The organism is Streptacidiphilus sp. ASG 303 (assembly GCF_020991365.1).
Lineage (GTDB): Bacteria > Actinomycetota > Actinomycetes > Streptomycetales > Streptomycetaceae > Peterkaempfera.
Window position 1 is genome coordinate 1 of the sequence record NZ_JAJLRA010000038.1, and the last position, 42408, is coordinate 42408.

Annotated in this window: 37 protein-coding genes and 4 pseudogenes; 20 read left to right on the plus strand and 21 right to left on the minus strand. The window is 71.3% G+C overall.

Annotated features, from left to right (window positions below; translation table 11 throughout):
- On the minus strand, positions 1-101 hold a 101-nt coding region (locus LO771_RS31515), incomplete at its 3' end, for a transposase (RefSeq protein ID WP_374228235.1).
- A 147-nt stretch (positions 102-248) separates the two neighbouring features.
- Between LO771_RS31515 and LO771_RS27745 the strand changes: the two genes are divergently transcribed.
- On the plus strand, positions 249-1064 hold the full coding sequence (locus LO771_RS27745) for a phosphotransferase family protein (protein WP_230747554.1): 816 nt from the start codon (positions 249-251) through the stop codon (positions 1062-1064).
- A gap of 43 nt (positions 1065-1107) precedes the next feature.
- Here the strand turns inward: LO771_RS27745 and LO771_RS27750 are convergent, their stop codons facing one another.
- Entirely contained in the window at positions 1108-2229 is a 1122-nt protein-coding gene (locus LO771_RS27750; protein ID WP_308189024.1) for an IS630 family transposase, read from the minus strand.
- 75 nt (positions 2230-2304) lie between these two features.
- On the minus strand, positions 2305-2652 hold the full coding sequence (locus LO771_RS27755) for a hypothetical protein (RefSeq protein WP_230747557.1): 348 nt from the start codon (positions 2650-2652) through the stop codon (positions 2305-2307).
- A gap of 243 nt (positions 2653-2895) precedes the next feature.
- Here LO771_RS27755 and LO771_RS27760 point away from each other — a divergent pair, with 243 nt between their 5' ends.
- Positions 2896-3486 (plus strand): DUF6461 domain-containing protein, encoded by a 591-nt coding sequence (locus LO771_RS27760; protein ID WP_230747558.1) that lies wholly within the window; start codon positions 2896-2898, stop codon positions 3484-3486.
- Positions 3487-3529: 43 nt separating this feature from the next.
- Here the strand turns inward: LO771_RS27760 and LO771_RS27765 are convergent, their stop codons facing one another.
- A complete protein-coding gene (locus tag LO771_RS27765; protein WP_230747560.1) occupies positions 3530-4771 on the minus strand; it encodes an IS110 family transposase in 1242 nt (413 codons plus the stop codon).
- A gap of 399 nt (positions 4772-5170) precedes the next feature.
- Between LO771_RS27765 and LO771_RS27770 the strand changes: the two are divergent.
- A pseudogene (locus LO771_RS27770) lies at positions 5171-5623 on the plus strand (IS5 family transposase); the annotation flags it as partial.
- On the opposite strand, the gene LO771_RS27775 reads toward LO771_RS27770, so the two are convergent.
- Entirely contained in the window at positions 5615-6622 is a 1008-nt protein-coding gene (locus LO771_RS27775; protein WP_230747562.1) for a CehA/McbA family metallohydrolase, read from the minus strand. The pseudogene LO771_RS27770 and the gene LO771_RS27775 overlap by 9 nt on opposite strands.
- A gap of 91 nt (positions 6623-6713) precedes the next feature.
- On the opposite strand from LO771_RS27775, the pseudogene LO771_RS27780 reads away from it, so the two are divergent.
- From LO771_RS27780 to LO771_RS27790, 3 genes and pseudogenes are all read left to right on the plus strand, one after another.
- Positions 6714-7350, plus strand: a pseudogene (locus LO771_RS27780) (IS5 family transposase); the annotation flags it as partial.
- 52 nt (positions 7351-7402) lie between these two features.
- Positions 7403-7480: pseudogene (locus tag LO771_RS27785) on the plus strand (hypothetical protein); the annotation flags it as partial.
- Positions 7481-7547: 67 nt separating this feature from the next.
- Positions 7548-7733 (plus strand): hypothetical protein, encoded by a 186-nt coding sequence (locus LO771_RS27790; protein ID WP_230747610.1) that lies wholly within the window; start codon positions 7548-7550, stop codon positions 7731-7733.
- A gap of 208 nt (positions 7734-7941) precedes the next feature.
- Here LO771_RS27790 and LO771_RS27795 read toward each other — a convergent pair whose 3' ends face one another.
- Positions 7942-8499 carry an SMI1/KNR4 family protein gene (locus tag LO771_RS27795; protein WP_230747563.1) on the minus strand — a complete coding sequence of 186 codons (558 nt, stop codon included), beginning with the start codon at positions 8497-8499 and terminating at the stop codon, positions 7942-7944.
- A gap of 143 nt (positions 8500-8642) precedes the next feature.
- Here LO771_RS27795 and LO771_RS27800 point away from each other — a divergent pair, with 143 nt between their 5' ends.
- Positions 8643-9101 (plus strand): hypothetical protein, encoded by a 459-nt coding sequence (locus LO771_RS27800; protein ID WP_230747564.1) that lies wholly within the window; start codon positions 8643-8645, stop codon positions 9099-9101.
- A 201-nt stretch (positions 9102-9302) separates the two neighbouring features.
- On the opposite strand, the gene LO771_RS27805 is transcribed toward LO771_RS27800, so the two are convergent.
- On the minus strand, positions 9303-10325 hold the full coding sequence (locus tag LO771_RS27805; RefSeq protein WP_230747565.1) for a CU044_5270 family protein: 1023 nt from the start codon (positions 10323-10325) through the stop codon (positions 9303-9305).
- Entirely contained in the window at positions 10322-10963 is a 642-nt protein-coding gene (locus LO771_RS27810; protein ID WP_230747566.1) for an RNA polymerase sigma factor, read from the minus strand. Before LO771_RS27810 ends, LO771_RS27805 begins: the two co-directional genes overlap by 4 nt.
- Before the next feature lie 240 nt (positions 10964-11203).
- Between LO771_RS27810 and LO771_RS27815 the strand changes: the two genes are divergently transcribed.
- Together LO771_RS27815 and LO771_RS27820 are read left to right on the plus strand one after the other, a co-directional pair.
- A complete protein-coding gene (locus LO771_RS27815) occupies positions 11204-12007 on the plus strand; it encodes a hypothetical protein (protein WP_230747567.1) in 804 nt (267 codons plus the stop codon).
- A 739-nt stretch (positions 12008-12746) separates the two neighbouring features.
- Positions 12747-13106 (plus strand): hypothetical protein, encoded by a 360-nt coding sequence (locus LO771_RS27820; protein ID WP_230747568.1) that lies wholly within the window; start codon positions 12747-12749, stop codon positions 13104-13106.
- A 122-nt stretch (positions 13107-13228) separates the two neighbouring features.
- Here LO771_RS27820 and LO771_RS27825 read toward each other — a convergent pair whose 3' ends face one another.
- Together LO771_RS27825 and LO771_RS31520 are read right to left on the minus strand one after the other, a co-directional pair.
- Positions 13229-13411 carry a hypothetical protein gene (locus LO771_RS27825; RefSeq protein WP_230747569.1) on the minus strand — a complete coding sequence of 61 codons (183 nt, stop codon included), beginning with the start codon at positions 13409-13411 and terminating at the stop codon, positions 13229-13231.
- Between the two features lie 815 nt (positions 13412-14226).
- Positions 14227-15216: a hypothetical protein gene (locus LO771_RS31520; RefSeq protein ID WP_308189026.1), complete on the minus strand. Its 990-nt coding sequence runs from the start codon at positions 15214-15216 to the stop codon at positions 14227-14229.
- A 1010-nt stretch (positions 15217-16226) separates the two neighbouring features.
- Here LO771_RS31520 and LO771_RS27835 point away from each other — a divergent pair.
- Together LO771_RS27835 and LO771_RS27840 are read left to right on the plus strand one after the other, a co-directional pair.
- A complete protein-coding gene (locus LO771_RS27835; protein ID WP_230747572.1) occupies positions 16227-16592 on the plus strand; it encodes a DUF6247 family protein in 366 nt (121 codons plus the stop codon).
- Positions 16585-16848: a hypothetical protein gene (locus LO771_RS27840; RefSeq protein ID WP_230747575.1), complete on the plus strand. Its 264-nt coding sequence runs from the start codon at positions 16585-16587 to the stop codon at positions 16846-16848. Before LO771_RS27835 ends, LO771_RS27840 begins: the two co-directional genes overlap by 8 nt.
- Positions 16849-17083: 235 nt before the next feature.
- Here LO771_RS27840 and LO771_RS31525 read toward each other — a convergent pair whose 3' ends face one another.
- Positions 17084-20038, minus strand: coding sequence for an FG-GAP-like repeat-containing protein (locus LO771_RS31525; RefSeq protein ID WP_230747577.1), 2955 nt, complete (start codon positions 20036-20038; stop codon positions 17084-17086).
- A gap of 887 nt (positions 20039-20925) precedes the next feature.
- On the opposite strand from LO771_RS31525, the gene LO771_RS31185 reads away from it, so the two are divergent.
- The 5 genes from LO771_RS31185 (at position 20926) to LO771_RS27870 (ending at position 31345) form a co-directional block, all read left to right on the plus strand.
- Entirely contained in the window at positions 20926-28089 is a 7164-nt protein-coding gene (locus LO771_RS31185) for a ricin-type beta-trefoil lectin domain protein (RefSeq protein WP_304944875.1), read from the plus strand.
- Between the two features lie 606 nt (positions 28090-28695).
- Positions 28696-28845: a hypothetical protein gene (locus tag LO771_RS27855; RefSeq protein ID WP_230747579.1), complete on the plus strand. Its 150-nt coding sequence runs from the start codon at positions 28696-28698 to the stop codon at positions 28843-28845.
- Between the two features lie 274 nt (positions 28846-29119).
- Positions 29120-29491, plus strand: a complete 372-nt coding sequence (locus tag LO771_RS27860; protein ID WP_230747580.1) for a hypothetical protein — start codon at positions 29120-29122, stop codon at positions 29489-29491.
- Between the two features lie 4 nt (positions 29492-29495).
- Entirely contained in the window at positions 29496-30548 is a 1053-nt protein-coding gene (locus LO771_RS27865) for a tyrosine-type recombinase/integrase (RefSeq protein WP_230747581.1), read from the plus strand.
- A 101-nt stretch (positions 30549-30649) separates the two neighbouring features.
- Positions 30650-31345 carry a DUF4145 domain-containing protein gene (locus LO771_RS27870; protein WP_230747608.1) on the plus strand — a complete coding sequence of 232 codons (696 nt, stop codon included), beginning with the start codon at positions 30650-30652 and terminating at the stop codon, positions 31343-31345.
- A gap of 11 nt (positions 31346-31356) precedes the next feature.
- Here the strand turns inward: LO771_RS27870 and LO771_RS27875 are convergent, their stop codons facing one another.
- From LO771_RS27875 to LO771_RS27910, 9 genes are all read right to left on the minus strand, one after another.
- Positions 31357-31572 (minus strand): DUF6011 domain-containing protein, encoded by a 216-nt coding sequence (locus LO771_RS27875; protein ID WP_230747584.1) that lies wholly within the window; start codon positions 31570-31572, stop codon positions 31357-31359.
- Complete coding sequence (locus LO771_RS31765; protein WP_374228266.1) at positions 31569-31865, minus strand: DUF4326 domain-containing protein; 297 nt, start codon at positions 31863-31865, stop codon at positions 31569-31571. The genes LO771_RS27875 and LO771_RS31765 overlap by 4 nt, the downstream gene beginning before the upstream one ends.
- Before the next feature lie 400 nt (positions 31866-32265).
- Positions 32266-33738, minus strand: a complete 1473-nt coding sequence (locus LO771_RS27880; protein ID WP_304944876.1) for an IS1380 family transposase — start codon at positions 33736-33738, stop codon at positions 32266-32268.
- 105 nt (positions 33739-33843) lie between these two features.
- On the minus strand, positions 33844-34371 hold the full coding sequence (locus LO771_RS27885; RefSeq protein ID WP_230747588.1) for a hypothetical protein: 528 nt from the start codon (positions 34369-34371) through the stop codon (positions 33844-33846).
- 269 nt (positions 34372-34640) lie between these two features.
- A complete protein-coding gene (locus tag LO771_RS27890) occupies positions 34641-34976 on the minus strand; it encodes a hypothetical protein (RefSeq protein ID WP_230747590.1) in 336 nt (111 codons plus the stop codon).
- Positions 34977-35524: 548 nt separating this feature from the next.
- Positions 35525-37114: a hypothetical protein gene (locus LO771_RS27895; protein ID WP_230747592.1), complete on the minus strand. Its 1590-nt coding sequence runs from the start codon at positions 37112-37114 to the stop codon at positions 35525-35527.
- A complete protein-coding gene (locus LO771_RS27900; protein WP_230747593.1) occupies positions 37111-37716 on the minus strand; it encodes a hypothetical protein in 606 nt (201 codons plus the stop codon). Before LO771_RS27900 ends, LO771_RS27895 begins: the two co-directional genes overlap by 4 nt.
- Positions 37713-38093, minus strand: coding sequence for a C40 family peptidase (locus tag LO771_RS27905; RefSeq protein WP_230747595.1), 381 nt, complete (start codon positions 38091-38093; stop codon positions 37713-37715). The genes LO771_RS27900 and LO771_RS27905 overlap by 4 nt, the downstream gene beginning before the upstream one ends.
- An 81-nt stretch (positions 38094-38174) precedes the next feature.
- Complete coding sequence (locus LO771_RS27910; protein ID WP_230747596.1) at positions 38175-38687, minus strand: lytic transglycosylase domain-containing protein; 513 nt, start codon at positions 38685-38687, stop codon at positions 38175-38177.
- 291 nt (positions 38688-38978) lie between these two features.
- Here LO771_RS27910 and LO771_RS27915 point away from each other — a divergent pair, with 291 nt between their 5' ends.
- The 4 genes from LO771_RS27915 to LO771_RS27930 are packed head-to-tail and all read left to right on the plus strand — an operon-like array spanning position 38979 to position 42285.
- Positions 38979-39875: a DUF6668 family protein gene (locus tag LO771_RS27915; RefSeq protein WP_230747597.1), complete on the plus strand. Its 897-nt coding sequence runs from the start codon at positions 38979-38981 to the stop codon at positions 39873-39875.
- A complete protein-coding gene (locus tag LO771_RS27920) occupies positions 39872-40132 on the plus strand; it encodes a hypothetical protein (RefSeq protein ID WP_230747598.1) in 261 nt (86 codons plus the stop codon). The genes LO771_RS27915 and LO771_RS27920 overlap by 4 nt, the downstream gene beginning before the upstream one ends.
- A 12-nt stretch (positions 40133-40144) precedes the next feature.
- A complete protein-coding gene (locus LO771_RS27925; RefSeq protein ID WP_230747600.1) occupies positions 40145-40873 on the plus strand; it encodes a hypothetical protein in 729 nt (242 codons plus the stop codon).
- Complete coding sequence (locus LO771_RS27930; protein WP_230747602.1) at positions 40873-42285, plus strand: hypothetical protein; 1413 nt, start codon at positions 40873-40875, stop codon at positions 42283-42285. The genes LO771_RS27925 and LO771_RS27930 overlap by 1 nt, the downstream gene beginning before the upstream one ends.
- Positions 42286-42303: 18 nt before the next feature.
- Here LO771_RS27930 and LO771_RS27935 read toward each other — a convergent pair.
- Positions 42304-42408 (minus strand): annotated as a pseudogene (locus tag LO771_RS27935) (IS5/IS1182 family transposase); the annotation flags it as partial.

Consider the following 42408-nt stretch of genomic DNA (forward strand, 5'->3'; position numbering starts at 1 on the left):
TGCCGGTGATCCCGCCACGGACGACCCCGCCCGTCGGCACCCGGCAGCAGCGGCGCGATCCGCTCCCACGCCGCATCCGTCAACTCACCACGACCCACCACAAGATCAATTATCAGACACGGCCTAGTGCTTTGACCGTGAAGGTTCACCGGTTTGGTCAGGTCGCCGAACCGAGGCGGCGAGACCGTGGGTTCGATCGGTTGTCAGCGTCTCCTGCGACAGGCTGACGCCTGGCAAGATCACCTTCCATGAGTTCAGATCGATGGAGCACTCACGCGATCGAGATGGGGCCAACCAGTGTCATCAAGCGGTTCAGCGTGGGAGACCGCGAGCGGTGCGAGCGCGAGTTTCGTGCGCTGACACTGCTTGCCGCGTATGCTCCCGGCTTGGCCGCCAAGCCGCTTCTATCGGAGTTGGCTGCCCCGCAGCCGACCCTCGTGATGTCCCGGCTGAGCGGCTCGCCTCTGCGGGGAAGCTCTCTCGACCACCGGCAGCTGAAGGTCCTCGCGGATGCCGTCACCGCAATGCACAATGCGGTCCCGCCGTCAGTGCTCGCGGGAGTTCCGCTCAGGCCGGGACATCAAGGCGAGCTGATCACGCACCTGCGTACCTGGTCAGCTGTCGAGCGTCGTGACGACAGCAGCGTCGTAGCCCGCGGCAAGGTCGCTGGATTGGCGTGGCTGGCCCAGTCGGGTCTGGAGAACGGCGAGCCTGATGTCCCAGCGGCGTTCGGACCTGGAGACGGCAACCTCGCCAACTACCTCTGGGACGGAAACAAGGTCCAGGTCGTCGACTTCGAGGACTCCGGCCGCAGTGATCGAGCCTTCGAGTTGGCGGAGATCACCGAGCATGTGTCCAGTTGGATCGGACCGCCCCTCGATGTCTCCTCGTTCTTGGCACACGTCGACTTGACCGCAGCCGAGGCATCCCGGCTTCGCGACTGCCGGCGGCTCCTCGCCCTTGTCTGGCTGTTCCTGTTGTCGTTCGATGATCCAGACAGCCCCAGGAATCCACCCGGCACCGCAGAGCGGCAGGCCGACCGCCTGATGGAACTGCTGGGTTGAGATGGCGCTATTTCCCTTCTGACCGCGACGGTTCACCGGGTCGTCAGGCTGCCGTGTCGCGTGGGCGTCCGCCCCAGCGGATGCCCTTCTCGCTGCGGACACGGGCGCGCTCGCGGCGTTGGGCGGCGAGGACGTCGGGGTGGCGGGCGTTCGCGTTCCTCCAGCGGAGGTAGGCGTGCAGGGCCCAGGTCTGGACGGTGTGGTTGCGGTGGTGGGAGTTCGCGATCGTGAACTGCCGAAGCGGCCCGAAGTGGGCCTCGATCGGGTTGGCCCAGGACGCGTAGGTCGGGGTGAAGCAGAGTTCGACCCGGTTCTTCTTCGCCCAACGGCGGATCGTCTCGCCCTTGTGGGCGGAGAGGTTGTCCAGGATGACGTAGATCGGGGCGCCGTCCGGGCGGGCCGCGCGGATCGACCTGAGCGCGGCCAGCGTGTTGCCGGCGCCCTTCCTGCGTCGGTTGACGCCCCACAGCCTGTCGTCGCCGATCGAGTAGCAGCCGTGGAAGTAGCGGACGCCGTGTGTGCGGTGGTAGGTCGCGGGGTGCCGCTCGGGGTGACCGGCGGGTGCCCATCCGGAGCCGCCCGTGGGACGGATGCCGAGGGGCCCGAACTCGTCGAACGCGAAGACCCGGTCAGGGAAGCGGTCCAGGACGTGCTCGATGCGATCCAGCTTGGCGTCGCGGTCGGGATCGGGTGACTCCTTCCAGGTCTTGGTGCGCTGGAAGGTGATGCCGCGGCGGGCGAGCAGGCACCGTAACGCCTCGCGGCCGATCCGGATCACGCGGCCGTGGACTTTCCGCAGGTAGACGGCGAGTTTGCGGATCGACCATCGGGTGAAGGGCTGGCCGAACTTGGTCGGGCGGGTGGTGGCCGTCTGGACGACGAAGTCCTCGTCGTCATGACTGAGAAGGCGGGGACGGCCTCCCGCCCACCGAGGGTCCAAGCAGGCCAGCCTGATCTCGTTGAACCGGTGGATCACGTCGCGGACGGTGTCCTCGTCGGCCTGCACCAGCTGGGCGATCGCCGGGACCCGGTTCCCGCCAGCCGAGGCCAGCAGCATCATCGCCCGCCGGAACCGCACCGAACTGGTGCTACCCCGGCGCACGATCTGCTGCAGCTTCTGCCCCTCCTGGTCGGTCAACCTGCGCACACGGACAGGCTCGGCCACCACACCCCCCAAACGGTCGGACGGACGTCACCGCACATCCAACCGCCCGACCACCAACCCGGCGAACCAACCCGGTCAGAGCACTAGCGGTTCTCTGAGCAAGATGACGGGGACCGATTCCAGGCCAAGTCGAATGGCCACGGCAATCCGATGGTTTCCGTCGAGGGTCCCGAACTCCTCGTTGAACCCGAGGCGCAGCGGTGTCAGGATCCCGCGCTTTCTGATGTCCACGGTCAACGCATCCAGATGACTTGGTGTGTCGACGAGCGCGGAGCCGACGATCTCGCGATCGACCGCTCGGTATCGCGCGACAAGAGCAGTTGGTAGGTGGACCTGGGAGAGCGACATATGGGCATCCTCCACGATGGCCGGAGGCAGTTGCATCAGGTCCCAGCTGTTGCCGCACCGGTTCTGGAAGGCCACAACCGTGCCGAAGGCTCGTGCCGGACTGCCTCTTCGAAGACGACTACGGTCACCCGGATGCGTAAGGCCGGTCGAATGCCTCAGTCAGGGCGAGGGTCTGGGTGACGTCGTTGACGTTCGCGGCGGTGGTGATGACCTTCAGCGGGATGCCGCCGCCGTCGGTGATCAGACATCCGATGCAGTTGATCTGTCAAGCCACTGCGGTTGGCTGTGGTGTCAGTGGGGTGTGACAGCATCCGCCGAATGACGAGTGCACACGCAGGACGCGGCTTGGAGATGTTCCGGGTAGGCGACTTCCCCATCTACACGTTGACCTTCGTACGGGGGCTGAGCCCTGTCGAGTTGCTCACCCGCATGAGAGTTGACCAGGAAACCCTCGCCCTTCGCGACGGGATGGATCTGTCGGACGACTTCGGCGACGACCTTCTCGACGATGAGGAACCCGTCGTCACCACGGGCGTCGATGGAGCATGGACCTGGGCGTGGGAACAGGGTGGTGTGCACGGGCTCGAGGAGCAGATCTTGAGCGCCGTGTCTGTCGGCACCGAGGCCGTTGCGCTGCACTACAACGAGAAGCCGATGTACTGGTTCAAGTACGCGGTCGACGGCGACGTCATCGTCGACTTTCACACGCTCCAGGCGATTGAGCCGACCGGGCTGGACCCGGCACGACTTGATGAGTACATGCGGCCGTTGGGGCTCGTCCCTGGCGAGCGGCCCCTTCGCTATGGCGTCCTGTCGCTTGTTGAGAACGCTTTCGGTATCCGGCTGACGCATCCGGGAGAGGTGGACGATCCGCGTATGAGCGGCCGGTTGAGCCCTTTGCCGGAGTGACTCCTCATGTGACTGGGCGATCCCAGTTCGGTGGAGGGGGCTGTCAAGCAGCCACTGCAAGGGTGACGATCGGCGGGGCCGGGAAGGCGGTGGTCTCGTCGTAGGGGACATTATTGGTGAGGCAGTGGTGGAGGCAGCCGAGCATGCGGTTGAAGAGGTTGCGCTGGGCTGAGATGTGGCGGTCTCCGTCGGCACGGCGGCGGTCGTAGTGGGCTCTGGCCCCCGGTGAGGCGGTCAGTGAGGCGAAGGCCCAGACATACCCGACCGCGGCCAGGCGCTGGTTCTTGATGCGGCGGACCTTGACGGACACGCTCTTGCCCGACGCCCGGGTCACCGGAGCTGCGCCGGCGTATGCCTTGAGTGCTCTCGCGCTGGTGAAGCGGGATCGGTCATCGCCGATCTCAGCCAGCACCCGAGCGCCGGAGAGCGAGCCGAGTCCCGGAAAGCTGGTGATGATCTCGGCGTCCGGGTGCTTCTCGAACAACGCAGTGGTGGCTTCGGCGAGCTCCTCCGCGCTGCTGCAGGCTGCGTCGAGCTTGCGCAGCAGGGCCAGGGCCTGGCGGCCCATCGCGTCCTCGACCAGGGGCAGATGGCGCATCTGTGGGACACGCAGTGCTGTGTGCAGACGCTCGACTTCGGCCTCGATGCCGCGCTGGCGGCCGGCTTTCTTGAGCGCGGCCCTCAGCTGGGTGCGGGTGAGCCGAGCGATCTGGCCCGGTGTTGGTGCGGCGGCCAGCAGGCTGCGGGCCAGGGGCGAGCACAGGCCGCCGAGGAGCGGCTGGACGGCGGCCAGGTAGCCGGGGAAGTACTCGCGCAGGTGGGAGCGGAGTTTGTTGGCTGCCTGGGTGCGGTCCCAGACCGCGTCCTGCTGAGCGCGGGCCAGGACGGCGATGGCCTGCGCCAGCTCGCTGTCGGCGGGCAACTGCCGGTGGGCGGCCGCATCGGTGCGCAGGATGTGTGCCAGCATCGTGGCGTCGAAGTGGTCGGACTTCTTGCGCGCGACGGTGTGGCGTTCGCGATAGCGGGCGGCGGCCATCGGGTTGATCGCGTAGACGGGCCGCCCGGTGGCCCGCAGGCTGGCGACCAGCAGCCCTCGGGAGGTTTCGATGGCCACCGGTACCGGGGATTCGGCGGCGTCTTCGTATTCGGCCAGCAGGTTGAGGAGCTGCTGGAGACCGGCGGCGTCATCGCCGATCCTGGCTCGGGCCACGAGCTTGCCCTCGGTGTCGACCAGGGCGATGTCGTGATGGTCGCTGGCCCAGTCGATCCCGCAGTATGCCTTCATGGGCTTGTCTCACATCCTTCCGTCCGCAGTGTTTCGCTGCTGGTCGCAGCCGTGCGGAGACACGCGACTCCCTAATGGAAGGGCTCTGGTGGCCCAGCATCCGATCAGCCGTTCGTGACCCCAGCTGCCCGCGGGGCCCTCGGTCTTCGCAGGAGCTCTGCGGCTCCCGATGGATTGAGAGGTGACCACTGCGAGAGGCTCGAACCACGAACGTCAACGACCCGGCCACCTGATCGGTGCCGTGTTGGGGGTGCCGGCGGGCAGGCTCTCCAGACATGCGTCAGACCCGCTGCCGGCGGTACGGGAGCCGGTGAGCCCGTCTGATCAAAGGGCTCCACACCCGGTGGTGCTTCAGGCTTCACCGGCCCCGTAGATCCCCATTAGGTGGTGCTTGCTGCCGGTCTTGCGGCGGTCGACCGTGCCCGTCACGGCTCCAAGCACCACCTGATCGTCGACCGGCACGGAACCCCGCTCGCCGTCACGCTCACCGGCGGCAACCGTCACGACGTCACCCAGTTGCTGCCGCTACTCGACGCGGTCCCGCCGATCCGGGGGCTTCGAGGACGGCCTCGTCGCAAGCTGCGGCACCTGCATGCCGACCGCGGCTACGACTTCGACACATACCGCCGCCTGCTGTGGAAGCGCGGCATCAAGCCGGTGATCGCCCGACGCGGCACCGCCCACGGCCCGGGGCTCGGCAAAGTCTGTTGGGTGGTGGAACGGGCCCTCGCCTGGCTGTACCAGTTCAAACGACTCCGAATTCGCCACGAAAGTCGCGCCGACCTCCCTCAGGGCCTGCTCGAATCGGCATGCAGCCTCATCTGCCTCCGTCGCCTGCGGACCTCACGATGAAACGAGTGGTCGGTTGAGGATGATCGGATTGGTGAGTGCGGCGACGTGCCCCTGGGGATGGCGGACCTCGATGCGAACGAACGCCGAGTCCTCCGCTGTCGTGTCCCACTGAACCGCTCCCGCCCCGTCACCGGGGAGAGGAGCGCGGTGGACCTTCCCTCGATCGGTGTGGAAGCTGATGGTCCCCGCCGGCACACCTCGTACTGCCGCGTGGACTTCCACCTGACCACCATGAGTCGCGAGCCGCTCTCCCACCCCGGCAACGCGGCCGGCGGCATGGGCGGTGAACGACACGTCCACATCCGCCGACTCGGCGATCCAACTGCGGCCGGCGCGGATCCCGGCCAGGACTGCCTGGGTGCTCAGTTCCTTGGAGAAGACCACGGTGTGAGGGATCCCGATCTGCCCTTCCAGGTGGGTGTCGCTGTTGCCCATCGCCGGCCGCCACGAGCCTGTGCGGAGGTCCGCCGCAAGGCTCCGCCCCCATGCGGCCAGGGCCGCCTCGTTGTCGGCATTCCAGGGCCGGTCCGACGTCCACAGCCCGTTCCACACCTCGACCACGTCGAAGCCGAGGAAGGAGAACATGAAGTCGCCCGACGGATAGGGCGCATGCGGATGCGCGGCCACGCACAGGCCCCCTGCTCGGTGGACCTGGGCCAGGCACTTGTCCACCAGCCCGTCCCCGGCCTGGTGGTTCCAGCCGACGACCTCGCCGGGATCGAGGCCGAGCGCCAGCCAGTGCCCGGTCTTCGTGGTCACCTCTTCGCCGAGAAGGATCAAGAAGTCATCGGCGGCCAGATGCCCCCAGACACCCGGGACCGCCGCTGAGTTGTGCTCCGTCGTCGCGATGAAGTCGAGCCCGGCCGCGTGCGCCCGGGCAGCCAACTCCTCGGGTGTGAGTTCCCCGTCGGAGTGAACGGAGTGGACATGGCAGTCCCCGCGGTACCAGCCCGCCCCGCGTCCGATCGCCCGCCCCGGCGGGAAGCTCAGGCTCGACAAGGTTTTCCTCCCAGAGTCATCTCGACTCAACGCGCCACCAGGGGCAACCCGTTCCACCGCCCACGGAGCACCACCTCCGCTAGGACGTCAGATTCGGCGGGTAGTTCCGGAGACTGTCGTCCGGCGCCCGCAAGGTGGCGGCCGACGGCGTGCAGGGGACCGGGAGACGATGGCGGCGATCGTGTTTGTGGCCACGTCCGGATGCACCTGGCGGCAGTTGCCGCCGGTGTTCGGGCCGTGCTGGCAGACGGTCTACCGGCGCTTCGCTCAGTGGAGCCGCGACCGCGTCTGGGCCCGTCTCCACCGCGTGATCCTTGACGAGCTCGGAAGCCGTGGGGAACTGGACTGGTCCCATTGCGCTATCGAATCGGTGAGCATCCGCGCGACCAAAAGGGGCTCCTGACCGGACCGAATCCGACCGATCGCGGCAAGAAGGGATCAAAGATCCACCTCATCTGCGACCGGAATGGCTTGCCGATCTCTGTTGCGATTTCTGGTGCCAACCTGCACGACAGCCAGGCTCTGGAGCCGCTGGTGCAGGGCATCCCGCCCATTCGCTCCAGACGAGGACCGGCCGACGACGACCCGCCAAACTACATGCGGACAAGGGCTACGACTACGACCGCCTGCGGAAGTGGCTGCGTGCCCGCGGCATTGTCCCGCGCATCGCGTGCCGTGGGATGGAGAGCTCGGGGCGCCTGGGCCGCCGCCGCTGGGTGGTCGAGCGGGGCAGCCCGCCTTTTCCTGCTCCAGGTGGCGCTCTTCGAGGCGGAGTTGGGGGTCCCCTCGGGCATCGGGCCGGTGGAGGACGACGAGTGCCGGATCGACCCGGTCCTCTTCGAGGGCTTCGTCCACGCCCTGCTAGAGCGTCACCGTGGGGCCCGCCACGTCGTCGTGTCGGCCCTCTCCGAGGGATTCCGCCACGGTGCTGGTGCTCGCCGAGCGCGCCGGAATCACCGGGCACCGGGCCCTGCCCGCGGCCGTGCAGGACGTCCTTGCGGACGTGCAGGTCTCGGCCTCCACGAGGGCGCCCGCTTCACGGGACGAGGACACCTGGGCGGCCCGACTGCAGGAGCGGTCCTGCGAGCTCAGCCGCTTCATGCCACGCTGACCCGGGCCCGCCTGTCAACGGCGAGCCGATCACCCGCCCCTCGTCGGTACGGCCGGCCCAGGAGCGTGGAGTTCTCTGAATGCCTGCGCCGCCGTCGCCGGACCGTGGAGCACACAGCGGGCCCGGCCCGGTGGCCGCCGACGGCTCCGCCGCCGCGACGGGCGCAACGCCGGGCATTTCCTCGCGCTCGACGGCCCGGCCGCCGCCCTCACCGGCCACCGCCGCCCGAGCCGCCGACCCAGCTCACGATGGGGCGGACCGGCGGCAGCCCCCACGGCTCCAGTGCTCCGCCGACCAGGTCCGCCAGGAACTGGACCGCCCCGCCGGTGTAGTGCCACCAGCACCCGTTGCGGGAGGCGACGGTGACCGTCCAGGCCCATGGTCCGGCGGGGCTGGTGGCCCACAGGAAGAAGTCCCCCTCGTTGGAGGTGCCCCAGGGATACAGACCGCCCGGCGCAGGCCAGGGGTGCAGCGGAACGGTCAGCTCCGCGTCCTCGCACCACTCCGCAGCCGTCTCCAGAAGATCTCGGCCTCCCTCGGGCCAGCCCCGTTCCGTGCCCGGTCCGGGAAGGCCGACCAGCAGGAAGCCGCCCAGCTCGAAAGCCGGGTACAACTCGCTCAGCAGCTTGAAGTCAGCCGGCAGCGCCGCCCCCAGGTCCGTCTCCAACTCCGACCAGTCGAGGACCGCCGGCACCGGACGGCAGTGCGTAGCAAGACCGGGCACGACACGTTCCAGCTCCGCAACCGACTCGAGCGGATCGGACATCCGACGGCGAGGCACCTGGGTACCGACAAGATCGTCCATGCGACCAGACTGCCAGAGCGTCTCCGTACCCCCGCCGCGGGTCGATGGCTCATGGTCCCTGGGAGGCGCGCTGCAAGAAGCCGCCACCGCCCCTCATGTGAGCCATGGACCTGCGCCCGGAACTGCTCCCCCCGCCCGTGTCCCGGCGGCGCCTGGATGAGCTCGCCCTTGCCGTCGAGTGGATCGAGGCCCTGCTCGACCGCGGAGAACGGGCGCAGGCGCAGGACGCCGTCGTCGCCTTCAACGCGGTGACCGGACACACATACACGCTCGACGACTTCGCGACCTGGAGCGGCTGGCGCAGCCTGGAGGAGTTCGCCTGCGAGGCCGCGCGGCCGGCCCGCCCGAAGGTGCCCGGCGTCACCCGCGCCGAGCTTGCCGAGATCGCCCGCCGGACCATGGGCGCGTCCCCGGAGACGGACTACTACCTGCGGCTCCTCGAGGCCAACGTGCCGCATCCCCGTGTCGGCGACCTCGTCTTCCATCCGCCCGCCGAGCTGCTGGGCGCCTCCGCCGAGGCGGTCGTCGACGCCGCGCTGGGCTACCGCGCGATCGCGTTGTAGCCGCAGCCCCCCGCGCCTCCCCGGGCGGGGACGCCGCCGCCCGGCGGCCGCCTGAGAAGGGCCTGCCGGGCGGCGCACTGCTCCGTTTGCCGACGACCATCCCCGTAGCCTGAAACCCCGCATCCTGACTCCGCCAATTCCAGGGCGCATCGGGTCGCACAAAGGTTCCCAGGCGGATCGGCCGATCATGGCTGTTTCCGATCAGGAGTTCGATCTCGCGCCGGGGGTCTGCCCTGCGGCGTCGACGATGCCGCGGCCGACGACGGCGATGGAGGTCACCTCGTCCCCCGCCCTGCCCCAGGGGCCGTCCTCCAGGAGGACGGTGCGCTCGCCGAGCAGGCGCAGGCTCCGCCTGTCGAAGATCCACTCCGAGCGCTCGCCGCCGTGGACCCGGGCGACGGCCACGCCGTGCCGGCCGGCCGCGTCGACGGCGTCGTCGACCGTCACCACCCCGGGGATGCGCCCCGCGGCCCGGTACAGCGCCGCGCTGACCCGGGGAGGCGCGACGGAGGAGCGCAGCAGGTCGCCGATGGTGGTGAAGGCCTCCTGGTCCGGCCCGGTGGTCGACCCCGAGCCGGGTCCGTGGTTGAGGTCGGCGTCGGCGTAGATCCGCTTCAGCAGGGCCTGCGGGTCGGTCGGCAGGCCGGCCAGGAACGCGTAGGTGGGCGAGTTGAGCGTGCCGCCGTGGAGGGCCGGGGTCTGCCGGTCGCCGCCGCTGCTGCGCTGGAGGCCGGGCCGGTCGCCGTCCACCGGCGTCCAGTCCTCCCGGTTCTGAGTGATGGTGTCGCGCTGCATCGAGCCGTCGCTTCTCTCGCTCAGCGAGGTGCTGTGGCCGACCGTCCTGACGTAGGTGTACTGGCCGGCGCGGGGCTGCGCCTGGGGCCGGGCGTAGGCGGCCTGCGCCACCCGGTCCAGGAGCTGCACGGATGCAGCGGTGGCCGGCGGCGTCCTCTCACCCGGCGCGCCGCTGCCCTGGGTGGCCACCACCACGGCGACGGCTGCGGCGGTGGCGGCCACTGCCGTCAGGACGAGGCGGACCCGTCGCCGGGCGGCCGGGGCGGAAGGGCGGTGGGAGCGGTCGATCTCGTTCAGCAGGAACTCCCTGGTCGTGCCCAGACGGCCCGGTGGCAGGCCCGGGTGGGGCGGCGGTGGCAGCAGTCGTCCGAGTTCGCGGCGCTCGCGGTGCTCGTCCTGCTCATGGCTGTCCGCGGATGCGGTGGTCACGGCTGCCTCCCCGGGTGGCTCCTCATGGACGACCGGCTGTCGTGGACGTGGTGTCCGCGGCCGCGGTCCGGTTCCCTCGCTCCCCGCTCCGGCGGGCCTTGTGCCGCGACGGTCCTGCGGAGTCTGTCCCGGGCGCGGGACAGCCGGGACCGGACGGTGCCCACGGGGATGCCCAGGGCCTGTGCGGCCTCCGCGTAGCCCAGTCCCGACCACACCACGAGGGTGAAGACCTCGCGTTCGCTGCGGCGCAGCCGCCCGAGCGCCGCCACGGCCGCGGCTGCCGTGGCGGCGTCGGCGATCCTGCCCACGACCTCGTCGGCGAAGTCCGGTACCGGCTCACGGGGAGGAAGGCGGGACATCGCCGCACGGTGCCGGCGCGCGGCTCTCGCGGTGTTGCGGAGCACGTTGGTGGCGATGCCCAGCAGCCACGCCCGCGGGTTGACCACGTCGCCGCGCAGTCTGTCCCGCAGCCGCCAGGCCTCGAGGAACGTCAGTGACACCACGTCATCGGCGGTGTTTCCGTCCCCGGTGGCGCGGGCCGCGTGCGCGTGCACCGTCCGGGCGTGCTCGTCGAAGAGCGCGGCGAAGGCGCGGCGGTCGCCGGTCGGGTTCTGCTGACTGGGCAGGAAGGACTCCACGTCCTTCTGGTGTCCGCAGCGGCAGGAGGGTTCCCGAAGACCTGCCGATCGCCGGGGCAGCGGGCGGGGCCTGCACTCCGCACTGACTTGTGATAACAGCCGTGACAGCGCCACTCTCCTTGCGGAGATGCGCCGTGCCCTTCACGCGCACCTTCCGAACGGTGCTTCGGAAGGTGCCAGGTCCCAAAGGATTTGCTAAGGCTGTTATCACAAGTCGTTCTTCGTGCAAGTCTCTGTCCCATGGAGCCCGACCCCTACGCCGTCCTGCAGGACTGGCTCACCGGCCGCCCCTACGCCGAGGGCACCCGCGAGGACTACGAACGCGAGGCCACCGCCTGGATCGAGCACATCGGGGCGAAGGTGTGGCGCGCCAGCGCCCGCGACGTGAGCCACTGGGCAGCCGCCGGCAACCCCCGCACCGAAGCATGGCGCATCAGCTGCCTGCGCTCCTTCTACCGCCACGCCGCCGAGACCGACCCCCGGGTGAGGAACCCGCTCCCCCGCGGCCTGAGGCCCCCCGTCGCCACCCTGCCCCCCGGCCGGCCCGCCCTCGACGCCACCCAGGCCGCCCTCTTCCTCTCCGCCCTCGACCGCTACCGCGGCCCGCACGCCGAACGCGCCCGCGCCCTCGGCTACCTCATCCTCGGCATGGACCTGCGCGCCCACCAGGCCGTCGCCCTCGACCTCGACGACTGGATCCACGAACAGCACCGCACCACCGCCCGCATCACCCTCAAGGGCGGCGGCACCGCCCTGCGCGAAGTCCCCCCGCCCGTCGCGCTCGCCGTCGCCGAGTACCTCCCCCACCGCCGCACCGCCGCCCCCCACAGCACCCCCGGGGCCGGTCCTCTGCTCACCAGCGGCCGCGGCCGGCGCCTGGACAGCTACAACACCCCCACCGGCATCCTCCGCACCGTCGCCTCCACCCACCCCCTCCTCGCCGATCTCGCCCCCGCCCTCACCAGCGACGGCCTCGCCGCCAGCCCCAGCCCCTTCGCTCCGACGCAGGCATCCGTTACCCCGCAAGGCCGCCCCGTCCGCTGAAGACCGCTCTGCCAGCCTCCAGTCGCCGCCCCGCCAAGCGCACCGGCAAATTCCCTGGTGGACCTCCCACCCACCGCTCGCGAGACAGGCCGCCGACACGTCGGCTGCGCGCCAAGGCCGACCGCGCCCGAAGACACCGTGTCGACGTCCCCGGCGCTGATGCGCCACGCCCTGGACGGCACACACCACGAGGTGAGCGGCTTCGAGGCGGGGCCGGACCCGGGCTGGGATCCGCACGAGGGCCGCCCTCCTCGGCGGCGCATCCGGCGACCACCGGCCGGAGGACCGGTGGCGGACCGCGCGAACCGATTCGCGTTTCACGACGAGGACAAAGAGTGTCCCGCTCTTGCGACTTGAGAGGACCCTGTCGGAAGGCTCCGGTCAGGCTAGAGTCCCTCCTCAGGCACGGCGGCAGGACGCCTCTCAGCCGGCCGTCCCGGTGTCGACGGCCCGCGGGCCCCTCCGACAGGGCGCGCCGCACCCACCAGCTCTGGCAAGGAGAACCCTCATGCGTCAGCCCCTCGCCGTGCTCGGCGCTACGGCCCTGCTCGGCCTGTCGGCCACCGCCTGCTCCTCTTCGGGCGCGGCTCCGTCCCAGGACGCCACTCCCGCCCCCGCGGTATCCCGGGCGGCACCGAGCGCCGCATCGACGCCGGCCCTTGCCGGGCCGACGACCGCGGAGGCGGTCATCCGAGCCGTAGCTGCCCTGAAGAGCGAGCAGACGCCCGCAGAGCTCACCGTGGTCTATGACGAGAACACCGACCAGAACCACATGCTGGGCCGACCCGGCAAGTACACCTCCAAGGCGTCCTTCACCGACCGTCGGATCGCGGTGTCCGAGGCGAACGACACCTCCAAGGGGGCAGTCGACCTCGGCGGGAGCGTCGAGTACTTCCCCACCGAGGAGCAGGCCGCCGCTCGCGCGAAGTACATCCAGTCCGCCCTGAACTCGGTTCCCGGCCTGGGCACTGAATACGACTTCGTTGCAGACTCCGGGGCTCTGCTGCGGGTCAGCGGCGTCCTGCCGCCTTCAAAGGCCAACGCCTACAGGGACGCTCTCGCGCAGGTCACCGGAACCCGGGTCACCACGATGAGCTGACCGGGTGTCGCGCACCGCTCCTGCCATGGGGCCTGTCTGACGGTTCGCGCCGGACACCGCACAGGCGCCCTGATCTGGAGTCCTGTCGGCACCGGTCGTACAAGCCCGGTCGCGGCGGCCGGTCAGGGGGGGGCGGGTGCCATGAGGTCGGTCTTGCGGACCGGTGCGATCCGGGCGAGCCGGCCGTCCGCCTCCGGCCGGGAGAGCCGGCGGTCCCGTGCCGGCGAGGGCTCCATGCATTCGAAGGTGCGGCCGTTGACCCAGCCGAACGAGCCGAACGGCGGGTGCAGGACGAGCACCCGCACGCCGTCGAGCGGCCTGATGTCCCCGGGGACCCCTTCGGGTGCGACGTAGCCCCCATGGCCGTCGAACAGGCGGAAGCGCCGAAGGACGGGCCTGCCGCGGACCGTGTGATCGTCACCTTCGGCCAGTCCTCGGCATCGGCCCAGGCCAGAGCGATCGCCCTGGCCTGGGCCGCGTCGAGGCCGTTCCGCGCGGCGACAGCCGCTCGGACACGCACCACCTCTCCCACGCCGTCGGCTCCCAGCGCCGGCGCGAGCCGGTCCGGCACCTCCTGCGCCCAGAGGACGGGGACCACGGTGAACCTCTGCAGGGCCTCGGTCGTCCGCTCGGGCAGCACGCCGGCAAGCGCGACCGGCGATCTGTCCCACTCGACGCAGGCGCCGGCGAGGACCGCCGCCTTGGTGAACGTCCCGCAGAGGGCGGGCAGATGCGGGGCCAGCGCCTCGACGGCCGCAGTGAGGGCGGCCGGGCCGCCCCCCGCAGGCGGTCTGCCTCAGTGCGGACAGGGCTCGGCGGAACCCCTCCTCCGAGCGCTGTCCGCACCTGCGTGATCAGTTCGTCGACAGCCTGCGGACGGTCTCGGACACGGCCGCGACGGTGGCAGCCCGCCAGGTATGCGTCCGGTCCGGGGCGTCTACGGCCGGAAGGGTGAAGGCCGGTAGGGCATCGGAAGGAATCGCTCCGAAGGCCCCAGACGCAGATGCGGCCTCCTTCCGGCTGCTCACGTGCGGTCGGGCCAGGGGAAGCCGAGCTCCTCGGCGCGTGTGCGGCGGCAGCCGCACACCTGGGCCCAGGTGGTCGGGTGCTCCTCGGCCAGTCAGCGCAGGGCGGCGGCGGCCTGCGCCTCGGGCAAGGTGCCGTCGTCCGGGAGGACCCAGCGGAACTGGAGCGGGTCCGCGGCCCGTACCGGCGTGCCGGAGGCCAGTCCGGGCGCGTACCAGAAGGTGACCACGACGGCGTCCGGGGCGTCGAAGCCGCTGCCGGTCCAGCCCGGGCGCGCGTCCCACCGGCCCAGCAGCCCGGGCTGTCCGGCCAGCCCCGCCCTGATCAGGCGGGCCGTGGTGCGGGCCGGCCAGGACCAGGAGCGGTCGGCCTGCGCCCGGGCGATCTCCGCGTCGTAGGCGGCGGCGTCGAACCGGTGGGCGGGCGGCCGGGGCTCCGGTTCCCGGGAGCCGGGCCCGGCCGGCGGCCGCCGCCAGTCCTCCCACACCACCTGGTCCCCGTCGCGGCGGACGGTGACGTGGAGCGCGCCGCAGCACCCCTCGGTGCAGGAGGCCTCCGCGAGCTGCACCTCGCGGGGCCGCGGCCCGGCGCGCAGCCGGCCGTCGTCCAGCAGGTACTCGGGGCTGTGGGCAGGGCCGCCGGTAAAGAGCTGGGGGACCACGGGGCGGCCGTCGATGAGGAGGCGGGCCTCGACGGGCCGGCAGTCGGCGGGGTCGGCCGCGACCACCTCGATGCGCAGCCCGCCGGGCGCGGCCGGGAGGAGGAAGGGCCGGCGTCCGGTGCGGCGGATCCAGTCGGCGCGCCGCCGCCGGTCCGCACCGCCAGTGGGGGCGTCGGGCGCGCAGGCCCAGCCGGGCTCGGCCAACAGGCATCCGAGTGAGGCCAGCAGCGCCTGGCGCCGGCCGGGCGGCCAGTCCAGCAGCACGGCGGTGCCGCTGCTCAGGTCCAGGGCGAGGGAGAGGAGCGCGGCGTGGTGGTCGAGGGTGGGCGGCAGCAGGTGGGCCCGGGTGACGACGCGCTCGTCCAGGGCGGGCGCGTCGCGGTGGGCGAGGAGGTCGGCCGGGTCGTCGTGCGACCACCCCATCCGGACGAGGAGCCTGACCGCTGCGGCGAGCAGGGCCGCATCACCGGGATGCCGGTCGAGCAGGTCGGGCAGGCGGACGGCCTCCGCGATCCGGCGGGCGGCCGTACTGCCGACGAGCCGCGGCGAGGCGGGGAGTGCGGCCGGCTACGCGCGGACGGCCTGCCGGTCCCGGTCCGCAGAGCGCGGACCAGGAACCGCAGTTCCTCGCGGCTGGCGTAGACGGTGAGCCAGGTGACGGCGGCCGCCCGGCGGTCGAGGGCGTCGAGGGCCTCGACGGCCGGGCGGGTGAGCCGCTGGAGCAGGCCGAGGACGGAGAGGTACGGCACGTCCTCGCTCTCACCGAGGCGGGCGAGCAGGGCGAGGCCGGCGGGTGCGGCGGTGCCGGTCCGGGTGAGCTGCCGGGCCAGAAAGCGGGCCGCGTCCTGCTGCCCGGGCGGGAGCGGGAGTTCGGCGACGGCGACGCGAACCAGGTGCGTGTGGCGGTCCTGGACGCCGAGCCGGGCCAAGCGACGGTGGAGGGCGGCGGAGTCGTCCGGCAGCGGGTCCAGCGCCTCGCGGACGGCGGCCTGCGCCGCCTCCCACGACAGCGGGGCACCGCCCGTGTCGGACTGCTCGGGGAGGACGTAGCCGCGCCGGGGCGGGAGCCCGTCGGGGGATCCGCGCAGCAGCTGCCGCGCGTGGTCGTACAGGGCGGGTGCGGGCGGGAGGGTGGGCGCGTCGCGCTCATCCTGGGCGCTCACCGGGCGGGGTGGGACTCGTTTCCACAGGTCATGCGCGCAGCATGCCAGGGCGGTCCGTGCCCTGTCGAAGGAATGGGAGGAGGGGGCCGGAGTCTGCACGGTGCCTGCCCCCGGCCGGCGGGCACGGACGGGGCGGCCTCCCCCGTGAGGGCATCAGCCGTCCTCCGCTCGGCTCCTCCGGGTGCCGTCCGCCCGGTCCCACCCCCACCGTCGCGGGGGCTGGCGTAGCGTGGCAGCGGTCAGCAACGAGGAAAGGAGCGCTCCGCCATCATGAGCGCGCAGCCCGAGCACCACGGACACGACGAGCCCCTCATCGGCCGGCCGGAGCGCACGCCCGCCGCGCTGCGCGTCGCCCTGGCCCGGGTCGCGCCGCACCGGCTGGCGGAGATGGAGCGGCAGAAGGACGAAGTGATCGCGCTCGCGGCCCGCACCGGTCGCCTGGACCCGATCACCCAGTTCCTGGAGGCCTGGGCCGTCGTGGTGGAGATCGCGCGTTTCCCCGGCGCGGCCGCCCGTCTGCACGCGGCCGAGCAGGCCGTTCAGCGCCTCGACCGCGGCGACCCTGCCTGGAGCCGGGCGGTGGCCGACATCCGGAGCCTGCAGGAGGCCGCGCGGCGGGCGGTCGCGGGTGAGTGACTGGGCCTGGGAGTACGAGCCGGACGAGGAGCACGTGATCGGTGGGGGCCACCCGCCGGGTCCGGCGTTCGTCGCCCGGGTGGAGGAGCGGGCGGACGAGATCGTCAGGGCCGCCGCCGCCCTGTACCTGGACGGCTCCTCCTACCAGGGGTCCGGCGAGGGCGTGCAGACGGCGTTCGTGGACGGCGGCATGTTCCTGCACCTCGTGGTGCCGCGGCACCAGCGGGTGTACGTCCTGCAGGTCACCGCCTGGTGACAGGGTAAGGCTGGACAGCCGACCCCACTGCAGAGCTGCGTAGGGACGGGCATTCGGAGTCTCCCAACGCGATGCTGGTACCACACCAGCTCCAACCGGCCGATCCGGTGCGATACGACCCCATGCCGGTCGATGTCAGGAACGAGAAGAGATCCTTTGAGCTGCCTACTCACGGTTCGAGGCGACGAGGAGAGCCAGGCCCGCCCTGCGGTGGGCCTGGCTCTCCTACGAGAGGTCAGTTCATGGTGGTGAAGTTCTGCCATCCTCCCGTGGTGACTATGGCAGCTCTGCCGAAGCGGTAGCCGCTGGGGCCGGGGGTTGCGGTGCCGTGCCAGGCGTCGAGGTCGCCGTCGGTGGTGGTGGCGTAGAGGTCGCCGAGTCCGTCGCCGTTGGTGTCACCCGGGCTGGTGACGAGTTTGGTGGTGGACGGCGGGAGGGTGCCGACCAGGGTGCCGGCGTCGCGGGTGATGGTGCCGTTGGTGATGTGGAGGGCGAACAGGTCGATGTCGCCGCTGCTGGTGTTCCAGGCCCACACGTCCGGGGTGCCGTCGGCGGAGAAGTCGCCGGGGGCCATGACGCGCCAGCTGCCCCAGGAGCCGCTGATCTGCTGGGCGGAGTTGAAACTGGTGCCGTCGGCGCGGCCGGGGAAGTACCAGAGGTTGTTGTCCTCGACGGTGAGCAGGTCCGGATTGCCGTCCTGGTTGATGTCGCCCGGGGCGATGAGCTGGGTGACGTGCGACCAGTCGGCTGCGAAGGTGCTGCAGGCGGTCCCGGTACCGCAGGTTTTGCGGGGTACTTCGGTCCGATGAGAGGCGGTGTAGTAGTAGCCGCCGTTGGTTTGGACTTCGCCTGGAATGTTGAGGTTGTTGCGGTAGATGTACAGCGAGGGCTTGCCAGGAGTGAGGGCCCAGAGGTCGTCGAATCGTGTGCCGGTGCTGCTCAGCCGATGGGCGATGAGGGATTTTGCCCAGTTGGTGCCGTCGGGGCTGTCGGCCTGGGGGGCTGCTACGGCCGGGGTGTGGGACTCGGTGTAGGTGGGGAACAGGTCGAGGTTGCCGTTGGTGTTGGTGGCGAGCAGGTCAGGGCGCTGGTCGCCGTCGATGTCGCCCGCATTGACGGCGGCGTTCAGGTCGTCGGGGACGTAGAAGCTCAGGTCGGTGGACTGGCTCTGGTTGCCGGCCTTGTCGATGGCGGCGATGTGGAGGACGGTGGAGCCCCACGTGGTGGCGGTATAGGTGATTTTGGCTGCGTTGCTGGTGGCGGTGACGTGAATGCCCCCGTCACCGTCGAGGTCGTGGACGTCGCCCGCGGTCCACAGGAAATGGTCGATGCCGCTGGTGCGGCCGCCGCCGGGGGGCGCGGGATCGGCGCCGGTGACGTTGATGGTCACATCGTGGCCAGCGGTCGGAATGGGGTCGGTCACCGCGGCGGTGCTGATGGTAGGAGCGGTCTGGTCAACGTCGAAGTGGCAGCTGTCGGCGCCCGGCGAGACGTCGATGCCGTCCCAGGCGCGGGCCGTCCAGCCGTAGCGATGGCCGTCTTTGAGAGTGGTGTTGGCCAGAGAGATCTGGCTGGTGCCCCCGGTGCCGGGGACGATGTTGCCTGAGGCTGCGGCATCGGTGTAGTCGAGGAGGGAGACGTCGGGGTCGCTGTCCTTGGCCCCGGAGTCCCACAGGTGGAACTGGGCGAGAACCTTTTGGTAAGAGGTGCCGTCGGACTTCTTGTCCGGGTCGGAGACGTCGGCGTTCAGCCACAGGGACCCGGTGACCTTGCCGATCCAGCCGTAGGAACCGCTGGTGTTGCAGCCCTGGTTGACGGTGCCGTCGGGAGCACTGCGCGGGTAGGGATAGGCGATGAGCTTGGTGGGGGTGTTAGGCGGGGTGTTGTAGTCGATCGTGAGGGTGGCCTTCTTGTCGAAGCGCTTGAAGGCCGCGTTGGTGGACTCGTCCCCGAGCAGGCGGAAGGTGACTGTGCCGTTGCCGTCGGAGGCGACGGCGGACGTCACGTTGAAGGCGATGTTGGCGGCGCCGGCGCAGCCGCTGTTGTAGGTGCCGGTGACAGGCTGGGTAGCCATGTAGGCCCAGACGGCGGGCTGGCTGTTCCAGGTGGTGCCGGTGCCGATGGCGTCGGTGGTGTCCACTCGGACGTCGTACTTGGTGCAGCCCCAGTCGGCCGCGTAGGTGGCTTGGGTGTTGAGGTAGGCCGAGTTGACGTGGAGGGTGCCGATGCTGCCGAGGTTGGTGAACTGGTACCAGGTGCGTTCGTCGCCGGTGGGTGAGGAGTAGCCCTGGTGGCCGACGCCGGGGTCGAGGGCGCCGCTGCTGGTGTCGTTGTAGTGGTTGGTGCTGGGGTATGCCTGCTGGGCGAAGGTGTAGCCGGTGCTGTTCTTGGTCACCGGGACCCATGCCGGGTCGATGTAGACCGGGTAGCGGGTGTCGGTGCCAATGAGCAGGTCGGCGTCAGGGGTGAGTGCGATGTCTCCGTCGGCGGTGATCGAGGTGCCTACGGGGGCGATCTGTGCGCCGGGGGCGGGGGCAGCAGCCTCGTCGCCGCTGCTGCTGGCGGCAGCGGTCTGGACGGTGAAGGACGCCTTGGAGGCGGTGGAGACGGAGGGGGATGGAGCCGCGGAAGCCGTGGTGCTGCCGGTGGTGGAGTCCCACATCAAGGGTGCGGTGGCGTGGAAGACGGCTGCGCCGCCGGTGTCAGCGGCGGTGAGGTTGCCGGCAGTGTCGGCGGAGATGGTCAGTCCGCTGCTGGTGTCCGTACCGAGGACGAGCTGGTGCAGGGCGGGGTTGGCGGCGGCCTGGGCGCTGCGGACGATGAGGACTTCGGAGATGGCCCCTTGGTCGCTTGCCGTCACCTTCAGGTCCACGTCGGGCAGGACCGCGGGGTAGAGGGCGCTGTTGCCGTTGACCTGCGGACGGGGCAGGCCGGTGGACCAGGAGAGCGACAGCTTCCTGCCGTCGTTTTCCATCGTTGCCAGGGGGCCGGTGCCGCCGCCGGAGAGCGTGAGCGGATGGCTGGAGGCGGCCGGGGAGTAGGTGCCGTCGGCGTTGGCGTGGAGTGCGGGGTCCAAGGGAACCCAGGTGTTGTCGCGCTGCAGGCGCTCGGGTTGGTTGCTGATGGTGGCGGTGAAACTACCGTCGGGCTGGGCCGTCACCAGGGTGTCCTCGGTGGTGGCCTCGTCCACGGGAACCGGCGTCCCGCTGTTTCTGGCCTGGGCCGATGCCTGTTCCAGCGCAGTCGGCGCCACGGCCGGTACAGCTTCGGCATGGGCCGGAGCGGCCGAAATGGGTGACAAGGCGATCCCTGTCGCCACGGCGATGCCCAGAATTCGCCGCCTCGTCGAGAAGCGTTGCTTCTTCACAGGTGGTACTTCCCCCCTTGGTCATGGATGCGGCCGGGCGTGAAAGGGCTTCGGCCGTCGGGGAACCGTAACGACGCCACCTGGGGCTTTGCAATGCGGTCTCGCGGCACATAGCTCGGCTTGCCGCTTTGTCCGGGGGGGCACGCCTGAATTCCACATGCCGCATAAGTTTAGGAACGCACCAAAATGCACGAATTAAGAAACACGCATTACTAAGTTTTGGGAATTTCTTGACTCTCTTGACCTGGCCATGACGCTACCGTGCAGCGGTTAGCACGTAAGCGATCAAGAGGCGGGGGACTGTGGTACGTCTTCATCGACGACGAACTGGAAGCGGCAGGCTGTTGGCGGGGGCGCTCTCCAGCGCCCTGATCGGCTCTTTGATCGCCGCCGCTCCGGCTCTGGCAGAGACCCCTCGACCTAGTGACCTGTGGTCACCTCGCCCTCTGCCCGACCAGGCCTCCGTATCCGGCACCGATGCGCCCACAACTGCTTCGCCCCAGGTCAAATGGGCCTCGCTGAAGGCGTACCACCCGTCTGCCGTCACATGGCCAGCTGCCGGGACCGTGATGGTTCCCCTATCCGGTAAGACACTGGCGAAACCAGCGGCGTCCGCCACAACAACGACAGCAACGCCCCCCAGCCGAACCGTGAAGGCCGGCACTCTCCCCGTACGAGTCGCCGCCGCCGGCGTCCTGGTAGACGGCCACTTGCCGGGCAAGCTCGCAAAGACACGCTCCCGGATCGATGCGGCGGCCAAGGCACCTGCTGCACTGCGCGTCAGCACTGTGAGTCGCGCCACGGCGGAGAAGGCCGGAGTGCGCGGCCTCCTGGTCACGGTTGCCCCCGTGGATACGGCAGCTCGTACCCAGGCCTCGATCGAGGTGGACTACAGCAGCATTCAGGACGCCTTCGGCGGCAACTGGTCCTCACGCCTGCGCCTGGTCCAGCTCCCTCCCTGTGTGCTGACCACCCCTGCCAAGCCCGCGTGCCGCACTCAGAGCCCGATACCAGCATCCGCCAATGACCTCGCCCACCGCCACCTGGTGGCGGACCTCGACCTGCCCGCATCCCCTACGCCCACCCCGCCGCCAGCGGCCCAGGATGTGATCGCTTCCTCGAACACGCTGGTGCTGGCCGCTACTGCCACACCCGGCGGCGGGGAGGGCACCTACGCCGCGACCTCGCTTGCGCCTTCATCCCAGTGGTCGGTAGGCAACACAGGAGCCTTCACCTGGTCCTACCCCGTCACGGTGCCACCGGGCCTGGGCGGTGAAGCGCCAGCGGTGACGCTGTCCTACGACTCGTCCTCGGTGGACGGCCGCACTTCGGCGACCTCGGCCCAGGCGTCCTGGATCGGTGACGGCTGGGACTACAGTCCCGGGTTCATCGAACGCTCCTACCGGTCGTGCGACGACGACGGGCAGAAGGACGACTACGACCAATGCTGGGCAGGGACGAACGCCACCGTTTCCATGGGTAGCCACTCCGGCACCCTGATCCCGGCGAATGCGGACGGGACATCCTGGCGTCTAGCCCACGATGACGGCTCGCGCATCGACCTGGTCTCCGGTGCGGCCAACGGTCTGCAGGACGGCGAGTACTGGCGCCTGTCCGACCCCGACGGCACCCGATACTACTTCGGCGCCAACCACCTCCCCGGCGGCGACGGAAGCGACACCGCCACCCAGTCGGCCTGGGGTGTCCCGGTCTACGGGAACGACTCAGGTGAGCCCTGCCACGGTGCGACCTTCGACACCTCGCTCTGCGCCAAGAACATGGGCTGGCGCTGGAATCTCGACTTCGTCGTCGACCCCCATGGCAACACCACTGCGTACACCTACGCCCCCGAGACCAATTACTACGCCGCCGGCCCCACCCACGACCTGAAGCAGTACGTCCGCGGCGGCACCCTGGCGAAGATCACCTACGGGCAGCGCACCGGCGACTACGCCACCAACACCCCCGCCGCCCGCGTCACCTTCACCACCTCGCAGCGCTGCCTGTCGACCACCGGCACCAACGCCTTCAACTGCGAGACCACCGCGATCAGCACCACCAACGCCAGCCACTGGCCCGACGTCCCCTACGACCAGAACTGCGCCTCCACCGGCGCCTGCACCAACTACGCTCCGTCCTTCTGGTCGGCCAAGCGCCTCACGAAGATCGCCACCGAGGTCTACGACGCCGGCACCAGCGCATACCGGGCGGTAGACACCTACACCCTCACGCAGTCCTTCCCCGACCCCGGCGACGGCACCAAGCCCGCCCTGTGGCTGAACTCCATCGTCCATACCGGCAACGACACCGGCGCCGGCGGCAGCGCCGTCACCCTTCCCCCGATCACCTTCGGCGGCACCGAGCCCAAGCCCAACCGCGTCGACGGTCTCGAGCAGCCCCAGAACATCCCGCCGCTCAACCGCATCCGCCTGGGCTCGCTCACCACTGAGACCGGCGAGCAGATCACCGTCACCTACAAGGACGACGCCTCCTGCTCGCGCACCGCCCTGCCCGCCGAAGACGCCGACGACCAGCTGTGCTATCCGGTCAAGTGGACGCCGCCCGGCTACAGCGACCCCATCCTCGACTGGTTCTACAAGTACCCCGTCCTTGAGGTCGACGAGTCCGACTCCTACACCCACGGCGCGGCGCCGAAGTACACCACCTACGACTACAGCCAGGGCAAGCCTGCCTGGCACCACAACGACGATCCGCTCACGCTGAAGAAGAACCGGACCTGGGACCAGTTCCGCGGCTTCAGCAAGATCATCACCCGCACCGGCCACGTCCCCGACCCGGTCACCCAGACCGAGGCCCTCTATCTGCAGGGCATGTCCGGCGACCTCAAGGCCGACGGCAGCCGCCCCGCCCGGACGGTGAAGGACGCCTTCGGCGAGGACATCACCGACGACCCAGCTCTGGCTGGCGCAGCCCTGCAGACCACCATCTACAGCGGCTCCGGCGGCACCATCCAGTCTCAGCAGGTCGCCACTCCGTGGCTGTCGGCCCCCACCGCCACCCTCGACCTGAGCGGTCACAAGGCCCCGGACGGCGCCGCGGACCCACTCCCCGACCAGACTGCCCGCCTCAGCGGCATCAGTAGTCAGCGCATCCGCGCTCTGCTCCATGACGACACCTGGCGCATCACCCAAACCGATACAACCCATGACCCAGACACCGGCCAGATAACTGCTGTCGATGACAAGGGCGAGGTCGACAGCAGCGGCACTCCGAAGGCTGGTAGCGGCACACCGGAGAAGTGCGTCCTGACCAAGTACGCCGAGCTGACCGCCGAAAGCGCCAACGCCGACCGCTACATGATCGACCGGCCATACGAGATCCTTACTCTCGCCGGTGGATGTGACACAACCCCGAGTTCGAGCACCGTACTCGCACTTACGCACACGTACTACGGCAGCAGCACACTCGGCGCAATTCCCGCCAGCAGCACCGGCGACCCCACTGCCAGCCAGGTGGTCAAGCAGTACGACACCAGCGGAAACGCGGTGTGGACCCAGGCCACGACGACGACTTACGACCTCTACGGCCGGGTCAAGAGCGTCACCGACCCGTTGAACCGCACCACCACCACCACCCCCAGCCCCCTGACCGACTGGCTGCCCACCAGTCTGACCACCAGCAACCCCAAGACCTGGAACACCACCTCCAAGGTGGACCCGGCCCGGGCGCTGTCCCTGTCCACCACCGACCCCAACGGCCGTGCCACCAGCTCCACCTATGACGGCCTGGGCCGCCTGACCGCCGCCTGGGGCCCCCTGCAGCCCCAGGCCAGTAACACCGCCACGCCCAGCGCACGCTTCTCCTACACCGTCCCCGGCAATGGACCGGTCACGATCAAGAGCGAGACGCTCCGGGAGAACAAGACCTACGCCGTCGACTACAAGATCTACGACGTGATGCTGCGGCTCAGGCAGGAGCAGGCCACTACGCCGGACGCCTCAACAGGCAGCCGTGTCATCACCGACACCTTCTACGACACCGCCGGCCGCACGGCCAAATCCTCCGCCGGCTACTACAACGGGGACTCGGCCCCGACGGGCATCGTCTTCGACGCCGTCGATGGACAGGTTCCCAACCAGACGGTCACCACGTACGACGGGCAGGGCCGCCCCATCACAGTGGCCCAGTACTCACTGGGAACCAAGCAGTGGCAGGCCAACACCGCCTACCGGGGCACGGACGCAGTCGACACCACGCCGCCCGCCGGCGGCTACCCCGCGACCACGCTGAGCGACGGGCGCGGCCAGAAGAGCGAACTGTGGCAGTGGCACGGCTCCACCCTGCCCGGCACGATCACTGACGCCGACAGCACCGCCGTCGACAAGACCAGTTACCGCTATGACGCGCTCGGCCGTCTGGTCAGCGAAAGCGACACTGTCGGCCGGCACGCCGACGGCAAGAAGTCCAACACTTGGACCACTGCCTACAACCAGCTCGGCAAGCCGGTATCCACCACCGATCCCGACGCCGGTGCAAGCACCTCCGCCTACGACGACGCCGGCCAGCTCATCACCACCACCAATGCCAACGGCACCACCCTGTGGTTCGGCTACGACGAACTGGGCCGCAAGACCGAGGAACGACAGAACTCCGCGGCCGGCAACCTGCTCGCCGCGTGGGAGTACGACAAAGCCCTGACCGCGGGCAGCTCCACCGTGCAGGTCCTCGGCCAGCCCTCGAAGTCCGCCCGCTACAACGGCACCAGCGCCGACCTGGCCACCGCCGTCCCCACCTCCACCAGCGAGGTCACGAGCTACAGCACCGGCTACAAGCCGCTCAGCACCACCACGACGCTCAACTCCAGCAATACCACCGGCAAGATCACCTACACGGTGGCCAACTACTACACCCCGGTCACCGAGCGCCTAGACTCCACCGATTACCCCGCCGAAGGCGGCCTGCCAGCCGAGACCGTCTCTTACGGCTACAACGACAACGGCCTTCCCGTCACCTCCGGCGGCGCTAACAAGTACGTCGCCTGGACCGACTACACCCACCTTGGCCAGACCCTGCGCGCCACCATGGGCGTGATGCCGAACCAGGTGGTCCAGACCTACAACTGGGAGAGCGCCACCGGCCGCCTGCTCGACTCCTTCCTCGACAAGGAGAACGCCGCGGCAGCGGTCGAGCACACCCGCTACACCTACAACGCGGCAGGCCTGATTACCGCAGCCTCCACCATCCAGGACGGTGCCACCACGGCAGCGGGTACCGACACCCAGTGCTACACCTACGACTACCTCGGCCGTCTCGCCCACGCCTGGACCGACACCGGCGGCATCACCACCGCCGCCTCCCCCACCATCAACGGCATGGGCGGCTGCACCAACCCCGCCGCTCCCACCTCGGCCACCGCCGCCAGCCGCATCGGCGGCCCGGCGCCTTACTGGCAGTCCTTCACCTACGACGCCACCGGCAACCGGCTCACTAAGACCGTCCACGACACCAAGGGCAACACGGTTGCCGACGCCACCACCACCGAGACCTACAACCCTTCCGGTACGGCCGGCTCCTCACCCCACGCGGTCCAGACCACCCGCACCGGCAGCGGTCCCGCCGACACCTACGCCTACGACAACAACGGCCAGCCCACTGCCATCACCGGCAGCGGCGGGGCGGCCACCAACCTGGCCTGGGACACCACAGGCAAGCCCACCACTGACACCCAGGCCACCGGCGCCGCCGGTCACCTGACCGGCAAGGCCTCTGTCTGCCTGGACGACCCCGGCGCCAGCACCACCAACGGCACCATCATCCAGATCCTCGCCTGCAACAGCACCACCCAGCAGAACTGGACCGTCAAGAACAACACCCTCAAGGTCCTGGGCAAGTGCGCCAAGGCCACCGGCACCGCCAACAACTCCCAGCTGCAGATCGCCGACTGCGACGGCAGCCCGGCCGAGGTCTGGCAGTCCCGCGGCGACCGCAGCCTGTACAACCCCGCCTCCGGCAAGTGCCTCTCCCTGCCCGGCGGCGTCACCACCGACGGCACCAAGCCCAACCTCTACACCTGCAGCGCCAATGCTGAACAGCACTGGATCCCCACCGGCGTCCACGCCTCCAGCTACACCTACGACGCCGAAGGCAACCAGCTCACCCGCACCACCGACGGCACCACCACCGTCTACCTCGGCGCCGACCAGTACACCGTCAACGCCGCCCGCACCATCACCGGCGCCACCCGCTACTACACCCTGCCCGGAGCACCCACCGCAGTCCGCACCGCCACCACCGGCAACACGACCACCACACTCAACTACCAAGCCGCCGACCCCCATGGCACCGCCACAGACAACATCAACGCCACCGCCCTCACCCTCACCCGCCGCCTCACCACCCCCTTCGGCGAGCCCCGCGGCACCAACCCCACCGGATGGCCCGGCGACCACGGCTTCGTCAACGGCACCCAGGACACCACCACCGGCCTCACCAACCTCGGCGCCCGCGAATACAACCCCGCCCTCGGCCGCTTCCTCAACCCCGACCCTCTGCAGGCTTTCGATAACCCCCAGCAGTGGAACGGATACGCTTACGCCGGGAACAACCCCGTCAACAGCAGCGATCCTTCCGGACTGATGGGATGCATGTCCCCAGATGAATGCAACGGCGGCCCTCAAGTTGGCGTCAACAACCCTCGCCCCAAGAAGCCCGTAAAGAATCCGGGCAACAACAAGGGATCAAGCCATCCCGTCAGTGATCAACTCGACGACTGGATTGCCGATCACACACCACACACCACTGATGTCCGCCAGCTTCAGTTCTGGTTCGATCTTTGGATAGCCGGCCCTAGGCAGGGCAGCGGAGACTTCTGGAACGGCGCCGTAGTCGGGGACAAAGACGGGGTGCAGCAACTTTGCTTCGGGCGATCTGCATGTGCCGAAGCCGGGCGGTATCTCAGAGAAACTGGAGATGTCGTTGGAGCAAAGTACATTGCCGCCACCTACTGCCTGACCAGCGACTGCGGAAGCTCCAAGGGATCGTACGAAGCTCAGCAGCAACTCGCTGAGTTCTTTCCCATGGCACTCTCCATGGGGGCTGGCTCGCTGGCAAGGGGCGCGGTGGAGGAGCTCTCGGCCCGCTCTGGCCGTGGTCGCGGCGGACCATGCAGCTTCTCGCCCGACACGCTCGTGCTGCTGAAGAACGGGCACAGCAAACCCATTGCAAAGATCAAGGTGGGCGACAAGGTTGAGGCGGCAAGCCCTAGCAGCGGCCGCCACCGCGGCCCGCGCCCAGTCACCGCAACCCACATTCACCATGATTACGACTTGGTCGATCTCCGCATACGCACAGCGGACGACAGCATCGCAATCCTGCACACAACGTCCAAGCACCCCTTCTGGGACGAGACCCTCCACACCTGGGTCCCGGCCGGCCATCTCAAGGCCGGTCACGCACTCGAGACTGCTACCGATCGGCATGTCACCGTCATCGCTGTAGCCCCCCGGCCCGGCAACCAAGACATGTACAACCTCACTGTCGCCGACCTCCACACATACTATGTACTGGCTGGGTATACACCGATCCTGGTTCACAATTCCGATGCGGTTTGCGATCTGGGTGAGAGTTGGGCCCCAAAGAAGGCAGAGCAGGTTTGCGGGACTGGTGGATGCACTGAAGTTGCGAAGCAAATACAAGCCCGAATTGGCGGGACTGTGACCAGAATTACCGATAAGTACGGCGCGCCGTGGCTGGGCAAGTTCCGTGGAGTTGATAGCCAGTGGCAGTATCACGACGTTCTCGTAAAGGACGGGCGGGTATTTGATGCGACTACGAATAGATATGGTGAAGCGATAGACGAATATCGAAGCCACTTTGAATATGGGGATGACCTCATGTTCACGCCGCAGGAGTGAGCGCCATGGACCCGCGCGATCGTTTCGCTGACATGCTACGTCGCCCTGGCGCCTACGGGCTGAGGACGTTCGAGCAGGCGGCGGCGTTCATTACTGGATTTGACGCAGCCACAGAATGGGAGATGCTCCGGGGTTTCCAGGAGTGGCTGGCGCGAGAGGTTGGAGAGGGTGAAAATCTTGCGTGGCCGGTACTGGCTTCCCGCCTACCGCAAGCAAGCCCTTCAGATTGCTTGCGCGGATGCGGATGCCAAGGGCTAACTGACGCAAGAATGGTAGCTCTAATTCACGCCCTAAGGAGATTTCTAAATATCCCGGCCAAATAGACTTCAGGTCTGATTTCTGTGCCGGAAATTTATGAACTGATGCCCCGCCGGAAATGGATCCGGTGGGGCATCAGCCACGTTTGACGACAGTATTTGACGGCCATGCCAGCGGATAAATTCTGTATGAGGTGGCGATTCTTTACAGTCGTCGGGGTAGGTCATCTCGCCTGTCGGGTGCGGAGAGCGATGCTGAGGGTGTCGATGGCTTGGCGCCGGAGACGGAGTCGGTCGTGGCGTAGACGGAGGCGGTGGCGGTGGCGGTGGCGGTGGCGCCGATGTAAGCGTGGCTAAGGAGTTCCTTGATGACAACAAGTTCGAAGCCCTGCTCAAGCTCCGCACAGGTCTGCAGCACATGGACGTCGTGACCATGTACAGAAAGGTCCTCACGAGGATCTCCATGGTCCTGTGGCCCGGAGGCCCGCAGACCACATGATCGACTCAATGCGCGCTGGGCTGGGGCGCTTCGTGGCCGGGGTCAACATGGCGGTACGCAACGTCGCCACTCGTGAGGCCGAGAAGATAGCGGCGCAAGATGCGCAGGAGAGGATGTACCGCTCGCCAAGAGGGGGTGCTCAGCGGCGGAGAGGCGAACCGGAGAAATGCGAGTGCCAGACGTTCCCTCTCCGTTAGTGCTGGGTCGCGATATGCTCACATATCGCGACCCAGAAACGGCCCCTGACCGGCCGTCCGACCGCCGAGGAGACCCCTTGCCCGTTCCCTCCGCCACCTTCTTCGTCGGCCTGCGCACCCGCCTCCGGACCGAGTTCCACGGCGCCACGGTGATGAGCGTCCTCCACCTGCGCAACGCCGTCCGTGCTGACCGCATGGGCCCGCACGTCGCCGCCGTCATCGCCGCCGCGCTGGCCGAGGCCGGCATCAGCCACCTGCCCCGCGCCATCCCCCAGCACCAGGACAGCGAGGTCCTGCTGTACCTCGACGACCCCCACCACAGCCTCGGGTTCCTCATCGCCCAGGTGCGCGACCTCATGGACCCGCCCAAGGGCCCGCACAACAGCGTCGGCCAGGCCCGCTGGACCCTGGAGCGGCTGAACGCGGGCCTCGCGGGGGACGGGCGCTGAGCCGATGGACGCCGACCTGGTACCCGTCACGGCGGCCGAGCTCCTGCCGGCGCGGCCGCCGCGCCCGGAGGAGTTCGACGAGGAGCTGCGCGCGCGCCTGGCCGTCCTCGACGACGCCTCGGACATGGAGGCCGCGGCCCGGCGGCCGAAGAACACCCAGCGCTCCTACGCCGGGGACTGGCGCTGCTGGGAGCGGTTCTGCGCGGGGATGGGCATCCCGGTGACCGCGGCGACCCGCGGCACGCTGCGGGCGTTCGTGAAGTGGCGGTGGGAGGTGGAGGGCCGCGCCTACGCCACTGTCGACCGGAACCTAGCGGGGATCGTCGTCACCCTGCGCGGCCCGCAGTACCGGGTGGTCGTGGACCCGGCCGCCACCCAGGCCGCCCGGGAGCTGCTAGGCGACTACCGGCGCGAGGCCGCCGAGCGCAAGGAGAAGCCGCGCGGCCGCGGGAAGGCCCCCGCGCTGCGGGTGGAGCCGCTGCGCCGGATCGTCGAGGCGTGCCCGGACACCCCGCGCGGCCGGCAGGAGAAGGCCGCGGTCCTCGTCGCGTTCTCCATCGCGGCGCGCTCCCACGAGCTGGCCGGGCTGACCGTGCGCGCCATGGAGGAGGTCGAGGAGGGGCTGCGGGTGGACGTGCGGGTCTCCAAGACCCACCCGCGGGTGGTGCCGGTCCCGTACGGGCTGAACCCGGCCACCTGCCCGGTGCGCGCCTGGCAGGTATGGCGGGACACCGCCCGGGAGATGGGCCGCCTGCTGGACCCGGAGGAGCCGGCGTTCCGGCAGATCCACCGCTCCGGGTCGATCCTCGGCGCCCTGGCCGCGCCGAGCTGCGCCGCCATCATCACGCGCGCCGGCGCCCGGGCCGGGGTGCCGGTCCGGTTCACCGGCCACTCCGCGCGCTCCGGCCTGGTCACCACCGCGGCCCGCTCGGGGAAGGACCGCAAGGCCATCGCCGAGATCAGCGGCCACCGGCCGGGCTCGCCGGTCCTGGAGGGCTACATCCAGCTCGCCGGGGAGTTCTCCGACGACAACGCCCTATTCGGCCTGGGCCTGTGACCCGTGCGGGCACGCCGCTGGCGGGCGCACCCGCCGGGACCGGCACGCGAAACCGGTAGAACTGCCGCGTGGGGACGGTGTATCCCTGGTCCGTGGAACTGATGGACAACGGGGCCAAGGCCCGGGGGCTGTGCCCGAACTGCAACCACCACTCCGGCTTCGAGCTGGAGGACCGCCGGCAGGTGTGGCCCCTCCTGTGGAGCCCAGCCTCAAAGAATCCGCCGATCATGAGGCGGCGCTGGGTCGAGGAAGATGTCTACACCTGCCTCCACTGCAAGCACACCTCGGTCTTCCTGGTGGGTAAGTCCCGCGTCCTCACTAAGAGACAGGGCGAGCCACCCACGGTCTTCGAGACGAGCCGTAGACGCGTCCACCCGGCTCCCCAGCCTCGGGAAATGGCTGAGACCGTCCCCGAAGAGGTCCGCGGTCTCTTCCTCGAGGGGAGTCGGTGCGAGCAGGCCGACGCCTACCGGGCCGCCGCTGCCATGTACCGCGGCGCCGTGGAGCGCATCTGCGACGACCGCGGAGCCTCGGGCCCGAAGCTCTTCGAGCGAATCAACGATCTGGCCAACTGCGGGGTGTCCGCCGACATTGTCGCCGACCTGCACGAGGCGCGGCTGCTGGGGAACTGGAGCGTGCACGACGGACTGGAGTTCTCCGCCGAGGAGGTCGCGGACGTCGCCGAGCTCATCACGGAGGCCGTGCACGTGCTGTACGTGCAGCCGGAGGAGCGGCGCCGGATGCGGGAGTCCCGCAAGGCGCGCCGCGAGGCCCACAAGGCGGCGGGCACCACGTAGGGGCCGGCCGGTCACGCGTCGAAGAGCGGGTCCTGGTCGACGTGGTGGATGGGGACGCGGGCGGCGCGGCGATCGCGGCACTCGGGGCCGAGGCGGAGCGTGCGGGACTCGGCGTCGTGCAGGGGGCGGTGGCAGGCGCGGCAGCGGACGGTCGCCTGGAGGGTGGTGCGGCGCTGCTCGGCGAGCTGGTGCTCGTCGAGCAGCGCCTCCTCGGGGTGGCGGGTCATGCGGCGAGGGGCTGCTCGCCGCGCCAGGCGCGGTGGTGGTTCACACGGTCGCGGACCCGCTGGATGCGGGCGGTGAGCTGGTCCTCGGGGGAGTTGGCCCACTCGATCAGGACGTCGGCGTGGCAGTGCTCGGCGGTGGCGGGGCAGTAGCAGACGAGGTCGAGGCCGCGGAGGGAGGGCAGGCCGGCGAGGATCCGCTCCCGGATGCGGTCACCCTTGTCGCTCTGCCACCAGTCGCGGTTGCCAGCGAGCCAGTCGTGGAAGGCGGCGACGGCCTGACGGACCTGGGCGATGTCGCCACGCCGGGTGTAGTTGAGGTTGTAGGCCGGGGCGCTGCGGGTGCCGCAGCACGCCTTCTACCGGGAGGCGTATGCGGTCGCCGCGACGGTCGAAACGTGCCCGATGCGGACGCGGACCTGCTTGTGGGGGTGATTGTGCCTCCTCGCCCCGCTGGGGAACTCGCCGCTCACAGGGCGGCAGTGCGAGGTGACAAGGGTGATATCCGGATAGGGAAGGGCCGGCTGGCTTAGCCTCGATTCGTCAGCGGCGAGCGGACGCTGATCGGCTCGACCGGGTGCCCGTAATGTCCCCTCGTCGTTCGGGGCGGGCCGTCGCGTGTCGCTGCGGGGACGCCGGGTTCCACGGGCCCGGACCTGCGGTTCCCTTCTGATCGTCGGGGTCGGGGGCCGGCCGTCAGGTGACGGCCGGAAGGTGCGTGAGCCGCTGCCAGGCCAGGACGAACGCGTCGGCCCAGGGCCAGGTCCGGTCGATTCGCAGCCAGTGGCGCCGGGCGTGGGCGGCGAGGCGGGCGGGCAGGTGGTAGAGCCGGTAGCGCATGGTGTCCGGCTCGGCGCACTCCAGCCCGGGCTGATCATGCAGGGCCAGCAGGCGGACCCAGCAGTCCAGGTCGTGCGCGAGGTTCGCCGTCAGCATCCAGCCCTGGTTCACGGTCCAGTTCTTGCTGGGCAGGTTGCGCAGGCCCATCGCCTTCTCCGTGCGGACCCGGTCCTCGACGGTGGCGTGGGAACGGGCCAGCGCGTCGAGCCACTGGGCCTGGTGGGAGCCGGCGATGCCCCACATGTGGCGGATGTTCGTGGCGGTGACCGAGTAGCGCCAGCCCGTGCGCTGCTCGAACGCGGTGAGCTTCGCGAGTTGTCGCCCGGAGGGGCGGACCCGGCGCACGATCAGCCGCATGCCCTCCGGCCAGCCCTCGCGCGTGTTCAGACCGGTCAACTCCGCGCAGTGGTAGCCGTCCTGGATGTCGCCGTCCTGCGTGAGGGAGTCCTCCCACGCGGCCTCGGGAAGGAGCGCGATCGCCTGCTCGTCGGCGTCGGTCAGCTTCCAGCCGACCGTGTAGCGCACGGTCCGGCGGGCGGTGTTCAGGGCTTCGAGGTGCCCCAGCAGGTCGTGGGTGGCCCCGGCGCCGTCGACGCGGACGAGGACCTTGGCCTGGCTGGAGCCGGGGACCTGTTTGAGCGCGTCGGTCAGCACGGTGATGTGGTCGGCGACGGTGTTCGCGCCCGCGTTGCCGGGTCGCAGCAGCATGGCCAGGGATTCCTGGGTGTTCGCGCACCAGGCCGCGAGCGGGTGGAAGCCCCAGGTCTTCTTGAACGTGGCCGCCGTGCCCTGCTTCTTGGACGCGGCGGTGATGACGGGGGCGTCCAGGTCGATGACGATCCAGCCGGTCAGCCGCTTGCCCGCCACGGTCAGCCAGGGGAAGCCGCCCGGACGCAGGTGCAGCAGTCCCCAGACGTGGCGGCGGACCCGTGCTCGGACCCGGGCGATGCGCGCGAGGGCCGGGGTGTCCAGGGCGAGCAGGGTTCGGCGGGTGGTGGAGTCCGAGGCAGCGGTCCCGAACAGCGCCGCCTGGTGGCGCTGGAGCTGTTCGGCCTCGGACAGGTTCGTCGCCCCGAGGGTGATCGCCGCGGCCAGGCCCACCACCACCTCGGCGCGGTCCCGCCAGGTGCCGACGCCGTCCGGCAGCACCCGGCCCAGCCCTGCGGTCAGGCCCAGCCGGTCCGCGCACGCCCGAAGCAGCACCGCTCCCGCGTGCCCGATCAGGCCCTTCCCGTCAGCGGTCACGGACAGCCGCCGGTCCCACCCTGTACGCTCTGCCACCAGAAAGGTGCCCCTGGTTCTGTGCCGGATACGACGTCGCAATCGCATCCTCGCAGGTCACGGGCACCTTTTGCTAACCCTGCGCCAGATCAGCCCAACTGCTGAATATCCAGGGTTAGAGCAGCAACCGGTGATCGCCGAAGTAGGAGGTGTTCACGGGGCCTGACGCCCCTCGGACCGGCGGCCTTGCTTCGGGTTCAGGTCGGAGCAGTCGTGCCCGTCGCCCGGAAGGCTCACGACGTTCAGCACGAACTCACCGTCCGGCAGGAGCTCGAAGGCGAAGTCCATGGCAGACGGCGTCGCCGTGAGGGTGCGCTGACTGTCGAAGGTCAGTGAGGGGTTGGGCTGCCAGGGGCAGCCGCCGCTGTCCAGGGCGGACACCACATCCGCATAGCTGATGGCGGCAGGGAACATGCCGGTCCCCCCAACGATCGATGAGGGGAGGTCGATGTCATCGCGCCAGGTCTGTATGCAGATGATGTTGATCCTGGAGCAGCGGCAGACGCTCAGCTCGAGATCTCCGTAAGCCAGGAGGCGCGGCCATGTTCCGAGCCGGTCCATCGACCCGATCTCCAACGGCTCACCGGCGACTGCGGCCACATCGTCCAGGCGCGCACCGACGAACACCGGGCCCAGTCGGCCCGTCTTCGCCACTTCGGTCAGGACATCGAGGATCGGCACGAGGCGGAGCCTGACAGGTACGGCTCTCGGAGGTCCAGCGGATTGATCCGGCTCGCTGCGGCCGACCCGGCGTGGACGCGAGCGCTGGCCGGGTGGCCGGAGTCGGTTCCGGTGTCGATGACAAGGCCCTTGAAGATGAGGCGCTGCCGACGGCGGCCAGCTGACAACGTCCTGCCCAGGCGTGGCCGGTGCGCTACCCGTCCACCGTCGGTAACGCCTCAATCCCGGCCGAGGAGCAGGGAGGGCTGCACGCTGTGCTGCCTGGTCGGTCATCCGTAGAGCTGGCGGCAGGCGGTCAGGAGGCCTCCGGGCAGGCCGCCCTGCTTGCCGAGGGCGTTGCACGAGCCCTTGGGGACGGTGAGTGTGGGCTTCTTGGCCGACGGGCGGACCTGGTGCTTCACCGGCTGCCGGGCCGGGGCCTTCGGGGACGTGTTCGTCGGGGCAGCGGGACGCAGTACCGGCAGTTTCGACGGGGTGGTGGCGGGTGCCGAGGGCTCGTCGGCGCTGGTCGGCGGGAGGGCGTTCGGCTGTGGTGCGGCAGGGCGTGCGGCTGGTCGAGCGGCGGAGTTGGGAGCAGTCGACGGCATCACGGTGGGCACGGTCACCGCAGGATGCGGCACAGGAGAGTGCGGGACTGCCGGGTGTGGCGCCGCAGGGTGCAGGTCGGGATGGGTATGGGCGGGAGGCTGAGGGGCTGCCGGGCGCGGTGCGATGGGACGTGTCGGGAGCCTGCGGACAGGCTGGGAACGGGCGGGGGCATTGCCGCCAGCCGGGACGGGGCCCGGGAGGGGCGGGGTGGCCTCGTCGGTGGGGTCCGGGCTCGGCGGGGAGAGGGGGACGCCGTAGGCGGGTGCCGGGATCTGTGCGTCCGGGGGCCAGGCTGCGTCCGGTGGGGCCTGGTCGGCGGGGTCGGCGGCGGCCGGGGCGGAGGGCCGGGGCACGGCGCGGGACGGGGAGGGAGCCCGGCCGGTGGACGGCCCGGCACAGGCCGCCGTGGTGAGCAGGGCGGCGATCAGGGGCAGGGCTGCGGCGGTGCGGCAGCGGTGGGGCGGGCGCATCCGGGACTCCTCCTCGGGCAGGACGTGCGGGGCGTGGGGCAGGACGGGGACGGGTTGCCGTCGACGCGGGTGTCGGGCGCGGTGCACCGCCGTGCTCAGCCGCGGCCGGGCGGGAGGGGGCTGGCGACGACGGCGGGCGGGGAACCACCGGGGCCCGTACCGACCGCCGCACCCGCGTCCGCGCCGCCTCTGCCGGGCAGCAACGCGTAGAGCAGGTGCTGCTGCAGCTTGTCGGCAACGACCAGGGCCTGCCCGGCGGCGACGCCGACCGGGACGGCGGCGCCGGCGGGCAGCGGGGTGCTGGCGGAGGCGGTGGTGTCGTACCAGGTCTGCGTGGCGTCCTGGAGGTAGATCCGGCCGCCCGCGGCGGCGCAGCGGACGGCGGCGGCCGGGCCGGTGCGGGAGGTGTGCGCGGCGGTGTCGAGCACCAGCGGGCCGAGGGCGATCAGTCCGGTGCCGACGCAGGCGGTGGCCTGTTCCAGGCCGCCGCCGGGGGTGGCGGCGCGGGCCAGGATCCGGCCGGTGGCGGTGTCGTAGACCGCAGCCTGCTGCCGGCCACCCGTCTGCCACAGTCCGGCGAGGCGCCGGCCGTCGAGGCCGACCACCCGCAGCAGGCGGGCTCCGCGCGCGGGCGGGGCCATGGTGCGCGGGCGGCCGGGGCGGCGGCCGGGGGTGAGGGTGAGCCAGCGGCCGGAGGGGGCGGCGGCGGTGACGGTGGTGCCGTCGGCGGCGAGGGCGGTGGCGCCGACCGGGACGTCCAGGGTGCGCAGGCCCCCTGCGGACACCACACCGGCGGTCTGGTCGGGCAGGGAGACCAGCGGGGAGGTGCCCAGCACACTGACGGCGGCCGTGTCGGGCAGCGTGACGGTGGTGCGCGGGTGGGCGGGGCCGTCCAGCGGCCAGGAGTACAGGCGGGCTCCGGCGAGCAGGGCCGCGACCGGGGCGTCGTCGATGCGGGTGAGGACCAGGGTGCCGTCGGCGCCGGCGGGCAGGCCGGTGCTCCAGCGTTCGCCTCCGGTGGCGGGGTCCAGGACGGCCAGGCGGCGGTCCGGGGTGAGGACGGCGACGGCGGAGCCGTCCGGGGCGACGGCGGGGCGGCTGTAGGGGGCGAGGGCCACCGCCCAGCGGGCCCGGGTGGTCCAGCCGGGCGGGGCGGGGACCGGGAGGTTGGCCCCGGACGGGGCGGTGGGCCGGGGCGGCGCGGCCGGTCCCTGCGGGGCCTGGTCGGGGTGGTGGCCGCCGGAGGTGAGGACGAGGCCCAGGGCGCCCAGGCCGAGGGCGGCGGCGGTGAACACCGCGGCCGCGGCCAGCCCGCGGGCCTGGGTGCGGCCGGGTCGGGGCGGCGCAGCGGTCACGCGCCGCAGACGGCGTCCCGCCGGCGGCGCGGGGGCCTGGACGGCGGTGCCGTCGGGGTGGACGACCATCGGCCAGCGGGTGCCGTCGGGGTCGACGGCGGTGACGCGGATGGGGCGGCCGAGCCGCTGGTGGCGTTCGGCGACGTGCCGCAGGATCCAGGAGCGGACGCCGTCGGGCGGCACGTCCCCGGGCACGGGCACCGCGATGCCGTCGACCTGCACCCGGCCGTGGGCGTCGACGGCGACGGTGGGGCACGGCCAGTCCGGCACCTCGAGGACCTCGGGCGCCTCGGCCGTCTCGGACGCCTCCGAGGCCCGGGCGGCGGTCACCGGGCCACCCGCATCTCGGCGACCCGCCACGGCGCCCCGGGCCCGGTGCGGGTCAGGAGCGCGTACTGCACGCGGGTGGAGGCGGGACCGCGCCAGCCGTCCCGGCCGTGGGCGGTGACGGTGACCAGGAACTGCCGGACGGCGGAGCGTTCCCCGTCGGGGACGGGGTCGTCGAAGGCCTGCCGGGTGCGGACGCTCGTCCAGCCCCGGTGGGCGGCGAGCGCGGCCCAGTCGGCGCCGGGGGCCGCGACCGGCCGGGCGGCGGCGACCAGGGCGGCGTAGCCGGGGATGAGCCAGGGCGCGGAGCGGCGCTGGGCGTCGGCGGGCGAGATGTCGAGCGCGGTGTCCCAGGTCCAGTCGGCGGTGACGGCGGCCCGGGCGACGGCGGTGGCGTCGCCGGGGTCGGCGGCGGACGGCAGTCCGGCAACGGGGGTGCCCGGACGTCCGGCGGGCAGCGGGCGCTGGACGGCGGCCGCGCCGTCCCCCGCGGCGGCCGACGGGGTCGGCGGCAGGGGCGGCAGGGCGGCGCCGGGGCTGCAGCCGCAGGCGGCGAGCGCGATCAGGACCGCCGCCGCTGTGCGGGCCGGCCGGTGACGGGTCATACGACCCTCCTCACGTCCCAGGGGATGGACTGCCAGTAGCGGGTGGTGAGCGGCTCGACCCGGACCGCGGAGCCGGGGTGCGGGGCGTGGATCATCTGGCCGCCGCCGGCGTAGATGCCGATGTGGCCCCAGGGGGCCGGGTCGGTGGGCATGTCGAAGGCGATGAGGTCGCCGGGCCGCATCTCGACGACGGGTACCCGGCGGCCGGCGCGGCGCTGCTGGTCCGAGGTGCGCGGCAGGACCAGGCGGCCGCCGGTGGCCTGGTAGACGGCGTACTGGACCAGCCCGGAGCAGTCGAAGCCGCCGTGGGTGGGGCCGGTGGCGCCGCCGCCCCCGTAGACGTAGGGCCGTCCGATCTGCCGCTCGGCGGCCGCCACGACCGCGACCCCGGCGCCGGCCGCCGGGGCGGGCGCCTGCTGGTAGCCGGCGGCCAGGGCGAGGATCCGGGCGACGTAGTCCTAGGTCTCGGGGTACGGGGGGACGCCGCGGGCGGCGAGGACGGCGCCCACGCCGGCGTTGTACGCGGCGAGGGCGAGCGAGGTGAGGTCGCCGCGCAGCCGGCCGGAGCCCTGGCCGGTGCTCAGGTCGGCGGCCAGGGCGCAGTCGTAGCGGCCCATGGCCATGATCGCGTCGCCGGGCTCCAGGGGGTCGGCGGTGCCGCTGCCGTCGTCGTCGCGCCCGTAGCGGGCCCAGGCGGCGGGGAGGAACTGGGCGATGCCCTGGGCACGGGCGGGGGCGGGGCCGACCGCGCGGGGGTTCCAGTCGGACTCGGTCTTGACCTGGGCGGCGATCACGGCGGGCGGGAAGGCGGCGCACAGGGCGCCGGCCCGTCCGACCCAGCCGGCGTACGCGTAGGGGACGGCGCCAGGCAGGAGGCCACTGCCGACGGGGCCGGCCTGGGCGACGGCGCAGGAAGCCAGCAGGAGGCCGGACAGGCCGAGCACGGCGCGGCGCTGCGGTGCGGCGGCCAAGGGCGGTCTCCGATCTGCCGTCGCGTCAGGTGGCCGGGCACCAGGGTGGCCCGGCCGGGCGGCGGGGAGGGCGCCGCGCTAGCCCGTCCCGGGCACGTCACCCGGACCGAAGCACCGTTTCGGGTGAACGGCGCGACAGGGCCGGGGTGCGCCGCTGCCCGTCCCTGAGGCGGGTGGAGGCGTCCGTCGGACGGCCGGGACGCGCCGTCCGCTGCCCGGGAACCACGCCCACCAGCGGTAACGTGCTCTCCGCGATCACATGGTGACGTAGGGTGAGGAGCTTTCGGCGGCATGACGGACCGGGTGAACCTCTGGATCACCCCGCAACCCGGGGAGGCGGGCGCCGTTCCGCCGGACGGCACGGGGCATGGCCCCGCCGCGCCCGGGTCGCGGCCGCCCGCCGTGCCCGGCCGGGCGGACGCGCTCCCGCCGCCCCCGGACCCGGTGCGCCGGCCGGCGCACCCGGCGGCGACCGCGGCCTGGTGGGCGCTGGGCGTGCACGGCGGGGCCGGGGTGACCTCGCTGCTGCGGGCGCTGGGCAGCGGCGCCGACGCCGAGGGGCGCTGGCCCGACGTGCAGGGCGCTCCCGGCGGCGTCCCCGTGCTGCTGGTGGCCCGTACCGACGCCCGGGGCCTGGACGCCGCGCAGGCCGCCCTCCAGGAGTGGGACCGCGGCACGGTCCCGGCCTCCGTCGTCCTGCTGGGCCTGGCGCTGCTCGCGGACGCCCCCGCACGGCCGGGCCGGGGTCTGCGCGAGCGGATCCGGACGCTGTCCGGCGCGGTGCCGCGGCTGTGGCAGGTCCCGTGGATCCCGGCCTGGCGGGACGGCGCGGAGCCGCGGCGCCCGGTGCGGGCGCTGCTGGAGCTCGCGGAGGCGGTGCGCGACCTCGCCCCGGCGGGGGCTCCGGCCCCGGCGCCGGCCGCACCGGTGCTTGCTGTGGCCCCCGGCGCGGCCTTCGGGGCGGTGTCCGTCCCGTCCCGCGGTCCGGCCCCCGACGACCGGGGCGCGGAGGCGGGCACCCCCGGCGCCGACAACCTCCGGAAGGCCCCCGCCCGCCCGGTGCTCGCCGCGCCGACCCGGACGGCCACCGCCGCCTGGCTCACCCCGCTCGTACCGGCCGGGCCGCCCGCACGGCCGGCCCCGGCCGACCGCCACCGCCCGCTGCGCCCCGTGAAGGAGACGCGATGACCGCCACCACCGTCCTGACCGCCCTGGGCACCCCGCCGCCGGGCGTCGGCACCAAGCTGGACACGATCCTGGGCTGGATCACCTTCGTGGCCGCCTGGTCCGCCGGCGTCGCCTTCGTGGCCTGCGGCGGGACCCTCTGCTGGGCCTACTTCAGCGGCCAGGGCAGCTCGCGGGCCATGAAGGCGCTGGGCGGCGCGTGCGTGGGGTCCGTCGTGATCAGCGCCGCCGGCATGATCGCCAACGCGCTGCTGACCTGAGGGGCCACGGAGATGAGCGAACGCGCAACGGGCGAGCGGCGCCTCCCGGCGGGGACGGCGGCCGCGGTCCTCCTGGTCGCCGGGATCGCGGTCCTGGGCCTAGTCCTGGCGCTCACCGGCCGCCCGTCGCGGTCCGCCGCCCCGGACGCCGGCAGCGCCCCTGCGGCGACGGCCGCCGCCGGGGACGCGGTCCCGCCCGCGACCGGCTGCGCACCGCGCGACACCGACCCCTCGCTGCCGCAGGAGCCGCCGGCCGACGTGACCTGGTCGGTCGTCAGCACTGCCGTCCTGCCGACCTCGGCCGCGGCCGGGCCGACGCGCTTCGAGGGCCCGGTCGCCCGCTGCTACGCCCGCACCCCGCGCGGCGCGCTGATGGCGGCGGTCAACCTCTTCTACCGGGTCGGACTCGCGGCGCCGCGGACCACCGTGGCGCAGCGGCAGGTGGTGGCCGGTCCGGGTCGGGACGAGATGATCCGGCAGCTGCGGCAGGTCGACGAGCAGGTCCGGCCCGGAGAGCTGGCGCAGGTCGCCGGGTACCGCTTCGTCAGCTACACCCCCGACACCACCGTGGTCACCCTGGTCAACGGTTCGGCCGCCGCGGGCTCGCTCAAGTCCCTCGACGTCACCGTGCAGTGGCAGGACGGCGACTGGAAGCTGGTGGCGCGCCCCGACGGCTGGACCTCCACCCCGGCCACCTCGCTGCACTCCCTGGTCGGCTTCACCCCCTTCGGCGGCGTCTGATGTCCTGGTGCTCGGTCCCGGTCGTCGGCGCCGCGTGCGACGTGGTCGGCGAGCAGGCGCAGAACGCGGTGCAGCAGTTCCTCGACTGGTGCACCGCGGGCCTGGGCAAGGTCACCGCGCTGATCACCTCCGGCTGGCTCGAGGTGCCCACCCCCGGCGTGGAGCCGCTGCCGGGGACCGGGATGGCCGCGGGCCGGTCCGCCAACGGCGCCACCACGACGGCGGCCTGGCTGCAGGAGCACACCCTGTGGCTGAGCTCCTGGGTCTCGGCGGCCTGCCTGGTCGTCGCCGGGGCGCGGATGGCCTACCGGCTGCGGGGTCTGCAGGACCTGCGGGTGATCGTGCAGAGCCTGGTCACGCTGGTGCTGGTCAACGGCTGCGTGGTGTCCGGGACGCACGTCCTCGTGCAGGTCGGCGACGGCTACAGCACCTGGATCATCCAGCAGAGCCTCGGCGGGGACGCCGGACGGAAGCTGGGCACGGTCGTCGCGGGCATCGGCTCCCTCACCACGGCCATGGGCGGGCCCGCGGTGCCGCTGATCCTGGTGGTCGTGGCCCTGGTCAGCTCGCTGCTCAACCTGGTCGTCGGCTACTTCCGGGCCGCGATCCTGGTGGTGCTGGCCGGCACGGTCGGCATCCCGGCGGGCAGCGCGCTGACCGACACCGGGCGGCGCTGGCTGGCCCGCTGGCTCGGCTGGCTGCTGGCCTTCCTGTGCCTGAAGCCCGCGGCGGCGACCCTGTACGCGGCGTCCTACCGGCTGATCGGCAGCGCCGCCGGGGCGCAGCCGGACGTCGGCTCGACCATCGCGGGCCTGGCCCTGCTGTCGGGCACCGTGGTGGTGCTGCCCGCACTGCTGCGGCTGTTCCAGCCGGCGGGCCTGGCCCTGGCCGGCGGCAGCGGCGCGGCCGGCGCCGGATCCGCCCGGGGCGGGGAGCCGAGCGGCGCCCGCGCGCCCTCCGGCTCCGCGGCCGCGCCCGCGCAGGGCTCCGGCTCCGGCGGCGGGCCGTCGGGTGCGGCGGCCGGCGGGCGGACGGGGCTGACCTCGGCGCTGCCCTCCGGCGTCTCCGGCGGCGGTGCGTCCGGCGGCGGCCTCTCCGCAGGCTCAGGGACCTCGGGTGCCTCCGGCGGCGCCGGACCGGGCGCCGCAGCAGCGGCGGCCGGACACCGCCCCGGTGCGGGAGCGGGCGCGGCCGCCGGGGGCGCCGGGTCCGGCACGGCCGGCGGAGGCGGTGCGGCCGTGGCCGGCGGCCGGGCCGGGGCGGCGGGAGGTCCCGTCGGCGCGGCCTCCGGCGCGGTGGCCGGGGCGGTCGTCCAAGCCGGGCAGCGGGCCCGGCAGCAGCTGGTCGACGGCCTGCGGGAGGGCGCGCAGGGCCTGGACCGCGAGCTCGGGGACGGTCCCAGTGGCTCCTAGGCCGTGTCTGACAAATGATCATGTCTGGGGTTCGCGGAGCCACAGGATGAGTGAGGCCAGGACGAGGCCGGTGCGGTAGCGGGTGGCGAGCTTGTCGAAGCGGGTGGCGATGGCGCGGAACTG

Bases quoted from the DNA above. Each gene is read 5' to 3' on its own strand.
- LO771_RS27745 (WP_230747554.1), top strand. From the start codon at position 249: ATGAGTTCAGATCGATGGAGCACTCACGCGATCGAGATGGGGCCAACC.
- LO771_RS27760 (WP_230747558.1), top strand. From the start codon at position 2,896: ATGACGAGTGCACACGCAGGACGCGGCTTGGAGATGTTCCGGGTAGGC.
- LO771_RS27765 (WP_230747560.1), bottom strand. From the start codon at position 4,771: ATGAAGGCATACTGCGGGATCGACTGGGCCAGCGACCATCACGACATC.
- LO771_RS27795 (WP_230747563.1), bottom strand. From the start codon at position 8,499: ATGTCCGATCCGCTCGAGTCGGTTGCGGAGCTGGAACGTGTCGTGCCC.
- LO771_RS27800 (WP_230747564.1), top strand. From the start codon at position 8,643: ATGGACCTGCGCCCGGAACTGCTCCCCCCGCCCGTGTCCCGGCGGCGC.
- LO771_RS27815 (WP_230747567.1), top strand. From the start codon at position 11,204: ATGGAGCCCGACCCCTACGCCGTCCTGCAGGACTGGCTCACCGGCCGC.
- LO771_RS31520 (WP_308189026.1), bottom strand. From the start codon at position 15,216: ATGGGGTGGTCGCACGACGACCCGGCCGACCTCCTCGCCCACCGCGAC.
- LO771_RS27835 (WP_230747572.1), top strand. From the start codon at position 16,227: ATGAGCGCGCAGCCCGAGCACCACGGACACGACGAGCCCCTCATCGGC.
- LO771_RS27865 (WP_230747581.1), top strand. From the start codon at position 29,496: ATGGACGCCGACCTGGTACCCGTCACGGCGGCCGAGCTCCTGCCGGCG.
- LO771_RS27870 (WP_230747608.1), top strand. From the start codon at position 30,650: ATGGACAACGGGGCCAAGGCCCGGGGGCTGTGCCCGAACTGCAACCAC.
- LO771_RS27875 (WP_230747584.1), bottom strand. From the start codon at position 31,572: ATGACCCGCCACCCCGAGGAGGCGCTGCTCGACGAGCACCAGCTCGCC.
- LO771_RS27880 (WP_304944876.1), bottom strand. From the start codon at position 33,738: ATGCGATTGCGACGTCGTATCCGGCACAGAACCAGGGGCACCTTTCTG.
- LO771_RS27900 (WP_230747593.1), bottom strand. From the start codon at position 37,716: ATGACCCGTCACCGGCCGGCCCGCACAGCGGCGGCGGTCCTGATCGCG.
- LO771_RS27915 (WP_230747597.1), top strand. From the start codon at position 38,979: ATGACGGACCGGGTGAACCTCTGGATCACCCCGCAACCCGGGGAGGCG.
- LO771_RS27920 (WP_230747598.1), top strand. From the start codon at position 39,872: ATGACCGCCACCACCGTCCTGACCGCCCTGGGCACCCCGCCGCCGGGC.
- LO771_RS27925 (WP_230747600.1), top strand. From the start codon at position 40,145: ATGAGCGAACGCGCAACGGGCGAGCGGCGCCTCCCGGCGGGGACGGCG.
- LO771_RS27930 (WP_230747602.1), top strand. From the start codon at position 40,873: ATGTCCTGGTGCTCGGTCCCGGTCGTCGGCGCCGCGTGCGACGTGGTC.